We start from the raw sequence: 53,224 nt of genomic DNA on the forward strand, positions 1-53,224 counted from the left end.
CTCCCCGCCCCGCCCGCCCCGCCACCGGCCGCCGTCCCGCCGCCCGCGACTACGCTCTGCGCCTGATCCGCGGCCGAGGACACCGAAGGGGGACGCAGGTGGCCACCCCACCACCCGCCCACCACCCACCCCACACCACGCCCGTCCCCCGCGCCCCGTCGAGCACGCCCCCACTCCCCGCACCGCCCGCGACCCCCCACCGCGGCACCGCGCGCGTGCGCCGTGTTCTCCCTCTCCTCGCCGGCGTTCTCCTCGCCGTCGGTCTGCTGGGTGCCGCTCATCACATGCGGTCCGTCCCGTACGGGGACCGTTTCGTGCCGGCCGTGCGCGGGCAGCGGCCGCCGGCGGCCGGTGCGTGGACCTCCCGGGCGCGGGGCGCCGAGGTGGTCGCCTACGACACCCGCAGCGGCGCGCCGCGCTGGCGGTACGCGCGCGTGGGCCGCCGGCCGCTCGCCGTGCTGACCACGGGCGGGCAGGCGGTCGCGCTGTGGGACGACGGGCTGCTCACCGGCACCGACGGCCGCTCGGTGCGCTGGCACCGCGCGCTGCCCGACGCGGCCGAGTGGCTGCCGGGCCAGGGCGGCACCGGAGTGCTGCGCCCCCTCGGCCGGGGCATCCTCGCGGTCGTCACCCCGCACCGCGTCTCCGCGTACCGTCTCGCCGACGGCGATCTGCGCTGGCTGCTGCCCGCCCGCCCGGGCTGCGCGTTCCGGCCCGAGGGCGCCGTACGGCGCGGCACGGCCCTGCTGCTCGCCCAGCCCTGCGCGCGGGGCGCCTGGACCGGGCAGCTCGTGGCCCTGGACGATCTCGGGCGGATCACCCCGGACCGCACGCCGCTCGGCAACGGCCCCGGGCGGCGGGGGCCGAACGCGCGGACGTAGAAAAACCGCTTGCATGGCCCCGTTAGACTTATCCCATGGCCATTCTCCTCGCGCATTAGACGGCGGGAACGTCCTCAGCCGCCCACCCGCCAATCCCTGTACGCCCTGGAGTCTGTCCGTGATCTCCGCCTCCGGTATCGAGCTGCGCGCCGGTGCGCGCATCCTCATCGAGAACGCCACCTTCCGTGTCGCGAAGGGCGACCGCATCGGACTCGTCGGCCGCAACGGCGCCGGCAAGACGACCCTCACCAAGTGCCTGGCCGGTGAGGGCATCCCCGCCGCCGGCCAGATCACCCGCTCCGGCGAGGTCGGCTACCTCCCGCAGGACCCCCGTACGGGCGACCTGGACGTCCTCGCCCGGGACCGCATCCTGTCCGCGCGCGGGCTCGACGTACTGATCCGCAAGATGCGCGAGAACGAGGAGCGCATCGCGAGCGGCAAGGGCGGCACCCGCGAGAAGGCCCTCAAGCAGTACGAGCGCCAGGAGACGGAGTTCCTCACCAAGGGCGGGTACGCCGCCGAGGCCGAGGCCGCCACCATCGCCGCCGCGCTGAACCTGCCCGACCGGGTGCTCGGCCAGCCGCTGCACACCCTCTCCGGTGGTCAGCGCCGTCGTATCGAGCTGGCCCGGATCCTGTTCTCCGACGCGGACACGCTGCTGCTGGACGAGCCGACCAACCACCTCGACGCGGACTCGATCATCTGGCTGCGGGACTACCTGAAGACCTACCGCGGCGGCTTCATCGTGATCTCCCACGACGTCGACCTGGTCGAGACGGTCGTCAACAAGGTGTTCTACCTGGACGCCAACCGGTCCATGATCGATGTCTACAACATGGGCTGGAAGCTCTACCAGCAGCAGCGCGAGGCCGACGAGAAGCGCCGCAAGCGCGAGCGCGCCAACGCCGAGAAGAAGGCCGCCGCGCTCAACGCGCAGGCCGACAAGATGCGCGCCAAGGCGACCAAGACGGTCGCCGCGCAGAACATGGCCCGCCGCGCGGACAAGCTGCTCTCCGGGCTGGAGGCGGTCCGCCAGTCCGACAAGGTCGCCAAGCTGCGCTTCCCGGAGCCCGCGTCCTGCGGCAAGACCCCGCTGATGGCGGAGGGCCTGTCGAAGTCGTACGGCTCCCTGGAGATCTTCACCGACGTCGACCTGGCCATCGACAAGGGCTCCAGGGTCGTCATCCTCGGGCTCAACGGCGCCGGCAAGACCACCCTGCTGCGTCTGCTCGGTGGGGTGGAGCAGCCCGACACCGGCGAGGTCGTCCCCGGCCACGGCCTCAAGCTCGGCTACTACGCCCAGGAGCACGAGACCCTGGACCCCGACCGCACGGTCCTGGAGAACATGCGCTCGGCCGCCCCCGACATGGACCTGGTCGAGGTCCGCAAGGTGCTCGGTTCGTTCCTGTTCTCCGGTGACGACGTGGACAAGCCGGCCGGTGTCCTCTCCGGCGGCGAGAAGACCCGTCTCGCCCTGGCCACCCTGGTCGTCTCCTCGGCGAACGTGCTGCTCCTGGACGAGCCCACCAACAACCTGGACCCCGCCAGCCGCGAGGAGATCCTCGGCGCCCTGCGCACCTACAAGGGCGCGGTCGTCCTCGTCACCCACGACGAGGGCGCCGTCGAGGCGCTCCAGCCCGAGCGGATCATCCTGCTGCCCGACGGCGTCGAGGACCTGTGGGGCTCCGACTACGCGGATCTCGTCGCCCTCGCGTGAGGGACGCGTCGCCCGGGCGCGATCGAGACCCTGGTCCCGGCTGATTCCTGCTGATCCCGATTGATCCACTCGGTATGGATCATTCGGCCGATCCGTGATCCATCATCTGTGTGAGATCTCCTCGTATCGGGGTGTGTCGTACACGGATTTCCCGGCCGATCCCCTGCGTGCCAAGGGATCGGCCGCTTCGCGTCGCTGACCTGGCACTTCGCGAATCCACCCGTTCGGCCCTCCGGACACCACCTCTTGGAATTGAGTATTCCGCTTGTGGGGATGAGCTCCTGTCGTCACAACGATGTCCCACGGACCTTGCCGAATGGGTGGCCATCACGCCCAAGAGGGGTGATCATGAGGAGACCAGAGCGCACTTCCCATGAGGAGGCACGGGTGGCCGAGACTCTGAAGAAGGGCAGCCGGGTGACCGGCGCCGCGCGCGACAAGCTCGCGGCAGACCTGAAGAAGAAGTACGACTCCGGTGCGAGCATCCGGGCGCTGGCCGAGGAGACCGGCCGCTCGTATGGCTTCGTGCACCGGATGCTCAGCGAGTCGGGCGTCACGCTCCGTGGGCGTGGCGGAGCGACCCGGGGCAAGAAGGCCGCATCGTCCTGACTCCGGGCGGCCCATCGTCTTCGATGGTGGCCACCCGGTCGGCATTCTGATCGACCGGGTGGTTACTGTGCAGTCACTTAGCATGCCGTAACGGCACTGCGTGATGACCGCACCCATCGGAGGCGCCCCATGGCTTCGCCCGACCACGACCTCGCTCCTGTACTCGACAAGGACGGCGTACGGCTCACCGTCGACGACACGCTCGCCACGGTGACGCTGACCAACCCGGCCAAGCGCAACGCGCAGAGCCCCGCCCTGTGGCGGGCGCTCACCGAGGCCGGGCGGCTGCTGCCGGGCTCCGTCCGTGTCGTGGTGCTGCGTGGCGAGGGCAGGTCCTTCTCCGCCGGGCTGGACCGGCAGATGTTCACCCCGGAGGGGATCCCGGGCGAGCCGTCCTTCATCGAACTCGCGCGCCGTGACGACGCCGGGCTCGACGCGACCATCGCCGAGTTCCAGGAGGCGTTCACCTGGTGGCGGCGGAACGACATCGTGTCCATCGCCGCCGTCCAAGGCCACGCCATCGGGGCCGGTTTCCAGCTCGCGCTCGGCTGCGATCTGCGGGTCGTCGCGGACGACGTGCAGTTCGCCATGCGTGAGACCAGTCTCGGTCTCGTACCCGACCTGACCGGCACGCATCCGCTGGTCGGTCTCGTCGGGTACGCCCGCGCGCTCGAGATCTGCGCCACCGGACGATTCGTCGGGGCGGCGGAGGCGGTGGCGTCGGGGCTGGCCAACGTCGCCGTGCCCGGGGACCAACTGGACGACGCGGCACGGGACTTGGCTGCGGCGCTGCTGGGCGCGCCGCGCGATGCCGTCGTGGAGACCAAGGCGCTGCTCCGTGGCGCCGCCGATCGTACGTACGACGAGCAGCGCGCGGCCGAGCGTGCCGCCCAGGCCCGGCGACTGCGGGACCTGGCCGGCGTCGGCGAATAAAGGGACTGCTCAAGCGGGCAGGGCCCGTCAGCCGACCGCCGTGATCACGATGGCCACGGTGGGCCTGTCCGCCAGTGCGTCCCTTACGGCGGCGCGCACCCGCCGGGCCACGTCCACGGCCCGCTGGTCCGTGCCGGTCGTCAGCTCCACGCGCACATGCCGGTGCGGTAGCGCCGTACCGGCCGTGTGCCGCTCCAGACGTACCGCCCGGCCGAGGCCGCCCAGCGAACCCGTCAGGCCCGTCACCCCGGGCACGGCCAGCGCGGCCGCGGTCACCCGGATCTCGTCCGGGTCCGTGGGTTCCCGCGCGGGCGCCGGCTGTGGCGCACACACCTGCGGGGCCGGCTCCTGCGTCTCCAGCAGGTCGGTCACCCGCAGGTCCACCTCCGCCACCGCGAGCCCGAGCCGCTGTGCCGCGGCCGTCGCCAGGGTCACCCGCACCCGGGACGCCACCGCGGGCAGCGGTTCGGCGGCCGACGCGGCGAAGTCCGCCGTCAGCCGCAGCTCGCCCGGCGGCAGCGCGCCCGGCGGAGCCGGTACGACGGGCTCGCGCGCCTCCTCCGGGTCGGCGAGCGTGAGCCGCGGCGCGCCCATCCGCACCCCGGGCATCCCGGCCGCCACCGCCCGCTCCAGTACCGCCCCGGCCGCGCCCTCCGCGATCCAGGCGCCGTCGTGCGGCCCACCGAGCGGCACCAGCCGCCCCGGCCCGACCGGGTGCCGTACGACCTGTGTCCCTCGTCGCGCCGTCATTCCACCAGCCTGCCGTATCACCGGCGCGCGGTCGGTGAACCGCGCATACGGTGATGGCAGCGGACGATCGAAGGGGGCGACGACCGAAAGGGACGCACGGTGATGACCGACATGACGACGACCCCCGAAGGGGACCACGAACCGCAGGTGACGACCCGTAAGGCCACCCGGCGCGGCGGCGGCGATCCGGCGGCGCGCGGACGGACGACCATCGCCGACGGCGTCGTGGAGAAGATCGCGGGTCTCGCGGCCCGGGACGTGGTCGGCGTCCACACCATGGGCAGCGGCCTGGCCCGCACCTTCGGCGCCGTGCGCGACCGGGTGCCGGGCGGCTCCAAGTCGGTGACGCGCGGTGTGAAGGCCGAGGTCGGCGAGGTGCAGACCGCGCTCGACCTGGAGATCGTGGTGGACTACGGCGTCTCGATCGCCGATGTCGCCCGCGCCGTACGGGAGAACGTGATCGCCGCCGTGGAACGCATGACCGGGCTGGAGGTGGTCGAGGTCAACATCGCGGTCAGCGACGTCAAACTGCCGGACGAAGAGGACGAGGAGTCCGAGCCGCCCCGCATCCAGTGACGCGCCGGTGACCCGACCCCGCACGCCCGACGAGCTGAGGAGCCCTGCATGAGCATGGCAGTGATCGGCATGATCGCCGGAATGGCGCTGGGCTTCGCCGGGTACTTCGGCGGCTTCGCCGCGTTCCTGCTGGTGGCGGCGCTGGGTGCGATCGGGTTCGTCCTCGGCCGGTTCGCGGACGGCGACCTGGACCCGGGCGACCTCTTCCGCACCCGCGACGGCCGGCGTGACCGGCGGCGGTGACCGGCGGTGACCGCCGGGACCGGTGCGCTGCGCCCGCCGTCGCCCCTCGTGCCGCCGGGCGAGCGCGGCGCCACCCGGATCGCCGACCGGGTCGTGGCGAAGATCGCCGCACAGGCCGCCCGCGAGACGCTGCCGGCCGCAGCGGTCGCCCCGCACGCCACGGTCGTCGTACACCGCGGGACGGCCCGCGTACGCGTTCATCTCGACCTCGGCTACCCCTGCGACATCGGCGCCCGCTGCGCCGCCGTGCGTCGCCACGTCACCGAGCGGGTAGGCGCCCTGACGGACATGGTGGTGCCCGAGGTCGCCGTCCAGGTCGAACGGCTGCACCCGGCACCGCACGGGAGGGCGTGATGAGCGAGCCCGGGACGACCACCCCGACCCTCGACAAGGACCCGGGGACCGCCCCGCCCGCCCCGGGCGAGGGAAGCGGCCGGTTCTGGTCACCGCGCCGCGTCCCGGCCGCCGTCGTCGCGGTGCTGCTGCTGGCCGGCGCCGGCCTCCTGCTGTACGACATCGCCGCCGTACGCGCCCACCACCCCGCGATGCACTGGCGCCGCGCCCTCGCCCGGCAACTGGCCGAACGGCCGCTGGACGACACCTGGGTGCTGACCGGCGCGGCCGTCGCCGCCACCCTCGGCCTGTGGCTGATCGTCCTCGCGCTCACCCCCGGGCTGCGCGCTCTGCTGCCCATGCGGCGCCCGCACCCTGATGTCCGCGCCGCGCTCCGGCGCGACGCGGCGGCGCTGCTGCTGCGCGACCGGGCGATGGACGTGTCCGGGGTCCGTTCGGTCCGGGTGCGGGTGCGCCGCAGGAAGGCCGCCGTCCGTGCCCTCTCGCACTTCAGAGACCTGGACGACGTACGCGCCGACCTGCTCACCGTCCTCACGGACGCGGTCCGGGGCCTGGGCCTGACCCGGACGCCCACGCTGTCCGTCGAGGTGACCCGGCCCGGACGGAAGGGGTGACGGCGATGCGCCGGGGTGGCCTCCACCGTGCCGTACTGGCCCTCGTCGGCCTGTCGCTGCTCGTGCTCGGCGGCGCCGTGCTGGCCGTCGGCCTGGGCGCGCCGCCGCCTTCCTGGTGGATCCACACCGGCCCGCACGACGTCCTGCTCACCCGGGCCGAACGCACCCGCTGGCGGGGCACCGGCTGGTGGTGGGCCTCGGTCCTCGGCGGCCTGGCCGTCGTGGTCCTGCTCGCCCTGGGGTGGCTCACGGCGATCCTGCGCCGCCGGCGGCTGACCGAGGTCCTGATCGACACCGGCGACGGCGCGTACGCCCTCCTGCGCGCCGGGGCCCTGGAGCCCGCCCTGGCCCAGGACGCCCTCCGGCAGCGGGGCGTGGCCCACGCCGAGGTCCGGCTGCGGGGCCGCCGTACGGCACCCACGGCGGGGGTCCGGCTCCGACTGGAGCCGGGGACGGACCCGGCGGCGGCCCTGAGCGAGTTCACGACCCGGGCCCTGACCCACGCACACCGGTCGGCGGGCCTGGCGTCGCTTCCGGCGGAGGTACGACTGTGGGCCGTCAAGCACCGTGCGGAGAGGGTCGTCTGACGGCGGGCGGGGGGCGGGCCGCCAGGCGAGCGGGGCCGGGTCGATCTGCGGCTCCGCAGCGTGGCCGAGAGCAGCCCGCCCCGACCGGCACTCAGAACCCGTGCCGCATGCCCCCGTCCACGGGCAGCATGACCCCGCTCAGATAGGAAGCTGCCGGGGACAGCATGAAGGCCGCGACCCGCCCGAACTCCTCCGGCGCCCCGTACCGCCGCAGAGGGATCCGCGACTCGTTCGCGGCCCGGGTTGCCTCCGGGTCGGCGGACAGCGCGTCGAGCTCGCGCACGCGATCCGTGTCGATACGCGACGGCAGCAGCCCCAGCACCCGGATCCCCCGCGGCCCCAGCTCGTCGGAGAGGGACTTGGCGAACCCGGCGAGTCCCGGCCGCAGCCCGTTGGAGATGGTCAGCCCCGCAATGGGCTCGTGCACCGACGCCGACAGCACGAACCCGATGACCCCGCCGGGCTCCAGTTCGGCCGCCGCCGCGCGAGCGACCCGCACCGCGCCGAGGAACACCGACTCGAACGCGTTCCGCCACTGCTCGTCGGTGTTGTCCGCGACGAACCCCGGCGCCGGGCCGCCCACACTGACCAGCACGCCGTGGAAGCCGCCGAAGTGCGCACGCGCGGCCGCGATCAGCCGCTCCGGAGCCTCGGCGTCGGCGTTGTCCACGGCCACGCCGACCGCGTTCGGGCCCAGTTCGGCGGCGGCGTCGGCCACCCGCTTCTCGTCCCGGCCGCTGATCACGACCTTCGCCCCGTCGGCGACGAGTTCCCGCGCGGCGGCGTTGCCCAGCCCGCGGGTCGCCCCGGTGACGACGTACACCCGGTCCTTCAGTCCAAGATCCATGGCTCCTATCCTGCCTCGTCGTCCCCGAACAGCGTCAGGGCGGTGTTCACCAGCCCGATGTGGCCGAAGGCCTGCGGGAAGTTGCCCAGCCGGCAGCCGGTGACGGGGTCGTACTCCTCGGCCGGCAGCCCCACGTCGTCGGTCCTCGTCGCCCAGCACCTTCGCGAAGCAGTCGCCGGAGTCGAAGCGCGGCAGGCACAGCCAGTCGATCGAGCCGTTGCGGCCGACCAGCGCGGCGGTCTGCTCGTCACCGATGAGGGTGTAGTCCTCGATGCGCGGGTCCACGGGATGCGGCTGCCCGGCGGACGACGGGGCCGATCAGGTGGTGCGCCGGGGGAGTGAGACCGTTCGGGTCACGCCCGGGATCACACCGCGGCCGGTTCCGCCTCCTCCGGCTTCGCCTGCGCCGAGGCCTCCTGCCGGTCACGGATCTCCCGGCGGACCAGGCACCACCAGCCGACCGGGACGGCCGCGGCGAACAGCCACCACTGGATCATGTACGCGTAGTTCAGCGGGGCGTCCTCGCTGCCCGGGTCGGAGATCTGCTCCGGGGAGCCGTCCCTGGGCGTCGGCGCCGTCTGCTCGACATAGCCGCCGAGCACCTGCGCGCCGAGCCGGTGCGCCTCCTCCGCGCTGTTGATCAGCATGATCTGCCGGTCGGGGAGGCCCTTGACGTTCTTGATGCCGCTGGCCGCGGTGGTCTCGTCGGCCATCAGCCGTCCGGTGACGGTGGTGCGGCCGGCCGGCGGTGCGGGAATCCTCGGGAAGGCGGTCTGGACGCCGTTGGCGGGGATCCAGCCGCGGTTGACGAGCAGCACCCTGCCGTCGGCGAGGACGAACGGGGTGAGCACGTGGAAGCCGACCTCGCCGTCGGAGTTCGTCCGGCGCCGGACCACGACCTCCCTGGCGGTGTCGAAGGTGCCGGTCGCGGTGACCGTGCGGTACTTCTCGGTGCGGGTCACGGCGTGCCCGGGGGAGGACAGCCGCTCGACCGGGACCGGCTCGGCGTGCAGCGCCGAGGAGACCAGGTCGTTGCGGGCGGTGCGCTCCAGGTACCGGTGGTGCTGCCAGATGCCCAGCCTGATCATCGTCGGGATCAGCGCGATCGCGACGAGCGTGAGGATGACCCACTGGCGGGACAACAGGAAGCGGTAGCGGTGCACCCCACGACGGTACCTCCGAGCCATGGGGTGCATTCAGGCGGGTACCGGGTCACACCCGGTCGACGATGCCCGTCTTTCCGTCGGCCCGGGCGCAGTGCGCGCCGCAGAACCACTTGCCGTCGGCCTCCACGCCCTGGCCGATGATCTGCACCCGGCAGTGCTCGCAGATGGGGGCCATGCGGTGGATCGCACAGGAGAAGCAGTCGAACACATGCACAGCACCCTGTGCGTGGACCTCGAAGGACATTCCGTAGTCATTGCCGCAGACTTCACATTTCGCCATGCGCCACAGAGTGAGCCGTCGTCGGGGCGAGGGCGAGCGGGTTCCGGGTGAGTCGTGTGCCAATCACTCATCCGTACGATCACCCGTCGGCGGGCTCCACGTCCCGCAGCAACTGCCCGAACGCGGCCTCGTCGACGATCGGCGTGCCGAACTGGCGCGCCTTGACCACCTTGGACGTGCCCGAGTCCGGGTCGTTGGTCACCAGCAGGCTGGTCAGCCGGGAGATGCTGGACGCCACATGCAGGCCGGCCTCGGTGGCCCGGTCCTCCAACAGCTCGCGGTCGGTGGAGGTGTCTCCGGAGAACGCCACCCGCATGCCCTGTTTGAGATGTTTGCCGTCTTCGTAGCGACCCGGGTTGGGATAGGGGCATGCGGGCCTTTTGCGGGAGGGCCGCCAACTGCTCTGCCGGTAGCCGCCGTAGCCACCCGGTCCGCCGGTCGACTGCCGGGGCACCGGACGGTCCGACCACTCCGTCAGCGGCCGGCACTCCAGCAGCGGCAGCCGTACGCCGCTCGCCGCCGCGGCCCGCAGGCTGGGCCGGAAGGCCTCCGCCAGCACGCGCGCATCGTCCAGCGCGTGGTGCGCTCGCTGCTGCACGACCCCGTAGTGCGCCGCCAGCGACTCCAGCTTGAAGTTGGGCAGCGGCAGCCCCAGCTCCTTGGACAGCGCGATCGTGCACAGCCGCTGACGCACCGGCGCCTCGCGCCGCGCACGCGCGTACTCCCGTGCGATCATCTGCCAGTCGAAGACGGCGTTGTGCGCGACCAGCACCCGGCCGTCCAGCCGTGCCGCGAACTCCTCGGCGACGTCCGCGAACAGCGGCGCCCCTTCCAGCACCTCGCTCGTCAGGCCGTGTATCCACACGGGCCCAGGATCGCGCTCCGGGTTGACCAGCGTGTACCAGTGGTCCTCGACCTCGCCGCGCTCGTCGAGCCGGTAGACGGCCGCCGAGATGATCCGGTCGTCCCGGGCCAGGCCGGTGGTCTCCACGTCAACGACCGCGTATCCCTTCGGATACACGGCCGGCCACTGGGTGGGGGAGGACACTGCGGTCGCACGGTCTTCGAGCATGGTCACTGAGGATACGGGCCGCGACTGACAGTGCGGTGCCACAGGTGCCGCCGGCAGGTCCGCGAAGCCGTTCGGCCGCTCGAAGCTCGTACTCGCGCGCGTGCCCGCCGCTCGTACACGCGCGTGCCCGCCCGGTGCTTCTCATCCGGCCGGGCCGGGTGGACGGCCCGGTGGGAGGGCGTCCGGTGCCAGCAGTGACCGCACCAGCGCGCGTACCGCCGTCACGAACAGCCGCTCGGTGTCCACCGGGCGGGCCAGCGCACGCGCCAGCGCCGGGTCGTCCCCGGCGGTGACGCCGCGCCACAGCTCCTCCTCGCCGGGGTGCTGGGCCGGGGCCCGCTCGCGGTTGCGCTCCACCAGCACATGGCCGACGACCTGGAACTGCACCGCGCGGACGAACTCGGCGGCCCGCGCGCCGCGCAGCCCGGCCGCGTGCGCCTCGCACACCAGGACCTGCTGCGCGGGCAGGAACATCCGCTCGGTCAGGCCCCGTTCGTGCACCAGGGCCACCAGATGCGGATGCTCGCGCAGCCGGCGGCGCAGCTCCCGGGCGATACAGACCACACGCTGCTCGGGTGTGTGCCCGGACGGGCGGACCTCGCCGAGATCGGCCACCGTGCGCTCCACCAGGGCGTCCAGCAGTGTCTCCCGGCCGCCCACGTGCCAGTAGATCGACGTCACCGCGGTGCCGAGCTCGTCGGCGAGCCTGCGCATGGTGAGCGCCTCCGCGCCGTGCTGCCTGACCAGCCCCGCGGCGGCCTCCAGCACCGCGTCCCGGCTCAGCGCCGCCCTCACCGCCCTGCTCGCCACGATGCCCCCCACGCCCGTCCGCGTGTCTTTACCCCGGACGAGGTCTGCTGTAACTGTGTTACAGGTGACGGTCCGTCAGAAGAAGGGCGGTACGGCGTATGGCACGCGTACGGTACGGCGCACGGACCGAGAAGGAGATCGCCGCGACGTGTACCGCGGGTGCGCGGCTCCCCGACATCTGGTCCACCGGCGTGGTGGCCGTCTGGGAGACCGACCCGGACGCGGTCGCCGCGGTCCTGCCACCACCCCTGAAACCCACCGCAAGCCCGCTCGTCCGGGTGACCGTCAGCAAGGTCGGCCTGCCCGGACTCCCGCTCGGCGCGGGCTCGTTCGCGGTGGCCGCCGCACACGGCGCGGTCGAGGGCTGGTACCCGCTCGTCATGCCGATGACCCAGGAACGTGCCCTCACCGGCGGGCGTGAGGTCTTCGGCGAGCCCAAGAAGCTCGGCGAGGTGACCGTGGAGCGGGACGGGAGCGGCCTGCGCGCGGTCCTGGCCCGGCACGGCATCGCGTTCGTCGAGGTGCGCGGCACGGTCGACGGTGAACTGCCCCTGCCGGAGCCGGCCCGCAGGACCGACTTCTACTTCAAGTTCCTCCCCGCCGTGGACGGTTCCGGCCTCGACACCGACCCCGCGCTGGTGCACTGCGTGCGCCGGGAGAAGGTGCGCCGGCTGGAGCGCGTCACCGGCGAGGTCGTCCTGCGCGAGTCGGCGTACGACCCCGTGGCCGACCTCCCGGTGCTGCGGCTGCGCGAGATCACCCTCGGCGAGAAGACCAGCGACCAGAGCGGCCGCGTCGTCGAACGGGTCGACGCCCGGGCGTTGCTGCCGTACGTCCACCAGCGCTACGACGATCCGCTGCAGCTCCTCGACGCGCCGCCCGAAGGGAGCAGCTGATGGACCTCGAAGCCGGACAGGTCGCCGTCGTCACCGGTGCCGCGAGCGGGATCGGGCTCGCGTTGGCCCGCCGGTTCGCCGCCGAAGGCCTGAAGGTGGTCCTCGCCGACGTGGAGGAGGCCGCACTCGGCAAGGCCGCGGCCGGCCTGCGCGCCGAGGGTGCCGACGTGCACGCGCGCGTGGTCGACGTCGGCGAACGCGCCCAGGTCGCCGAGCTGGCCGAGGCGGCCTACGACACCTACGGCGCCGTGCACGTCCTGTGCAACAACGCGGGCGTCGGCTCGGGCGCCGAGGGCCGGATGTGGGAGCACGACCCGAACGACTGGCGGTGGGCCTTCGCCGTCAATGTGTGGGGCGTCTTCCACGGCGTCCAGGCCTTCGTCCCCAGGATGATCAAGGCGGGTCAACCCGGTCACGTGGTCAATACATCCTCCGCCGACGGCGGCATAGCACCGCTGCCGACCGCCTCCGTGTACGCGGTCACCAAGGCGGCCGTCGTCACCCTGACCGAGTCCCTGTACGCGCATCTGAAGGCCGAGCACGCGCGCGTGGGCGCCTCGGTGCTCTTCCCGGGCCCGCACATGCTGCGCACCGGCCTGTGGGAGTCGCACCGCAACCGCCCCGCCCGCTACGCCAAGCAACGCCCGCGCAGGACCCCGTACCGCAGCCTCGACCAGTGGGAGGCGGCGATGCGCGCGGCCGGCCAGGAGGTCCGCTTCACCCCCGTCGAGCAGGTCGCCGAGCTCGTCGTGTCCGGCATCCGGGCGGACCGCTTCTGGCTGCTGCCGGCGAGCGAGCACAGCGACGCCCAGATCCGCGCGCGGTCCCGGTCGATGCTGGACCGGGCGAACCCGTCGTACCTCGAACGCTTCGTCCTGGACTGAGAGGGGGTTCCCGTGACCGAGGCTGCTGCCGGCCGCGACGACCCGTACCTGATCATCTCCTCCGACTGCCACGCCGGGCTGCCCACCGAGCAGTACCGGCCCTACCTGGAGGCCCGTTTCCACCGGGACTTCGACGAGTTCCTCGCGGGCCGCGAACGGCGCCGCGAGGAGATGACCCGGCTCGGCATCCGCAACGAGGCCTTCGCCGACCGGTGGTTCCGCGACAACGAGGAGGGCCTGCGCGGCGGCTGGGACTCCGCACAGCGCCTGAAGGAGCTGGACGGGGACGGCGTGGCCGCCGAGGTGGTCTTCCCGGACGCCGACGCCGTGGACAGCCGCACCGCCGCCCCCTTCGGCGTGGGCCTCGGCCTCTCGGGCGACCAGGACCCGGACCTGGGCATGGCGGGCGCGCGGGCGCACAACCGCTGGCTCGCGGACTTCGTCTCCGAACACCCCGAACGGCACTGCGGCGTCGCCCTGTTGCCGGTGACGGCCCCCGTGGACCAGGTTGTCGCCGAGGTCCGCCGGGCCCGTGCGTCAGGCCTCGGCGCGCTGCTGATCCCCGCCATGTGGGCCGGCAGGGAGCCGTACCACGACCGCCGCTACGACCCCGTGTGGGCGGCCGCCGCCGAGTGCGGCATGCCGGTGCTCACCCACTCCGGGGCCGCTCCGCGCGAGGAGTACGGCGACCACCTCGGCATCTATGTGAGCGAGGTGACCTGGTGGCCGGCCCGGCCGCTGTGGTTCCTGCTGTGGTCCGGGGTCTTCGAACGCCATCCGGGCCTGCGCTTCGGCGTCGCCGAGTCGGGCTGCTGGTGGCTGCCGAACCTGCTGTGGTTCATGGACCGCCTCTACCTCGGCGCGCACGGCGGCAAGAAGCTCTCGCCGTTCGAGGAGCTGAAGCGTCCGCCGCACGAGTACCTCGACCGGCAGGTGTTCGTCTGCGCCACCAACACCAAGCGGCGGGAGCTGGCCCAGCGGTACGAGATCGGCGTCGACAACATCCTCTGGGGCAGCGACTTCCCGCACCCCGAGGGCACCTGGCCCGACACGCGCGCGTGGCTGCGCCGAACCTTCCACGACATCCCGGTGGGCGAGACCCGCCGCATGCTGGGCCTCGCGGCGGCGCAGGTCTTCGGCTTCGACGTCCAGAAGCTGACGCCGCTCGCCCGCCGTATCGGGCCGACCCCCGCCGACCTCGGCCAGCCGACCGACCAGGCGGCCGTGGAGGCGTCCTGGGCGCGCTCGCGCGAGGTGGGCCGGCACTGGCTGACCGGCCACGACTTCCCGGTGCTGGGGGTGACGCGATGAGTGACCGGTACACGGTGATCTCCGCCGACTGCCATGCGGGAGCCGACCTCCTGGACTACAAGCCGTACCTGGAGAAGCGGTACCACGACGACTTCGACGTCTGGGCGGCCACCTACGTCAACCCCTACGAGGACCTGCTGGCCGACGCCGCCGACCGCAACTGGAACTCCGAGCGGCGCCTCGCGGAGCTGGAGGCGGACGGGATCGTGGCGGAGGTGATCTTCCCGAACACCATCCCGCCGTTCTTCCCGTCCGGCTCGCTGATGGCCCCGCCGCCGACCGCCGAGGACTTCGAGCGCCGCTGGGCCGGACTGCGCGCCCACAACCGCTGGCTCGCGGACTTCTGCGCGGCCACGCCGGGCCGCCGGGCCGGCGTCTTCCAGATCCTGCTCGGCGACGTCGAACAGGCCGTCAAGGAGATCCGCCGGGCCGCGGCGGCGGGCCTGAAGGGCGGCCTGATGCTGCCCGGCACCCCGCCCGGCTCCGGCCTGCCCGAACTGTACTCGCGCACGTACGACCCGATCTGGGCCGCCTGCGCGGAACTCGGCCTCCCCGTCAACCACCACGCCGGCTCGGCCTCCCCGCCGCTCGGCGAGGAACCGGCCGCCCGCGCGGTGTTCATGGTGGAGACGACCTGGTTCTCCCACCGGGCCCTGTGGCACCTGGTGTTCGGCGGCGCCTTCCGCCGTCACCCGGACCTCAGACTGGTCCTGACCGAACAGGGCTCCGGCTGGATCCCCGGAGTGCTCGGCATGCTGGACTACTACCACGGCCGCCTGGTCGCCGCGGCCACGAAGGCGGACACGGCCGAGGCCAAGTTCGGCGCCGGACTCGCCGCCGGCATGGGCGCGCCGCCCTCCCGGGTCTGGCGGGACAACTGCTTCGTCGGCGCCAGCTTCATGCGCCCGCACGAGGTGCCGCTGCGCGACCGCATCGGCGTCGACAAGATCATGTGGGGCAGCGACTACCCGCACGACGAGGGCACCCACCCCTACACCCGCGAGGCGCTCCGCTTCGCCTACCCGGGCGTGCCCCGTGACGAGCTCGCGGCCATGCTGGGCGGCAACGCGGCCCGCGTCTACGGCTTCGACCTCGCCCTCCTGGACCCCATAGCGGCGAAGGTCGGCCCCACGACGGCCGAGCTCGCCGAGCCCCTGACGGAACCCCCGGCGGACGCGACCAGTCCGGTGTTCGCGCGGGGCGCGTCGGTGCGCGTGTGGTGAGCTCCGGGGTGCGTCCTGCCGGACCGGCGGCCGTGGAGATGCGATCCTCCGTGCTGTGACCGAACCCACCCACGAAGAGGCCCACGGGGGCGCGCTCGGCTCGCGGCTGAACTGGCTGCGGGCCGCCGTGCTCGGCGCGAACGACGGCATCGTCTCCACCGCGGGCATCGTCGTCGGCGTGGCCGGCGCGACCGAGAACCGGTCCGCGCTGCTCACTGCCGGCCTGGCCGGCCTGCTCGCCGGGTCGATGTCCATGGCGGCCGGGGAGTACGTCTCCGTCTCCACCCAGCGCGACTCCGAGATGGCCGCGCTGGCCGTGGAGAAACTGGAACTGCGGGAGCAGCCGGAGGCCGAGCTGCGGGAGCTGACCACGCTGCTGCAGGAGCGCGGCCTGTCCCACGAGGTGGCCCGGGAGGCCGCCGAACAGCTCACCGCGCGGGACGCCCTGCGGGCTCACGCGCGCGTGGAGCTCGGTATCGACCCGGAGGAGCTGGCCAACCCCTGGCACGCGGCCTGGGCGAGCTTTCTGGCCTTCACGGTGGGCGCGCTGCTGCCCCTGCTGGCCATCGTCCTGCCCCCGGCCGGCCTGCGGCTCGGCGTCACCGTCGGCTCCGTCCTCGCCGCGCTCGTCCTCACCGGCTGGACCAGCGCCCGCCTGGGCGCTGCGGACCCGGTGCGGGCGGTCCTGCGCAACATGGCGGGCGGCGCGCTGGCCATGGCGGTCACCTACGCGGCGGGCAGCCTGCTGGGGGCGGCGGGCGTGTGATCACCCCGGTCCGCGTCCCGCGGCACCTCGGCGAGCGGCCCGCACAGGGGACGTCGTACCGTGAGGTGCGCTCGACCACCCCCGGAGCGCACCCGCACGATCCCGCACGAGAAGGACCCTCGCCATGCGCGCCACCACCATCCACGCTCCCTACGACATGCGCGTGGAGGACGTCCCCGAGCCCATGGTGCAGCTGCCCACCGACGCCGTGGTGCGGGTGCTGCGTTCCTGCATCTGCGGCAGCGACCTGTGGGCCTACCGGGGCGAGGCGGCCCGGCAGCCGGGCCAGCGCATCGGACACGAGTTCCTCGGGGTCGTCGAGGAGACCGGCTCCGAGGTGGGCACGGTCAAGCGCGGCGACCTGGTGGTCGCGCCCTTCATGTGGTCCGACGGCGTCTGCGACTACTGCCGCGAGGGCCTGACGACCTCCTGCGAGCACGGCGGCTTCTGGGGCTCCGTCGGCTACGACGGGGGCCAGGGCGAGGCCGTGCGCGTGCCGTTCGCCGACGGCACCCTCGTGCAGCTCCCCAAGGACGCGGCCGGCGACGACCACCTGCTGTCGGCCCTGCTGACCCTCTCCGACGTCCTCGGCACCGGCCATCACGCCGCCCTCGGCGCGGGCGCCCGCCCCGGCGCCACGGTCGCCGTCGTCGGCGACGGCGCGGTCGGCCTGTGCGCCGTGCTCGCCGCCAAGCGGCTCGGCGCCGAGCGGATCATCGCGCTCGGCCGGCACGAGGTCCGCACCGACATCGCGCGCCGCTTCGGCGCCACCGACGTCGTCGCCGAGCGCGGGGACGCGGCCGTCGAGGCCGTCCGTGAACTCACCCGCGGCCAGGGCGCACACGCGGTCGTGGAGGCCGTCGGCACCGAGCAGTCCATGCGGACGGCCGTCAACATCACCCGCGACGGCGGCGCGATCGGCTTCGTCGGCGTGCCGCACGGCAGCGGCACCGGACTGGACCTCGGCGTCATGTTCGACCGGAACATCGCCCTGCGTGGCGGCGTCGCACCCGTCCGCGCGTACATCCCGGACCTGCTGCCGGACGTCCTCGACGGCACGATCGACCCCTCGCCGGTGTTCGACATGACCGTCGGCATCGAGGGCGTGCCCGACGGCTACCGGGCCATGGACGAGCGCACCGCCCTCAAGGTGCTCGTCACCAACGACCGGTAGCCGTCACGACCAGCGGATCGGCAGCGGCAGCGCCGTGAGCAGACCCGAGACCGCGACGACCGCGCCCAGCACGATCACCTCGGCCCGGGCGGGCTGGTACGCGGTCAGGGGGTCGGCGGCGCGGCTCAGCCGGATCCGCGCCCACAGGGCGAGCAGCGCGACGGCGGCGACCAGGACCACCTTGGCCAGCAGGGTGCGCCCGTACGCCGTCGTCGTCAGCTGGTCCAGGAGCGTGGCCGAGGGCATACGGCGCAGCGAACTGCACACGCCCGTCGCGGTGACGGCCGCCAGCAGAACGGCCGCCACGCGTGCGTAGCGGCCGAGCAGCGCGGTCCCGGCGGGGGCGCCGCGCCACCGCCCGACCAGCCGCAGGGTGTGCAGCAGACCACCGGCCCACAGCGCCGCGCACGTCAGATGGACCAGCGTCAGACCTGAGCCGATCAGCGGGCTCTGCTCGGCCGGGGGGTGCGCCCGCAGCGCCTCCGCGACCACGACCGCGGCCAGGGGCCACACCTGCGTCGCCGGACGCCGGGAGAACGCGCACAGGGCCGCCAGCAGAAAGGCGTTGACCTCCAGCAGGGCCAGCGCGCCGTCGCGGGAGCCGTACAGGCCGCCGACGTCGATCTGGCCGAGGCCGTGCGGGATCAGATTGCCCGCGGCCACCACCGAGGCGAGCGCGAGTGCGGCCACGAAGCCGGCGGCACCGGCGAACGGCGCCCAGCTGCGCGGCCGTTCGGCCGGCACGCCGGGCAGGCCCCGCGCCAGCCGGTGCACGAACAGCTCGCCCAGGGGCACACCGAGCGCGGCGAACAGCACCGCGCGCAGCAGCCCGATGCCGCCGGCTCCCGGCGCGGCGGCCTCCCCGGTGCCGTGCAGCGCCGCCGACGGCCCGAGCAGCGGGATCAGGGCGCCCAGCGCCACCAGGACCAGGAGGGTGACGGCCCGGCCGGTGCCGGACCGCCGGGCGCGGCCGTCTTCGTCGCTCACCTCGGCGGACGGTCGTATCAGGCTCACCCCGTGATCTTCGCCAGTCGCCGCAGAACCGGGCAAGTCCCGGAAAACAACTGGTGGTACGGCATTCCACCGATGTGTACGTTTTCGGCCGCCCCCGCGTTCACCGCCAGCGGGCGCTGTCCGACCCCCAGGGCACCGGAGGCCTCGTCCAGTCGGCGGGGCCGCCCGTGAAGGACACCGGCGGCAGCGCGTACCGCAGCCGGCCGAGCGGGCTGTCCCGCTCGGCCAGCCACGCCTGCGGCCCCTCGTACGCCGCACCCGTGGCCGTGGCACCGGTGGCGGCGGCACCCGTGGCCGCGGCCGGCCGGATCCCGTCCGTCAGCCAGAGCGCGGTCCGGGCCAGCGCCAGCCGCACCCACCGGCCGCCCCCGTCGTACGACTGCTCGGTCAGCGCCCGCAGCACGGCCGCCGCCAGCAGATACCCGGTGCCGTGGTCCAGCGCCTGCGCGGGCAGCGCGCCGGGCTCCGCGGCCGAGCCCTCGGTCGCCGCGATACCGGTCGCGACCTGGACGAGGCTGTCGAAGCCGCGCCGGCCGCCCCAGGGGCCGTACGCGCCCCACGCCGAGAGCTGCGCCACGACCAGCCCGGGCCGGCGCGCGAACAGGGCCTCCGGGGAGAGCCCGTACCGGTCGAGAGCGCCGGGCCGGTAGCCGGTGACGACGACGTCGGCCGAGGCCAGCAGCTCCTCGAAGACGGCCCGGTCGACGCCCAGGTCGAGCGTGGCGGACCGCTTGCCGAATCCGGTGTCGGCGTGCTGCTCGGGGAGTTCGGGCAGCCGCGGGGCGTCCAGGCGGAGCACGTCCGCGCCGAGCAGGCCGAGGGTGCGGGTGGCGACCGGCCCGGCGAGGACCCGGGTGAGGTCCAGTACGCGCAGCCCGGCCGCGGGCAGCAGGGCGGCGGCGGCCGGATCCAGGGGCGCGAACACGCGCGCGGGTGCCGTGGTCCGCCGCTCGCGCTCGACCAGCGGCCGTGCGGCCACCTCGGCGGCCTGCTCGTGCGCCCGCCACTCCTGCGGGGTGCGCAGGGCGACGGCGAGGCCGCCGGCGCCGCACACCGTCTCCTCGACCTCCCGTGCCGAGCGTTCGGCGAGCCGGGCGGCCACCGTCTCCACCGGGGCGTTCGCCGGCAGGCCCAGCGCGCCGAGCAGACGGGCCCGGTGATGGGGGTAGTTGGCATGGGTGCGCACCCAGCCGTCGGCCGTCGGCCAGAACCGCGACAGCGGCGCGAAGCCGACCGGTGCCCGCCCGTCGACCAGCAGATGCCGCTCACTGTGGAAGGCGGCCGCGACGGCGCCGTCGTCGACCCGGACGCCGGGCACCTCGGCGAGGCCGGCCCGGCGGGCCGCCAGCTCCGCGGCGGCCAGCGCACAGGAGCCGACACAGGCGCGGGCGAGCTCCCGGACGGGAAGGCGCGCCTGGAGCGCGCCTTCCTGCGGCACGGTGGTGACCCGCGCGGCAGCGGCGGGATCGCCGCCCAGGGCAGACCATGCGAACTTGATACCAGTCATGACTGTACTATGCAGTATTGACTGAATCAATATATTGCTAGAGGTGGGTGCTGCTGCTCAACGGCTGTGTGAGGGCTACTTGACGGCGCGCAGCGCGTTGACGACGCCGAAGCCGTAGAAGCCGTTGACGCGCTTGCCGCCGACGCAGGTCGCGTCCACGACCCCGTCCCCGTTGCCGTCGTAGGGCCCGCTCGGGCAGCCCGGGTTGTCCGCCTCGGCCTTCAGCAGGGCCTGCAGCTGGGCCGGGGTGGCGTAGGGATGGGTCGATTTCAGCAGCGCGGCGACCGCGGCCACGTGCGGCGAGGCCATCGAGGTGCCCTGGAGGAAGCCGTACTGGCCGTTCGGCAGCGTGGACAGGATGCGCCCGTTCTTCGACGGGGTGTCCGGGATCTGGAACTTGTCGCCGCCCGGCCCCGCCACGTCGATCACGCCCTGGCCGTAACTGGAGTAGTACGACTTGGCGCCCTTCACGCCCACCGCGCTCACGGTGACCACGCCGGGCAGCTGGGTCGGCACGTCGAAGCACTCGTGCGGGTCGACCGTGCGGGTCGTGGCGGTCGAGTCGTCGGGGCTGGAGGCGTCCGTGAGCGCGTCAGCGTCCAGGTCGTCGTTGGAGTTGCCCGCGGAGGCCACGTTGAGTGTGCCCTTGCGCTGTGCGTACGACTGGGCTCTGTTGACCGCGTCAACGATGGCACGCTGATCGGGATCATCCATGCAGTTGTACAGCCACGGATCCACGTAGTAGCTGTTGTTGGTGATCTGGATGCCGTGGTCGGCGGCGAACACGAACGCGCAGACCACACTCTCCGGGTAGAACAGCGAGGTGGAGTCCGGCTGGGCCACCGTGATGCTCGCGACCTTCACACCCGGCGCCACCCCGGCCACGCCTATGCCGTTGCGGGCCGCGGCTATCTCACCGGCCACATGGGTACCGTGGTAGTGATCGGCGTCCGCCGGACGCCACGCGCCGTACGTCGTGTCCGCCTTGCCGCTCACGCAGTTCGCCGACTGGGAGGCGGAGAAGTTCGGCGCGATGTCCGGGTGGGTGTCGTCGACGCCGGTGTCGATGACACCGACGGTCACGTTCCTGCTGCCCGGGTTGATCCGCGCGGCCTCGTCGGCGCCGATCGCCCGCAGATCCCACTGGTCCGCCTCCAGGGGCTCCTCGCCCGGCGCCGCACCGGCGGCGAGCTTCGCGGCCTCCGCCTTCGACAGGACCTGCACGGCGCCCTCGTCGGTCGTCCCCGCGGCACTGAGCGGCGCGGTGCGCGTGGCGCCCGCCGAGTCGACCCCGCGCACCGCGCGCATCCGCGCGCCGAAGCCGGGGTTCGCCGAGTGGGCGACGATCACGCCGATCCGGTCGTAACGGGCCACGACGGTGCCGCCGTTGCGGAGGATCTCGCGCTGCACCGACTCGATCGTGTGGCGATCGGTGCGGGTGTTGACCACATACGCGAGATTCGGTCCGTCGTCCGCCGCCCGCGCCGCCGGGGCCGCGACGGGCGCCGCCGAGGCGGCCGCCGGCAGGAAGCCGAGCGAGGCGGTCAGCGACAGCACGACCGGCACGGCGAGAGCGAGCCGGCGCCTGGAGCGCAGATGAGCCATGGGATCTCCACATCATCCGGATACAGAACCGCCCGAGACACACAGGTTGGTGCTCGGGCAGGTACATGACGGGTGGTGCAGGCAGAAGCTATCCCCCTGCCTTGCCGCTCAGCAATGACTTGGCAATGACTCACCAAGACCGCTTGCGAATGAACTCATAGGACTTGAACCGCTCCTCGCGTGGCGCCGTGGACCTTGGACAGGGAGCACGAGCACCATCGAGCCCCCGCCCTCAACGGCATCCGCAACGCGAGGAGACTCCGTGGCCACCGAGACACCGCCCCCCGCGACCCCGGGGGCGCCCCTTCCCTCCACCGAAGAGTTCGTCGATGTGCAGCACAGCGCGGAGTTCGGTGAACTGCGCCGCGCCCACCGCTCCTTCGCCTTCCCGCTGACCATCGCCTTCACCGCCTGGTACCTGCTGTACGTCCTGCTGTCCAACTACGCGGGCGGCTTCATGGGCACCAAGGTGGCCGGCAACATCAACGTGGCCCTCGTCCTGGGCCTCGCCCAGTTCCTCACCACCTTCCTCATCGCCTGGTGGTACGCCCGGCACGCCGCCGCCAAGCTCGACCCCAAGGCGGAGGCCATCAAGTCCCGGATGGAGGGCGGCGCATGAGCCCCGCGCAGCACACCCTGCTGGCCGCCGGGGAGGCGAGCGAGCACCGGACACTGATCATCACCCTGTTCGCGGTGTTCGTCGCCGCGACCCTCGTCATCACGGTCTGGGCCGGCCGTCAGACCAAGGACGCCGCCGACTTCTACGCGGGCGGACGGCAGTTCACCGGCTTCCAGAACGGCCTCGCCGTCTCCGGCGACTACATGTCCGCCGCGTCCTTCCTCGGCATCGCGGGCGCCATCGCCCTGTTCGGCTACGACGGCTTCCTGTACTCCATCGGCTTCCTCGTCGCCTGGCTCGTCGCCCTGCTCCTGGTCGCCGAGCCGCTGCGCAACTCCGGCCGCTACACCATGGGCGACGTCCTGGCCTACCGCATGCGCCAGCGTCCCGTCCGCACGGCCGCCGGCACCTCCACCATCGTCGTGTCGATCTTCTATCTGCTCGCCCAGATGGCGGGCGCCGGCGTCCTCGTCTCGCTCCTGCTGGGCATCACCAGCGACGGCGGCAAGATCGGCATCGTCGCCCTGGTCGGCGTCCTGATGATCGTGTACGTCACCATCGGCGGCATGAAGGGCACCACCTGGGTCCAGATGGTCAAGGCGGTGCTGCTGATCGCCGGCGCCCTGCTGCTGACCTTCCTGGTCCTGCTGAAGTTCCACTTCAACGTCTCCGATCTGCTCGGCAAGGCCGCCGACAACAGCGGCAAGAGCGCGGCCTTCCTCGAACCGGGCCTCAAGTACGGCGCCACCGGCACCACCAAGCTGGACTTCATCTCGCTCGGCATCGCCCTGGTCCTCGGCACCGCGGGCCTGCCGCACATCCTGATCCGCTTCTACACCGTGCCCACGGCGAAGGCCGCCCGGAAGTCGGTCATCTGGGCGATCGGCCTGATCGGCGCCTTCTACCTGATGACCCTCGCCCTCGGCTTCGGCGCGGCGGCCCTCATCAAGCCGGACGAGATCATCGCCTCCAACAAGGCGGGCAACACCGCCGCACCCCTCCTGGCGCTGCATCTGGGCGGCGTCGACTCCAGCTGGGGCGCCGTCCTGCTCGCCAGCATCTCCGCCGTCGCCTTCGCCACGATCCTCGCGGTCGTCGCGGGCCTGACCCTGGCCTCGTCGTCCTCCTTCGCGCACGACATCTACGCCAACGTCATCAAGAGGGGGCGGGCCACCGAGAAGCAGGAGATCGGCGCGGCCCGCTGGGCGACCGTCGGCATCGGCGCGGTCTCGATCGTCCTCGGCGCCCTGGCCCGCGACCTGAACGTGGCCGGCCTGGTGGCCCTCGCCTTCGCGGTCGCGGCCTCCGCCAACCTCCCGACCATCCTCTACAGCCTGTTCTGGAAGCGGTTCACCACCGCGGGCGCCCTGTGGTCGATCTACGGCGGCCTGGTCACCGCGGTCGGCCTGGTCCTGTTCTCGCCGGTCGTCTCCGGCAAGCCGACCTCGATGTTCCCCCACGCCGACTTCCACTGGTTCCCGCTGGAGAACCCCGGCATCATCTCCATCCCGGTCGGATTCCTGCTCGGCGCCGTAGGCACCCTGCTCTCCAAGGAGGCCCCCGACACCGGCAAGTACGCGGAACTGGAGGTGCGGTCCCTGACCGGCACCGGAGCACACTGACGTTCGTACGACGGCCGCGTCGGAAGGGGCCTGTACGGTCCTACGACGCGGCCTTGTCGTACCTCGTCGGATCGGGTCGCTGTCGTTGTCAGCGGCGTCACGTAGGCTCGCAAGTGACGGAACAAGTGACGTAGGACAAATGCTTCGGGAATCGAGGGAGGGGGCCCACGTGCTCATCGACACCTACGGCCGAGTGGCCACCGACCTGAGGGTCTCGCTGACCGACCGCTGCAATCTGCGCTGCACGTACTGCATGCCCGAGGAGGGCCTGCAGTGGCTGGCCAAGCCAGACCTGCTCACGGACGACGAGATCGTCCGCCTCATCGACATCGCCGTACGGACGCTCGGCATCGAGGAGGTCCGCTTCACCGGGGGCGAGCCCCTGCTGCGCCCCGGTCTGGTGGGCATCGTCGAGCGCGTCGCGGCCCTCACGCCGCGCCCGCAGATGTCCCTCACCACCAACGGCATCGGCCTCGGGCGCACCGCGGCCGCCCTGAAGGCCGCGGGCCTCGACCGGGTCAACGTCTCCCTGGACACCCTGCGGCCGGACGTCTTCAAGACCCTGACCCGCCGCGACCGCCACAAGGACGTCCTCGCGGGGCTCCAGGCCGCCCGCGAGACAGGCCTCACCCCGGTCAAGGTCAACACCGTCCTGATGCCGGGCCTGAACGAGGACGAGGCCCCCGACCTGCTGTCCTGGGCCGTGGAGCACGACTACGAACTGCGCTTCATCGAGCAGATGCCCCTGGACGCCCAGCACGGCTGGAAGCGCGACAACATGGTCACCGCCGGGGACATCCTCGCCTCCCTGCGCACCCGCTTCGACCTCACCCCCGAGGGCGCCGACACGCGCGGCTCGGCCCCGGCGGAGCGCTGGCTGGTGAACGGCGGCCCGCACCGGGTCGGCGTCATCGCCTCGGTCACCCGCCCGTTCTGCGCGGCCTGTGACCGCACCCGCCTCACCGCCGACGGCCAGATACGCACCTGCCTGTTCGCGACCGAGGAGACCGACCTGCGCGCGGCCCTGCGCTCCGGCGCCCCGGACGAGGAGATCGCCCGGATCTGGCGGCAGGCGATGTGGGGCAAGAAGGCGGGAGCGGGCCTGGACGACCCGTCGTTCGTCCAGCCGGACCGGCCGATGTCGGCGATCGGCGGCTAGGCCCCCTCGGGCTCCTGCCAGTCCGCGAACTTCACCACGTCCTTCAAGAAGCCCCGCACCCCGAGGAACTGCGACAGATGCTCGCGGTGCTCCTCGCAGGCGAGCCACGTCTTGCGCCGCTCCGGCGTATGGATCTTCGGGTTGTTCCACGCCAGCACCCACAGGGCCTCGGCACGGCAGCCCTTGGCGGAGCAGATCGGGGTCTCGTCACTCACGGGTTCGTCTCGGGTTCGTCTCGTGGAAGGGGCGCAAACAAGGCGACGCCGAGCAGCCACGGGGGGAGCTGCCCGGCGTCGGTCCGTCGCTCCGACGGGGGATGCGGAGCGCGTACGCAGTATGTCACGGCTACCCCACCGCCCGGCACTGGAACTACATGATTGATCTGAGCTTTTCTTGAGCTTGACGGGCGGCGCCGTTCCGCTTCCGCCGTGTCGGCCGTGGTCACACGGGGTCGGGCCGCTTACCGTCCGTCCCCGTCGGATGACTCGCCGCATCCTGCGGAACGGACCCCTCCGGGGCCTCCTCCGCGCGCGGCGGCGTGATCATGGGCCGCGTCGGCGCGGTGACGAACGTCGACGGAAGGGAGGGCGGCCGCTCCCGGCCCGCATTGGCGACCACCACGGCGATATAGGGGAGAACCGCACCGAGTACGAGCGCCACGAGGGCGACGTACCGCTCGACGTTCCACAGGCAGACGGCGAGAATCACCGACGCCGTACGGATCGTCATCGAGATGACGTACCGCCGCTGCCGGCCCCGTACGTCCTCGGCGAGTCCCGTCCGGGCTCCGGTGATCCGGAACACCTGGCTGCCGCCGCCGTGCTGTTTCCGCATCACATTCCACCATCCACCCACATCGGACTTCGCCCGACCTCCCACGTTACGCCCCGGTCTCGCCGCCCACGAGAGCGGGTCGCCCCCTGCCTGCGGTGATGTGCCCGGCCCCGCCGCGTACGGGGGAACCCGACATGCGCCGTCCGGCCCACCGACCCACACTGGCCCTAGTCGCTCAGGTCGAGCCGTACGAGGAGGCAGCCATGGGCTGGTTGTGGGCGATCATCGTGGGATTCGTGCTGGGCCTCATCGCCAAGGCGGTCATCCCGGGAAAGCAGCACAGCCCCCTGTGGCTGACCACCATCTGCGGCATGCTCGGCGCCATCGTGGGCAACGCCGTCGCCCGCGCCCTGGGCGTCGAGGCGACCCGCGGCATCGACTGGAGCCGGCACATCTTCCAGCTGGTGGCCGCGATCATCATCGTCGCGGCGGTCGACGCCCTCTACATGGCGACGCTGGGCAAGAGGAAGCAGCAGCGCGTCGGTGCGTGACCCGTCGGGGGCGCGGGGAACTGCGCGAGAAACCACGGCGAAAGCCGCACTCCGCAGACCACCCGCGCCCCACGGCGCTGTCTCCAGCGCTATCCGGCGACGACCTCCACGGCCGCGAGGTTCTTCTTGCCGCGCCGCAGCACCAGCCACCGCCCGTCCAGCAGATCCTCGGACGAGGGCACCGCGTCCTCGGACGCGACCTTCACGTTGTTCACGTACGCCCCGCCCTCCTTCACGGTCCGCCGCGCGGCGGACTTGCTCGCCACCAGACCGACCTCGGCGAACAGGTCCACGACCTGACCCAGCTCCGCGACCTGGATGTGCGGCACCTCGGACAGCGCCGAGGCCAGCGTCCGCCCGTCCAGTTCCGCGAGCTCGCCCTGCCCGAACAGGGCGCGGGACGCGGCGACGACCGCGGCCGTCTGCTCGGCGCCGTGCACCAGCGTCGTCAGCTCCTCGGCGAGCGCGCGCTGCGCGGCCCGGGCCTGCGGACGCTCCTCGGTCTGCCGCTCCAGCTCCTCGATCTCCTCGCGGGACCTGAAGCTGAAGATGCGCAGGAACTTGGAGACGTCCCGGTCGTCCGCGTTGACCCAGAACTGGTAGAACGCGTACGGCGTGGTCATCTCCGGGTCGAGCCACACGGTGCCGGACTCGGTCTTGCCGAACTTGGTGCCGTCCGCCTTGGTGATCAGCGGCGTGCCCAGCGCGTGCACCACCGCGTCCGGCTCGACCCGGTGGATCAGGTCCGTGCCGGAGGTGAGGTTGCCCCACTGGTCGCTGCCGCCGGTCTGCAGCACGCAGCCGTGCCGCCGGTACAGCTCCAGGAAGTCCATGCCCTGCAGGATCTGGTAGCTGAACTCGGTGTAGCTGATGCCCGCGTCGGAGTTGAGCCGCCGGGAGACGGCCTCCTTGGCGATCATCTTGTTGACGCGGAAGTGCTTGCCGATGTCCCGCAGGAACTCGATGGCCGACAGGCCCTGGGTCCAGTCCAGGTTGTTGACCATCACGGCGGCGTTCGGCCCGTCGAAGTGGAGCAGCGGCTCGATCTGGGCGCGCAGCCGCTCCACCCAGCCGGCCACGACCTCCGGCGCGTTCAGCGTGCGCTCGGCCGTGGGCTTCGGGTCGCCGATGAGACCCGTGGCGCCCCCGACCAGCGCCAGCGGACGGTTGCCCGCCTCCTGGATGCGGCGCATGGTCAGGATCTGCACGAGGTTGCCGAGGTGCAGGCTGGGCGCGGTCGGGTCGAAGCCGCAATAGAACGTGACGGGACCGTCCGCGAACGCCTTGCGCAGCGCCTCTTCGTCCGTGGAGAGGGCGATGAGCCCCCGCCACTTCAGCTCGTCGACGATGTCCGTCACGGTTCTCGTGTCTCCTCGGTGATCGTGGGGCAGTCGGGTGACAGCCGACTACGAGGTTATACGCCCTGACTGACAGAGCTCATGTTGAAATCCGGGATCCGCAGCGCCGGCATCGCGGTCCGGGTGAACCAGTCGCTCCACTCGCGCGGCAGCGTCTTCTCCGTACGGCCCGCCTCCGTCGCCCGCCGCAGCAGGCCCACCGGCGACTCGTTGAACCGGAAGTTGTTCACCTGCCCGGTCACCTCGCCGTTCTCCACGAGGTAGACGCCGTCCCGGGTCAGGCCCGTGAGCAGCAGCGTCGCCGGGTCGACCTCGCGGATGTACCACAGGCAGGTCAGCAGCAGCCCGCGCTCGGTGCCCGCGATCATGTCCTGCAGGGAGCGGTCGTCCCCGCCGTCCAGGATCAGGTTCCCCAGCGCCGGGGCCACCGGCAGCCCGGTCAGGGCCGCGCTGTGCCGGGTGGTCGTCAGGTTCCTGAGGACGCCCTCGCTGATCCAGTCGGTGGAGCGGGTCGGCAGACCGTTGTCGAACACCGACTGGTCGCCGCCGGAGGAGTGGGCGACCACGAAGGGCGGGCACTCCAGACCCGGCTCGTCGGGGTCGCTGCGCAGCGTCAGCGGCAGCGCGGAGAGCTTCTCGCCCACACGCGTGCCGCCGCCCGGCCTGGAGAACACCGTCCGGCCCTCGGCGGCGTCCCGGCCCGATGCCGACCACAGCTGGTAGATCAGCAGGTCCGCGACCGCGGTCGGCGGCAGCAGCGTCTCGTACCGGCCGGCGGGCAGCTCCACGCGCCGCTCCGCCCAGCCGAGCCGTACGGCCAGTTCGGCGTCGAGCGCGCCCGGGTCGATGTCCTTGAAGTCCCGCGTGGCGCGGCCCGCCCAGGCCGAGCGCGTGCGGTCGGGTGACTTGGCGTTCAGCTCCAGCGTGCCGGTGGGCTGGTCGTGCCGCAGGCGCAGCCCGGTGGAGGTGCCCAGGTACGTCGACACCAGCTCGTGGTTGGCGAAGCCGTACAGCTCCCGGCCGCCCGCACGCGCGCGTGCGAACGCCTCGCCGAGTGCCGGCGCGAAGTCGGCGAACACCGCGGAGGAGGTCTCGGCCGGCGCGTCCGTGAAGTCGGGAGCCGCCGGGACGCCCTCGACCAGCGGCTGCGCGTCCTCGGCGGGCCCGGCACCGCGCGCGGCGGCCTCGGCGGCCCGCACCAGCGGTTCCAGCTCCTGCGAGGTGACCGCCGAGCGCGACACGACACCGGAGGCGGTGCCCTCCCTGCCGTCGACGGTGGCGATCACGGTGAGCGTACGACCGCGCGTCACCCCGTTCGTGGTGAGCGCGTTGCCGGCCCAGCGCAGGTTGGCGGTGGAGTGCTCGTCGGCGATCACGACACAGCCGTCGGCCCGGGACAGCGCGAGCGCCTGCTCGACGATCTCGTGCGGCTTGTGGGTGCGGGCGCTCATCGACCGGCCTCCTGCGTGGTGTTCAGAATGTTGACGCCCTTGAAGAGGGCGGACGGGCACCCGTGCGACACGGCGGCCACCTGTCCGGGCTGGGCCTTGCCGCAGTTGAAGGCGCCGCCGAGGACGTAGGTCTGCGGACCGCCGACGGCGGCCATCGAGCCCCAGAAGTCGGTCGTGGTCGCCTGGTAGGCCACGTCCTTGAGCTGCCCGGTGATCCGCCCGTTCTCGATCCTGAAGAAGCGCTGCCCGGTGAACTGGAAGTTGTACCGCTGCATGTCGATCGACCAGGACCGGTCGCCCACCACGTAGATGCCCCGGTCGACGCCGCCGATCAGGCCCTCGGTGGACAGTCCGGCGGGATCCGGCTGCAGGGACACGTTGGCCATGCGCTGCACCGGTACGTGCGCGGGGGAGTCGGCGTAGGCGCACCCGTTGGACCGGTCGAACCCGGTGAGCCGCGCGATCCGGCGGTCCAGCTGGTAGCCGACGAGCGTGCCGTCCCGCACCAGGTCCCAGGACTGCGCCGCGACGCCCTCGTCGTCGTACCCGATGGTCGCGAGCCCGTGTTCGGCGGTGCGGTCCCCGGTGACGTTCATCAGCTCGGAGCCGTACCTCAGCTTGCCCAGCTGGTCGAAGGTGGCGAAGGAGGTGCCGGCGTAGGCGGCCTCGTAGCCGAGCGCGCGGTCCAGTTCCGTCGCGTGCCCGATGGACTCGTGGATGGTCAGCCACAGGTTGGACGGGTCGACGACCAGGTCGTACAGGCCCGGTTCCACGCTGGGCGCGCGCATCTTCTCGGCGAGCAGCTCCGGGATCCGCTCCAGCTCGGCGTCCCAGTCCCAGCCGGTGCCCGTGAGGTACTCCCAGCCGCGCCCCACGGGCGGCGCGATGGTCCGCATGGAGTCGAACTCGCCGCTCGACCCGTCGACCGACACGGCGGTCAGCTGCGGATGCAGCCGCACCCGCTGCTGGGTGGTGACGGTTCCGGCTGTGTCGGCGTAGAACTTGTTCTCGTGCACGGTGAGCAGCGAGGCGTCCACGTGGTCGACGCCGTTCGCGGCCAGCAGCCGTGTGCTCCACTCGGCCAGCAGCGCGGCCTTCTCCTCGTCGGGCACGGAGAAGGGATCGATCTCGTACGACGAGACCCACGTCTTGTCGGCGTGCACCGGCTCGTCGGCCAGCTCCACGCGTTCGTCCGACCCGGCGGCCCTGATCACCTGCGCGGACAGCTTGGCCATGGCCACGGCCTGGGAGGCGACCTTGGCGGCCGCGTCGAGGGTCAGGTCCACCCCGGAGGCGAAGCCCCACGTACCGCCGTGCACGACCCGGACCGCGTACCCGAGGTCGGTGGTGTCCGACGAGCCGGCGGGCCGCGCGTCCCGCAGCCGCCAGGACGCGCTGCGCACCCGCTCGAGACGGAAGTCCGCGTGCTCGGCCCCGAGCGCACGCGCGCGTGCCAGCGCGGCGTCGGCCAGGGCCCGTAGGGGAAGCGCCGTGAAGGCTTCGTCGATGGAATGGGGCACGGAGGTCTCCCTGCTGTCGTGGCCTGTCGGGTCCGATCATGTCGTGGGAGCGGCCCGGCGGACCACATGTTTCAGGCCCGGGCGCGGTTGGTTCTGTAGGGATCCGACAGCGACACCCCCGCGCCACTGTCGGTGCCCGATTGCCCACAGGCGCTGCCGTACCGATAGGTTTTCGATGAAGCCGCCTGTCATCCAGGTGTTCGGGCGGGTTGTCGGACATCTGCAGACCGCTATCGAAAGGGTGATCCGTTGAGCCGCTCGGTTCTCGTCACCGGAGGCAACCGGGGCATCGGCCTCGCCATCGCCCGCGCATTCGCCGACGCCGGCGACAAGGTCGCGATCACGTACCGCTCGGGTGAGCCGCCGGCCGGCTTCCTTGCCGTCAAGTGCGACATCACCGACGCCGAGCAGGTGGAGCAGGCCTACAAGGAGATCGAGGACCAGCACGGTCCGGTCGAGGTTCTCGTCGCCAACGCCGGCGTCACGAAGGACCAGCTCCTGATGCGCATGTCCGAGGAGGACTTCACCTCGGTCATCGACACCAACCTCACCGGCACCTTCCGTGTCGTCAAGCGCGCCAACCGCGGCATGCTGCGCGCCAAGAAGGGCCGCGTCATCCTGATCTCGTCCGTGGTCGGACTGCTCGGCTCGGCGGGCCAGGCGAACTACGCCGCCTCCAAGGCCGCCCTGGTCGGCTTCGCGCGTTCCCTCGCCCGTGAGCTGGGCTCGCGCAACCTCACCTTCAACGTCGTCGCGCCCGGTTTCGTCGACACCGACATGACCAAGGTGCTCACCGACGAGCAGCGCCAGAGCATCGTCTCGCAGGTGCCGCTCGGCCGTTACGCGCAGCCGGAGGAGATCGCCGCGACGGTGCGGTTCCTCGCCTCGGACGACGCCTCGTACATCACTGGAGCCGTCATTCCCGTTGACGGCGGACTGGGAATGGGTCACTGATCACCATGAGCGGAATTCTCGAGGGCAAGCGCGTCCTGATCACCGGTGTGCTGATGGAGTCCTCCATCGCCTTCCACGCCGCCAAGCTGGCCCAGGAGCAGGGCGCGGAGATCATCCTGACCGCTTTCCCGCGGCCCACGCTGACAGAGCGCATCGCCAAGAAGCTGCCCAAGCCCACCAAGGTCATCGAGCTCGACGTCACCAACGACGAGCACATGGGCCGCCTGGCCGACGTCGTCGGCGAGGAGCTCGGCGGCCTGGACGGCGTCGTGCACTCCATCGGCTTCGCGCCGCAGGACGCGCTCGGCGGCAACTTCCTCAACACGCCGTTCGAGTCGGTCGCCACGGCCATGCACGTCTCGGCGTACTCCCTGAAGTCGCTGACCATGGCCTGCCTGCCGCTGATGCAGAACGGCGGCTCCGTCGTCGGCCTCACCTTCGACGCCCAGTACGCCTGGCCGCAGTACGACTGGATGGGCCCGGCCAAGGCCGCCCTGGAGGCCACCAGCCGCTACATCGCGCGCGACCTGGGCAAGCAGAACATCCGCTGCAACCTCATCTCGGCGGGCCCGATCGGCTCCATGGCCGCCAAGTCCATCCCCGGCTTCAGCGACCTGGCCTCCGTGTGGGACACCCGCTCCCCGCTGGAGTGGGACCTCAAGGACCCGGAGCCGGCCGGCAAGGGCATCGTCGCGCTGCTGAGCGACTGGTTCCCGAAGACCACCGGCGAGATCATCCACGTCGACGGCGGTCTGCACGCGATCGGCGCGTGATCGCCGCCGCTCGCGCGTGACCTGTCACCGAGGCCCGCACCCCGCAGGGGGCGCGGGCCTCGGCCGTACGGGTGCACGGGGCCGGGAAGGGCCGGCACCACGGCGCGGGGCGTCACCCGTTCGGCCCACCGGCCGGGCGTCCACCGGCCCGGGCGGCGCACCCTGGATTACGCGTGCACCCACGCGTCCCTCCGCAGCCCGGCCGAGGAGGTCCCCTTGTGCGCCTGTCCCGCAGCCTGGCCCCGGTGACCGTGGCCGTGGCCCTCGTGCTCTTCCTGCCGTACGAGGCGATGCCCTACGCGCGCGTGGACGACGGAAAGCCACCCGCGCCGAGCCTCTTCGGAGCCGCGTGCCGCACGACCGTCCGCGGCTCCCAGGTGGTGGCCTACTGCCACAACCCCTATGCCGACATCGATCGCGTGCGTCTGCACATCGAGTGCGCCCGCTGGTGGGACATCGACACCGACAGCGCACCGGTGGACACCGATCCCGCGATGACCGTACGGCTCGACGGCCGGTGCTGGAAGGAAGTGCGCTCGGTGTGGATCAGCCATCAGAGGGAACACTGAGCCGCCGGTTCAGTCACCGGAACGCGCGCTGAACCGGCCCGGGCGGCACAGGAACGGATAGCTCCCGGCCTCGGCCGCCGCCGCCTCCGCGTCCCCGGCACGGATCGCGTCCACCAGACGCCGGTGGTCCATGTGCGTCTCCGGGGTCAGCTCCGCGCCCACGTCCGCGCGCAGCCAGTCGCGCAGCACCTCGCCCAGATCGGCGTACATCGCCGTCATCACGTCGTTGTGGGAGGCGGCCACGACGGCCAGGTGGAAGGTGGCGTCGGCGGTCACGAAGGCCTCCGCCTCGCCCGTCTCCCAGGCCTCCTCGCGCCGCTCCAGCAGCGTGCCGAGCTGCTTGAGGTCCTTCTCGGTGCGCCGCTCGGCGGCCAGCTTCGCCGCGGCCGACTCCAGCGCCGCGCGCAGCTCCGCGATGTGCCGGGGGTCGGCGTCGGCGAACCTGCGGTGCATCACGCCGGCCAGCTCGCTCGTCGCCACCACATAGGTGCCGGAACCCTGCCGGATGTCCAGCAGACCGTTGTGGGCGAGGGCTCGGACGGCCTCGCGGACGGTGTTGCGGGCGACGCCGAGCTGCTCGACCAGTTCCGGCTCCGTCGGGATGCGTGACCCGACCGGCCACTCACCGGAGGCGATCTGGTTGCGCAGTGCGGCGATGACCTGCTCGGACAGCGCCGAACGGCGCGGGTGGCTCAGGGGCATGGCACACCTTCGCACGACGGTCCCGGACGAGAGCGTCGCGGGAGTGGACAACCAATCATCCCATGATTCTATGATGGGTCCCATGGCATGTGAGGAAACCCGGACCGTGGAGACCCGTACGGCGAAGTCACCGACCGAGCGCGGTACGGCCGCAGCGACGAGCACACCCGAGACGCCACCCGGCGCGGGCCGCACACGCGCGTGGGCGACCCGTCTGGTCGTGGTCGGCATCGTGCTGTCCGCGCTGAACCTCCGTCCGGCCATCACGAGCCTCGGCGCGCTCCTGGAGGAGGTCCGCGACGGGCTCGGCATGAGCGGCAGCGTGGCCGGCCTGCTCACCTCCGTGCCCCCGCTCTGCTTCGCGGTCTTCGGTGTCACCGCTCCCCGCCTGGCCCGCCGCTTCGGGCCGGCCGCGGTGGTGGGCGCCGGCATGGCCGCCATCACCGCGGGCCTGCTCATACGGCCCTACCTCGGCAGCACGGCCGGGTTCCTGGCCGCCAGCGCGCTCGCCCTGATGGGCATAGCCGTCAGCAACGTGCTCATGCCGGTCATCGTCAAGCGCTGGTTCCCCGACCGGGTCGGCTCCATGACCGGCCTGTACTCGATGGCCCTCGCCCTCGGGACCTCCCTCGCCGCCGCGGTGACCGTGCCCCTGACCGACGCCCTGGGCGGCGGCTGGCAGTCCGGCCTCGCCGTGTGGGCCGCCCTCGCCGGCACCGCCGTCCTGCCCTGGCTGCCGCTGGTGCGGGAGCGCGGCACCCCCGCCGCACCGCCGCAGGAGCCCGCCCCCGGGGCCGCCACGCGGCACGCCCCGCTGCGCATCACCCGCAGCCGCACCGCCTGGGCGCTCGCCGTCTTCTTCGGCCTGCAGGCCACCGCCGCCTACGTCACCATGGGCTGGATGCCGCAGATCTTCCGTGACGCCGGTGTCCCGGCCGGTACCGCGGGCGTGCTGCTCGCCGTCACCATGGTGATGGGCGTGCCGCTGGCCTTCGTCATCCCGCGGGTCGCCACCCGGCTGCCCCATCAGGGGCCGATCGTGCTGGTCCTGGGTGTGTGCGGTCTTGCCGGGTACACCGGCCTCTACGTCGCGCCGGCTGCCGGAGCCTGGGCCTGGGCCCTGCTGCTCGGCGTCTCCAACTGCGCGTTTCCGCTGGCCCTCACGATGGTCGGCATGCGGGCCAGGAGCGGCCCGGGCGTGGCCCAGCTGTCCGCGTTCGCGCAGAGCACCGGCTATCTGATCTCCATCCCCGGCCCGCTGCTGGTCGGCGTGCTCTACCAGCACAGCGGCGGCTGGGGCCTGCCGATCGCCCTCATGGCGGCCCTGATGGTGCCGCAGATGGTGGTGGGCTTCCTGGCGGGCCGCGACCGCACGGTGGAGGAGGAGGCGGCCGGGCGCTGACCCCCGCGCAGGAGATCCGGCGGAAAGGTGCGAGACTGGGCGCATGCAGCCTGTGCTCGACCCGAACCCGCAGAACGGCCAGAAGAAGATGCTGCTCGTCTTCGGCTCGTTCCTCGCCATCTTCGTCGTCATCGCCGTCATCGCGACCCTCGCCTCCCCGTGACGGACGCCGCCGGGCGGCGTCCCGGCCCGTGGCCGACGGCGGGGGTGGGGACAGCCCCACCATCCCCTAGGGGGTAAGGGTCAGGGTCAACTGGGTGGAACTCCGGATGGGTTGACGGCCCTCGATTCCGTAGCTTCGAGACGTGACCGCGAGACACGGTCACGGACCCGCTCGAAGACCCACGGAGGCGACCATGCCGGCCCGCACCCACTCCCGGCCCCACCCGGTGACCACGGGCGGCGTGGACATCCGGCTGCCCTGGTGGGCCCTCGCCCTGCCCGCGCTCGCCTTCCTCGCCCTCCTCGCGCTGATACTGAACCCGTCGGACGCGCACGCGGCGAGCGGCGATCCGGCGATCACGCACCTCTTCGAGCGCGCCCAGCAGCTCCTCACGCGCTGACCCGGAGCCCCCGCGCGCGGTGAATCCGCATGTCAACTCCCTGCGCCCCCTGGCCTGTTTCATGCGAAGCTGGGTCCCATGAGCGCCGCAGAACCTCGCAGGATCGTCCTCTTCCGGCATGCGAAAGCCGACTGGCCACAGGTGTCCGACCATGAGCGCCCGCTCGCCGAGCGGGGCCGCAAGGACGCCGCGGTCGCCGGACGCAAGCTGACCGACACCGGCATCACCTTCGACCTGGCCCTGTGCTCCACCGCCACCCGGACCCGCGAGACCTGGAAGCTCGCCGTCCACGAGCTGGCACACCGGCCGAAGACCGTCTACGAGGAGCGGGTCTACGAGGCCTCACCCGGCGAACTGATCGCCGTGCTGAACGAGACGCCGGAAGACGTGCGGAACGTGATCCTGATCGGCCACAACCCGGGCGTCCACGGCCTGGCCGACATCCTGTCCGGCACGGCCGAGGGCGACGCCCGCGAGCGGATGAACCGCCGGGGCTTCCCCGCGGCCGGCTTCGCCGTGCTGTCCTTCGACGGCGACTGGAAGGCCCTGGAGCCGGGCGCGGCCACCCTCACGGACTACTGGGCGCCCGCCGAGTGACCTCACACGGACGGGAGGGCCCGGCACCCGCGTGGTGCCGGGCCCTCCCGTGTCCGGGCCGGCCGGACCGGCTCAGCCCTCGTCGTGCGTGTCGGCCGCCTCGACCTCTTCGCGGGTGACGCCCAGCAGATACAGCACCGTGTCGAGGAAGGGGAAGTTCACCGCCGTGTGCGCCGCCTCGCGGACCACCGGCTTGGCGTTGAAGGCGACCCCCAGACCGGCCGCGTTCAGCATGTCCAGGTCATTGGCGCCGTCACCGATCGCCACCGTCTGCGACAGCGGCACCCCCGCCTCCGCGGCGAACCGGCGCAGCAGCCGCGCCTTCCCGGCGCGGTCCACGATCTCGCCGGTGACCCGCCCGGTGAGCCTGCCGTCGACGATCTCCAGCGTGTTGGCCTGCGCGAAGTCCAGGCCCAACCGTTCCTTCAGGTCGTCCGTGACCTGGGTGAAGCCACCGGAGACGACACCGACCTGGTAGCCGAGCCGCTTCAGCGTGCGGATCAGGGTGCGCGCGCCCGGCGTCAGCCGGACCTCGTTGCGCACCTTCTCCACCACCGAGGCGTCCAGCCCCTCCAGCAGTGCCACGCGCGCGTGCAGCGACTGCTCGAAGTCCAGCTCCCCGCGCATCGCCGCCGCCGTCACCTCGGCGACCTTGTCCTCGCAGCCGGCGTGCGCCGCGAACAGCTCGATGACCTCGTCCTGGATCAGGGTGGAGTCGACGTCCATGACCACCAGGCGCTGAGCGCGCCGGTGCAGCCCCGCCGATACCACCGCGACATCGACACCCAGTGCCGCCGCGTCGGAGGCCAGGGCCGTGCGCAGCGGCTCGGTCTCCACACCGGAGACGGCGAACTCCACGGCCGTCACCGGATACTTGGCGAGCCGGAAGATGCGGTCGATGTTACCGCCGGTCTTCGCGATCCGAGCGGCGATGGCGGCCGTCGACTCGGCGGTCAGCGGATGGCCGAGGACGGTCACCAGGGACCGCCCGAGACCGCGCGGCCGGTTGTCGCCGTGCCCCGAGATGATCTCCGCCTGCATCTTCATCGACTCGGCCCAGCTGTGCACGGTGGCCCTCAGATCGCCCTCCAGGCCGGCCGGCGGCTGGGTGACCAGCGCGCACAGCACCAGGCGGCCCCGGGTGACGACCTGCTCGATGTCGACCACGTCGACCAGGTAGGCGGCCAGGGTGTCGAAGAGGCCGGCCGTGATGCCCGGCCTGTCCTTGCCGAAGATCTTGACAAGGAGAGTGGGGACCTCGGAGGTCTGGGAAGCGGCGGTCTGCGAAGCGCTCATGGTGTCACCACCGTATCCGGCACCCAGTGCCGTCCGCCGCCGAGGTCCGCCTGACGGACACGGAACAATGGATGTCGCGCCGGTGTCAGGGATCTTGCCGCCGGAAGACACCCTGCCCCCCGCGCACGGCAGCCCCCGGCTCCACCTCGACTGTGCCACGAGATGCCCCGCCCGGCAGCGCCGGAGCGGCACGGATCCGCCGCGGCTCAGGTGTCGCGCAGGAAGCCGTCCCCGTGAGCGGCGATGTGGGCTTCCAGGGCCGTCAGCGCCTGCTGAGTGGCCTCCGGCGCTCCGGAGCCGCGCCGCTCGGCGTAGTACGCCGCACCGAGCCGCTTCAGCAGATCATTTCCGGCGCGCTGCTGCTGCAGCTCGTCCACCTTCTGCTTGCCCTGGTTCAGGGCGCTCTGGGCCTGCTCCCTGGCCCGGTCGAGAAAACCCGCCATCACTGCCTCCAATCGCCTAGCGCCATCACTTCCCGCTTCCCGCTCCCGCATACCCACCCGAAGGGCGCGGGCGCCGATCGCGTGATCGCGGCCCCGGGTGGCGGCCCGCCCTCCGGGGTCCGCGAGGGCAGCCGGACCCGGGGACGGTCAGGCGGTGGCCATGGGCGGTCGGGGCCCGCCCGCCCCCGACGGCAGCGCACCCCGGGCCGCCCGAGCGAGCCGGCCCTGGCCACCGTACCCGTGGAGCCGGCCCTGGCCACCGTGCCCGCGCCGGCCAGGAGTTCGTCCGGTACGGGGACAACTCCGGTCGCGGACACGGGCGTAGGACGTTTGTCCCCCTCGCCGGGATTGCCACTCTCCAGCCCGGTTTTCACCGTCGACGCGGCGAGTTGGAGCGTGCGCCGGCGCTTGTGACAAGGCCCGGGTTTCGGTCAGCGGCCCGAGCCTGAAATAGTTCCCCACGATGTTCGACATCCCTAGACTCCCTGCGACGGGGGTAACTCGGGGGACAACTCAGTGGGGCATGGAGTGCCGGAACTCGTACTGGAATCAAACGGACGGACCTGGACGTTGGACCCGTCCAGGCCCTACACCCTCGGACGCGATCCGCAGGGTGACATCGTCTTCGACGACGCCAGGGTCTCCTGGCAGCACGCCACGGTCAGCTTCAACGGCCGCAGTTGGGTCATCGAGGACCATGGCAGCACCAACGGCACGTTCGTGCAGGGCCAGCGGATCCAGCAGATGGAGGTCGGGCCGGGCGCGTCGCTGCACCTCGGCAACGCGACCGACGGACCGCGGCTGAACCTGTCCGGAGCCGCCGTCGGCCAGCAGCAGTCGGCGCCGTACGCCGCGCAGGGGGCCGGCGCGCCGGGCTGGGCCCAGCCGGCTCCGCAGCAGGCCGCCGCGCATCCGCAGGCCCCGCAGCAGGCCGTACCGCCGCAGGCGCCGCAACCCGGCTGGCAGCAGCAGCCGCCCGCGTTCCCGCAGCAGGCGGGGCCCGCCGACCAGTACGCGCAGAAGGCGCCCGGTGGCGGCGCGGGGGCGCCGCCGGCCCACGGCGACCGCAGCCCGACCACGTTCCACCAGTTCTCGCTCGACCGCGTGATGCGCATCGGCCGGGCCCTGGAGAACGACCTGGTCGTCTCCGACCTGCAGGTCTCCCGGAACCACGCCGAGTTCCACGCCACGCCTGACGGCCGTCTGGAGATCCGCGACCTCGGTTCGCACAACGGCACCTACGTCAACGGCCAGCCGATCCCCAAGGGCGGCTCGGTACAGCTCGGCCCGGCCGACATCGTCGGCGTCGGCCACTCCACCTTCCGGATCGTCGGCGACCGCCTCGAGGAGTTCGTCGACACCGGTGAGGTCTCCTTCTCCGCGCGCCATCTGACCGTCACGGTCGAAGGCGGCAAGCAGATCCTGCGGGACGTCTCCTTCGGTGTCCCGGAGAAGTCGCTGATCGCGGTCATCGGCCCGTCCGGCTCCGGCAAGTCGACCCTGCTGAAGGCGCTCACCGGCTACCGGCCCGCCAACCAGGGCGAGGTGCTGTACGACAACCGGAACCTGTACAAGCAGTTCGCCGAGCTGCGCCAGCGCATCGGTCTGGTCCCGCAGGACGACATCCTGCACAAGGAGCTGACCGTCAAGAAGGCCCTGAAGTACGCGGCCAAGCTGCGCTTCCCGGCCGACACCACCGCGGCCGAGCGCGACGCCCGCATCGACGAGGTGCTGCACGAGCTGAAGCTGGACGTCCACAAGGACAAGAAGGTCACGTCCCTGTCCGGCGGTCAGCGCAAGCGTGTCTCGGTGGCCCTGGAGCTGCTCACCAAGCCGTCGCTGATCTTCCTGGACGAGCCGACCTCGGGCCTCGACCCGGGCATGGACCGCGATGTGATGCAGCTGCTGCGCGGCCTCGCCGACGACGGCCGTACGGTGCTGGTGGTCACCCACTCGGTGGCCGAGCTGGCGCTGTGCGACAAGCTGCTGGTGATGGCGCCGGGCGGGGCGGTCGCGTACTTCGGCCCGCCGGAGGAGGCGCTGAACTTCTTCGGCTACGACAGCTGGGCCGATGTCTTCTCCGCCTTCGAGAACTACCGCGACTACGACTGGGCGGGCCGCTGGAAGGGCTCGCAGCACTACCAGCTGTACGCCGCGGACGTCGACTCGGTCGCTCCGCAGGCCGTCCAGATGCCGCCGATGCAGGCGATCAGGCCGCCCAAGCCGCAGAGCTGGTTCTCCCAGTTCGTCACCCTGGTGCGGCGCTACGCGTCGGTCATCGTCTCCGACCGCGGCTTCCTGGCCCTGATGGTGGTGCTGCCGGCCGTCCTCGGCTCGGTCAGCCTGCTGATCCGCCCCGACCACGGTCTGCTGCCCAACGGCGCCAATCCGCAGACCGGGCAGATCGTGCCCAACGGCACGGCCACCACCGTGCTGCTGATCCTCGCCGTCGGCGCCTGCTTCGCCGGTGCCGCCAACTCCGTCCGCGAGCTGATCAAGGAACGGGTGATCTACGAGCGGGAGCGCGCGACCGGCCTGTCCCGGTCGGCGTACCTGATGTCGAAGGTGTTCGTGCTCGGCGTGATCACCGTCCTGCAGGGACTGCTGGTCGGTGTCATCGGCTTCGCCAAGCGTGACATCCCGGACCAGGGCCTCATCCTCGGCAACGCCACGCTGCTGGAGCTGTGCCTGCCGATCATGGCGCTCGGCTTCACCGCGATGATGTTCGGTCTGATCATCTCCTCGCTGGTGAAGACCGCCGAGAAGACCATGCCGCTGCTGGTCATGTTCGCGATCATCCAGGTCGTCTTCACCGGCTGCCTGTTCGCCCTGCACGGCACGGTCGGTGTCAACGAGTTCTCGTACCTGATGCCGTCCCGCTGGGCGGTCGCCGCGGCCGGCGCCACGCTGGACTTCAACCGGATCAGCCCGCCGGAGACCGCCGGCGACAACGACCCGCTGTGGAACCACGCGGCGGGCGCCTGGACCGCGGACATGGTCGCGCTGATCGTGCTCGGCGTGGTCTGCGGCTTCTTCGTGGCCCGCTTCCTGCGCCGCCACGAGCCGGAGGTCATGCGCAAGTAGCAGTGCCCGCGCAACGCGAAGGGCGGCACCCCGCATCGGGGGTGCCGCCCTTCGGCGTCACGTCGCAGAGGTCCCGCGCCAGGGCCTCAGTACGCGCTGTTGACGTTGTCGATCGAGCCGTACCGGTGGGCCGCGTAGTTGGCGGCGGCGGTGATGTTGGCGACCGGGTCGTAGATGTTCGAGGACGTGCCGGGCACGTGGAAGGTGTTGAAGGTGGGCTGGATCACCTGCAGCAGACCCTTGGAGGGGATGCCGTTGATGGCGTTGATGTCCCAGTTGTTGATCGCCATCGGGTTGCCCGAGGACTCACGCATGATGTTGCGGTGCAGGCCGCTGTAGGAGCCCGGGATGTTGTGCTGCTTCATGATGTCCAGCGCCTGCCGGATCCAGCCGTCGAGGTTGTTCGCGTAGGTCTTCGCGGCCACCGGCTGCATGGGGATGCGCTGCGCGGAGCGGCTCGCGGCCGCCTTGGCGGCACGGTCCTGCGCGGCCTTCTTCACGGCGGCGTCGACGGCGGCCTTCTTCGCCGCGGCCTCGGCGCGCTGCTTGGCGGCGGCCTCGTCGGCGGCCTTCTTCTGTGCGGCGAACGTGTCGAGCTTGACCGTCTCGGTGGCGAGCTGGTCGGTGACCGTGCCCTTGACGTTCTTCAGCGTGGTGTGGGCGGCGACCTGGGCGGTCGCGGCCGGGGCGCCGGTGGTGACGGTGTCGGCGTGGCCGGGGACGGCCGAGAGCGCGATGGCGGCGGTGCCGAGAGCGGCGACACCGGCGACGGCGATCTTGTGCTGCTTGGTCAGGGCGCGACTATAAGCACGGTTGAGGAAGTTCTTGGGCATGGCTGATGGACCTCTTCGATAGCGCGGAGGTCGCTCCTGCGTCCGCCGGGGGAATCGGCTCCTCCCACACGAACGCCGCGGGCTGTGAGCCGCGGCGCTGAGCGACGGAAGCAATTCTTAGCGGGCGCAAAATGCCCAGGCAAAGGTGTGACGTACGATGCCCGATAGTGGATCAGGGAAGGGCAAAACGGGACAGACTGGACCGTCTGTCCCGTTCACCCGGCGGCGTTTATCTCCTATGTCCGTTCGTACGTGATGTGGGCCCTATGCGCGGGCTCACATCGGAGACGTAACAGTCTCACCATGGGTTGCCGTCGCAACGCGCTGTGTGAGCAGTCTCGTCCGGGAGGATGAGATGGACGTCGCCGAACTCGTGCCACAGGTAGAGCCCCCGCAGCGCCTCGTCGTAGGCACGGCCGACCGCCGCCCGCCCCGCGACCGCCTCCAGCATCAGCAGATGGGAGGCCTCCGGCTCGTGCAGCCCGGTCAGCAGCCCGTCCACCACCCGCACCCCGCGCTCCGGCGTCACCACCAGGTCCGTCCACCCCCCGGCCGCCCGCACCACCCCGTCCGGCCCGGCCGCCGACTCCACCGCCCGCACGGCCGTCGTACCGACCGCGATCACCCTCCCCGCAGCCGCTTTCACGGCGTTGAGCAGCCGTGCCGACGCCTCCGGCACCGCGAACCGCTCCGGATACGGCGGCTCGTGCGCCTCCGCCGACGCCACCCCCGTGTGCAGCGCGATCGGCGCGAACTGCACACCCCGGCTCACCAGCTCCGCCACCAGGCGCGCGGTGAACGGCCGCGCCGCACTCGGCATCTCCGCACTGCCCGACCCGTCCGGCGCCGGCAGCGCGAACACCGTCTGGTACGCCGACAGCGGCTGGTCTTGCTCCGTATAGGAGTAGCGAATGGGCCGCCCCCAGGCCCGCAGCATGCCAAGCACGTCCCCGGCCGGCCGGGCCCACCACAGCCGCTCCCCGCGCGGGCTCAGCGGCTCCTCCAGCACCAGCAGCCCCGCCCGCGGCAGCACCACCTCCGTACCCGCACGCGTACCCGCACGCGCGCGGGTGGTGCCCTGCCCGTCCGGCTCCCGCACCTCCACCGCCCATCGGCCGTCGTCCCCGTGCGTGGAGAAATGCACCACCACGCGCGCGTGCCCGATCCGCCCGTCCACCGCCGCCGCGAGCGTCGGCGAGGTGTTCACCACCAGCAGGTCCCCGGCCCGCAGCAGCAGCGGCAGCTCCCGGAAGGCGTGATGCGTCACCTCCGCACCGCGCGACACCAGCAGCCGTACGGCGTCCCGGTCCAGCCCCGGACCACGCTGCTCGACGGGCACACGCGCGGACAGCCCCTCCGGTGGCCGTGCCGGCTCCCGGCTCCGCCCGGGCGGGGGCACCCTCATCCGGGCGCTCACCGCTGCTCCAGCAACGCCGGCGCCGCGTACCGCCCACTGGCCGGCCGCTCGTCCAGCAACCGCAGGAACGCCGGCACGACCGCGGCGGGCTCCGGACGCGGATCCGTGTCGTCGGGTACGGCCGCCGCGTACAGGTCCGTCGCCATGTCCCCGGGATCCACCGCCCACACCCGCAGACCCGGCTCCTCCACGCCCAGCACCGCCGCGAGCTGGTCCAGGGCCGCCTTCGAGGCGCCGTAGCCGCCCCACGTCCCGTACGCCTCGGCCGCCGCGTCCGAGCTCACCGCGACCACCGTCCCGGCCGGCGACCGGCGCAGCAGCGGCAACGCCTCACGGACCAGGCCCAGCGCGGCCACCACGTTCACCTCCAGCGCCCGCCGCAACCCCTCCAGGGGCAGCTCGGCCAGCCGCACCAGCGGCTCGGCGCCCAGCGCGCTCGCGTTGCTCACCAGCAGATCGACGCCGCCCAGCCGGCGCGCGGCCGCCACCAGCGCGGCCCGGTGCCCGGCGTCCGTCACATCCCCCGGCAGTGCCTCCACGCGCGTGCCGTGCCCGGACGCGCTCTCCGCCGCCTCCTTGAGGGCTTCGGCCCCCCGGGCGTCCAGCACCAGATCCCAGCCCCGCGCGGCCAGCGCCTCGGCGAGCGCCCGCCCCAGCCCCTTCGAGGCCCCCGTGATGATCGCTACCGGCATGACTACCGTCCCCTCGTCGCCGACCGCCCCCACCGGGCGGTGACGACACCGTAGGAACGGCACCGCCCCGGCCGCCTCGGACGCGAGCCGCACATCCGAGGAGCCCTTCGGCGTACACCGCACGGCCGGGGCCCCGGGACCCGGGCCCGCGGCCCTAGGTCCAGCGGACCAGGCCGGGCCGTCACCGGTCCGATCCGCGATGTCACACCCCGCCGGTACCGTGAGGACATGAGTCAAGGCCCCCGGTCCGGCCTCGCCGCGGTCAGTGCCGCGCTGCTGGCCATGAGCAGGCATCTGGAGGTGCGCGACGTCCTCAAGACGATCGTCGCCTCCGCCCGCGAGCTCCTCGACGCGCAGTACGCCGCCCTGGGCGTCCCCGACGACCACGGCGGCTTCGCCCAGTTCGTCGTCGACGGCGTCAGCGACGCCCAGTGGAAGGCCATCGGCCCGCTGCCCCGCCAGCACGGCATCCTCGCCGCGATGCTGCACGAGGCGAAGGCCGAGCGCCTCGCCGACGTGCGCAAGGACCCCCGCTTCGAGGGCTGGCCCGCCGCGCATCCGGACCTGGTCGACTTCCTCGGCCTGCCCATCCGCGACGGCGACGAGGTCATCGGAGCCCTCTTCCTGGCCAACAAGCTGCGCCCCGAGGGGGGACACCACCCAGACCCCCCGTGGGCCCGGCAGGACGGCAGCTGCGGCTTCACCGAAGAGGACCAGGAACTGCTCGCCATCCTCGCCCAGCACGCCGCCATCGCCCTCACCAACGCCCGGCTGTACGAGCGCAGCCGCGAGCTGACCATCGCCGAGGAACGCTCCCGCCTCGCCCACGAACTGCACGACGCGGTCAGCCAGAAGCTCTTCTCGCTACGCCTGACCGCCCAGGCCGCGGCGGCCCTCGTCGACCGCGACCCCGCCCGGGCCAAGGGCGAGCTGCACCAGGTCGCCGCGCTCGCCGCCGAGGCGGCCGACGAACTGCGCGCCGCCGTCGTCGAGTTGCGCCCCGCCGCCCTGGACGAGGACGGCCTGATCGCCACCCTGCGCACCCAGACCCAGGTCCTCGACCGCGCCCACAGCGCGCGCGTGACCTTCACCAGCAACGGCTTCCGCGCCCTGCCGGCCGTCCAGGAGGAGGCCCTGCTCCGGGTCGCCCAGGAGGCCCTGCACAACGCCCTGCGCCACTCCGGCGCCGAACACGTCGACGTGAGCGTGGAACGGCGCGGCTGCGGAGCCGTGCTGCGCGTCACCGACGACGGCGACGGCTTCGACCCCAAGGCGGTCCGCCGCGCCGGACGCCACCTGGGTCTGGTCTCCATGCGGGACCGGGCGAGCGGGGCGGGCGGCGCGCTGAGCGTGGAGTCGGCGCCCGGCAAGGGCACCACGATCGAGATGGAGGTCCCCGGTGGCTGACGCAATCAAGGTGCTGCTCGTCGACGACCACCAGGTCGTCCGCCGGGGCCTGCGTACCTTCCTGGAGGTGCAGGACGACATCGAGGTCGTCGGGGAGGCCGCCGACGGCGCCGAGGGCGTCGCCCGCGCCGAGGAACTGCGGCCCGACGTCGTCCTCATGGACGTCAAGATGCCGGGCATGGACGGCATCGACGCCCTGCGCAAGCTCCGCGAACTCGGCAACCCCGCGCGCGTGCTGATCGTCACCAGCTTCACCGAGCAGCGCACGGTCGTCCCGGCGCTGCGCGCGGGCGCCGCCGGATACGTCTACAAGGACGTGGACCCCGACGCCCTCGCCGGCGCCATCCGTTCCGTGCACGCCGGGCACATCCTGCTGCAGCCGGAGGTCGCCGGTGTCCTGCTCTCCCAGGAGGAGACCAACTCCGGTCATGGGAGAGGGAGTTCACTCACCGAGCGGGAGCGCGAGGTGCTCGGTCTGATAGCCGACGGCCGTTCCAACCGGGAGATCGCCCGCGCCCTGGTGCTGTCCGAGAAGACCGTCAAGACACACGTCTCCAACATCCTCATGAAACTCGACCTCGCCGACCGCACGCAGGCTGCCCTGTGGGCCGTTCGCCATGGCGTGACCGGCTGAAACGCCCTTGCCAAGACATCACCGAGGGCAACCCGAGGGGTCAGGCTATGGACTGAGATTCATACCGTCGTGGGAATGTCCCCCGGACGGCGCAACCAGCGGCGATCTCCGCCGTTCTCCAGTGCGTGCTGCGGCGAACCGCCGCGGTGAACGTCTAGGAGGGGTTGGCAAGTGAAGAACCTGAAGAAGGCCGCGGCTGTGACGATGGTGGCCGGTGGCCTGGTGGCCGCTGGGGCGGGGATGGCCTCCGCCACCACCGGCGCCCACGCCTGCGGCGACGCCCAGGGCTCCCCGGGTGTCATCTCGGGCAACGTCATCCAGGCCCCGGTGCACATCCCGGTGAACGCGTCCGGCAACAGCGTGAGCGTGATCGGCGTGCTGAACCCGGCCTTCGGCAACATCGCCACCAACAACTGAGGTCCGGCACAGCGACCACAGGCCTCCCGTGTGCACCGGGGGGCCTGTCGGCTTTCCGTCGGCCGCCTACCGGACCCCGCGCTCCCGCTCCTCCACGAGGGAGTTGTACGCCGCGACCTGCGCCCGCCGGGCCGTCCGCTCCACGGGCCGCAGCGCCTCGGACCGGGCAGCCATCTCCGCGGAGGTGACCGCCGCACCATGGCCCCTGCCGTGGGCGAGGGACACCAGCAGCCCCACCCGCCGCGCCAGCTCCAGCACCCGCACCGCCCGCGGCGGATACCCGGGGGCCAGCACCTCCCGCCCCCGCTCCGACCGCGCCCGGTACGCGTCGATCGCCGCCTCCGCCACCGGACCCGACCCGGCGACGTCCAGCTTCGACAGCACCTCGGTCGCCTCCCGCAGCGCCTCCGCGAGCTCCCGCTCGGCCTCGCCCAGCGACGGCACGTCCGCGGGCGGTGCCTCCCGCACCGGCAGCACCTGCCAGACCACCTCGGCATGTACATCACCGGCGGGCCCGGCCTCGTACACCTGGGGAACCAGACCGAACGCGGCGCCGAAGCACACCACCGCCTCCTCGGCCTCCAGCGCCCGCGCATTGAACTCCGGCGGACCGCTCAGCCCCAGCGGATGCCCCGGCGCCGGCAGCGCGACCCGCAGCCCGGTCGTCCCCAGCGCGCGCAGCCGCCCCAGCGCGAGCGTGAGCCCCACCTGCGCGGATTCCCCGGGCAGCCCCTCTACCCGGTGCACGGTGTCCTCGCCCACAATGGCGAGCGTGGCGTCATCCGGAGAGACAAGTCCGGCCAAAAGGGCATTTCCCCAAGCGGCAAGGCGTCCTGAACGCGGTTCCGAGAGCATGCCCCCACCCTAAGGACAGGACCGATGGAATGGAGCCGGGCACTCGTGGCGTAGATTTCATAAGGGCTGCGCCCACCGGCGCGGCGGACCGAGCCACAGGCGTACGCGACAGCCGAGACCGGCCACACTGCAAGGGGAGACAACGCGCTCATGAGCGATGTTCTGGAGCTTCAGGACGTATCCGTGGTCCGCGAGGGCCGGGCTCTGGTGGACCAGGTCTCCTGGTCGGTCAAGGAGGGCGAGCGCTGGGTCATCCTCGGCCCCAACGGCGCCGGCAAGACCACCCTCCTCAACGTCGCCTCCAGCTACCTCTTCCCCAGCAAGGGCACCGCCACCGTCCTCGGCGAGACCCTCGGCAAGCCCGGCACCGACGTCTTCGAGCTGCGCCCCCGCATCGGCATGGCCGGCATCGCCCTCGCCGAGAAGCTCCCCAAGCGCCAGACCGTCCTGCAGACCGTCCTCACCGCCGCTTACGGCATGACCGCCGGCTGGCAGGAGGAGTACGAGGACGTCGACGAGCAGCGCGCCCGCGCCTTCCTCGACCGCCTCGGCATGAGCGACTACCTCGACCGGAAGTTCGGCACCCTCTCCGAGGGCGAGCGCAAGCGCACCCTGATCGCCCGCGCCCTGATGACCGACCCCGAGCTGCTGCTCCTCGACGAGCCCGCCGCCGGCCTCGACCTCGGCGGCCGCGAGGACCTCGTCCGCCGCCTCGGCCGGCTCGCCCGCGACCCCATCGCCCCCTCGATGATCATGGTCACGCACCACGTCGAGGAGATCGCCCCCGGCTTCACCCACGTCCTGATGATCCGCCAGGGCAAGGTCCTCGCCGCCGGCCCGATCGAGCTGGAGCTGAGCTCCCGCAACCTCTCCCTCTGCTTCGGCCTGCCGCTCGTCGTCGAGCAGGTCGGTGACCGCTGGACCGCCCAGGGCCTGCCGCTGTCCTGACCCTGCCCGCGCCCCGGTTCGCGCCCTGTCCGCCGCACGACCCCGGCCCTACCATGACCATGTGAACGACATCGACGCATGGGTGTGGTGGCTCGTCGGCGCGGCGGCGCTCGGAATCCCGCTCGTCGTCACCGCCATGCCGGAGTTCGGCATGCTCGCGGTGGGAGCCGTCTCGGCCGCCGCCGTCGCGGGACTCGGCTTCGGTGCCGTCATCCAGGTCCTCACGTTCGTCGTCGTCTCCGTGGCGCTCATCGCCGTCGTGCGCCCCATCGCGGCCCGCCACGGCAGACAGCGCCCCCAACTCGTCACCGGCATCGACGCCTTGAAGGGCAGACAAGCCGTCGTCCTGGAGCGCGTCGACGGCGCCGGCGGCCGCATCAAGCTCGCCGGAGAGGTCTGGTCGGCCCGCTCCCTCGACACCGGCCGTGCCTACGAAGTCGGCCAGGAGGTGGACGTCGTGGACATCGAAGGGGCCACCGCCATCGTCATCTGAGGCATCCGGCCCACGAGTTGGGCGACGGTCTGTCAGACTCGACCAGCAAGATCTTCAACAACCAGCGGGATCCGCCGAGGTGCCGAGGCGGAGAGGGGTACGGGGAACACGATGGAACCGGTCATCATCGTCCTGATCATTCTGGTGGTGTTGGTCTTCATCGCCCTGATCAAGACCATCCAGGTCATCCCACAGGCCAGCGCCGCCATCGTCGAGCGCTTCGGCCGCTACACACGCACGCTGAACGCGGGCCTGAACATCGTGGTCCCCTTCATCGACACCATCCGCAACCGCATCGACCTGCGCGAACAGGTCGTCCCCTTCCCACCGCAGCCGGTGATCACCCAGGACAACCTGGTGGTCAACATCGACACGGTCATCTACTACCAGGTGACGGACGCCCGCGCGGCCACCTACGAGGTCGCCAGCTACATCCAGGCCATCGAGCAGCTGACGGTCACCACACTCCGCAACATCATCGGCGGCATGGACCTCGAACGCACCCTGACCTCCCGCGAGGAGATCAACGCCGCCCTGCGCGGCGTCCTCGACGAGGCGACGGGCAAGTGGGGCATCCGCGTCAACCGCGTGGAACTCAAGGCCATCGAACCGCCCACCTCCATCCAGGACTCGATGGAGAAGCAGATGCGCGCCGACCGTGACAAGCGCGCCGCGATCCTCACCGCCGAAGGCACGCGCCAGGCCGCCATCCTCACCGCAGAAGGCGAGAAGCAGTCCCAGATCCTGCGCGCCGAAGGTGAGGCCAAGGCCGCCGCCCTGCGCGCCGAGGGTGAAGCACAGGCGGTCCGTACGGTCTTCGAGGCCATCCACGCCGGCGACCCCGACCAGAAGCTCCTGTCCTACCAGTACCTCCAGATGCTCCCGAAGATCGCCGAGGGCGACGCCAACAAGCTCTGGATCGTCCCCAGCGAAATCGGCGACGCCCTCAAGGGCCTCTCCGGCGCCATGGGCAACTTCGGCCCCTTGGGCGGAGGTTCGGGCGGCAACGGCTCGTCCGGCAACGGCAACAACGGCACCGAGCGCCGCGAGAAGCCACACATCGACTGACAGCCCCGCACACGCGCAGAGGGCTCACCTTCCCCGGAAGGTGAGCCCTCTGCGCGCACGGGCTAAGCGGCGGCCTGCGACAGCCACTCCGGAAGTGCCTCGAACTCCTCGGCCCCCAGGGCCAGCAGCATCGCGTCCTGCGGTGTCGGCTCGAACGGCTGCCGGAGCAACGGCATACCCGCCTGCTCCGGAGTCCGGTCCGCCTTGCGGTGATTGTCCTCCGCGCACGACGCCACCGTGTTGAGCCACGAGTCGGCCCCACCCTGCGCCCGCGGCACCACATGGTCCACCGTCGTGGCCCGGTGCCCGCAGTACGCGCACCGGTGCCGGTCCCGGACCAGCACACCCCGCCTCGACCACGGCGCCTGTCTTCGGAACGGCACCCGTACGTATCTGCACAGCCTGATCACCCGGGGCGCGGGTATGTCCACATCGGCACCGCGCATGCGCAGTTCGGGATGGGCCTGCTCGACGACGGCCTTGTCCTGCAGCACCAGAACGACGGCCCGATTCAGCGTCACCGTCGACAGCGGCTCGAAGCTCGCGTTCAGCACCAGCGTGTCCCGCATCCAGCCCACCTCCCGTGTGCACCTGCCCACCCCCCGGCGGGCACGGATCAACTCTGGACGGGCGCGCCGAGATGGACAACGCAATAAAAAATGCCCGCCTCCGATCACTTCCAAGACCGGAGGCGGGCAAACGTTCCATGAACGCTCGGCTGAATCGCGACGCCGCGCTCAGCCCTTCTGGGGGTTCTCGTACTCACCGATGAGCTGCGCACGCGCGATCGCGTGGAACCGCAGGTTGAAGCCGACCACGGCCGGCGACGCGTCCGCGTCCGGCCCCAGCTTCTCCTGGTCCACCGCGTACACCGTGAAGACGTACCGGTGCGGTCCGTCCCCGGGCGGCGGCGCGGCACCGCCGAAGTCCCGGGTTCCGTAGTCATTGCGTGCGTGCACGACCCCCTCGGGCAGCCCCTCGAACTTGCCGCTGCCCGCACCCGCCGGCAACTCCGTCACGGAGGCCGGGATGTCGAACAGGACCCAGTGCCAGAACCCGCTGCCCGTCGGCGCGTCAGGGTCGTAGCAGGTCACGGCGAAACTCTTGGTCTCCGGCGGGAACCCCTCCCACCTCAGCTGCGGCGAGGTGTTGCCCTCCGCATGGACCTGGGCGCTCTTGAGCGTCGCCCCCTCCTCGATGTCCGCGCTCGTCACCGTGAACGACGGCACGGGCGGATGGAAGGCGTGGGGGAGCGGCCGCCGCTTGAGCTCGGTCACCTCGGTACCTCCTGATCGATGATCTGGAACCAGCAGTTCCCGAGCCTAGAACCAGTTGCGCTTGCTGCCGACCTCGGACAGCCACTGGTTGAGATAAGCCGCCCAGTCGGTCCCCTGCCAGTCGTTCAGTCCGACCTGGAAGGACCGGTAGGTGTCCGAGCCCTCGCTGAACAGGCCCGGCTTCTTGTCCATCTCCAGCACGACGTCCATCGCGTGCTCGTCGGCCACGAAGCTCAGCTCGACCTGGTTCAGTCCCCGGTACTGCGACGGCGGGTAGAACTCGATCTCCTGGTAGAACGGCAGCGTCTGCCGCGTACCCCGGATGTGCCCGCGCTCCATGTCCGCGTTCTTGAAGCGGAAGCCCAGCTGGATGAACGCGTCCAGGATCGCCTTCTGCGCCGGCAGCGGGTGCACGTTGATCGGGTCCAGGTCGCCGGAGTCCACGGCCCGGGCGATCGCCAGCTCGGTCGTCACCCCGATGTGCATCCCGCGCAGCGACTGGCCCTCGATCATCGTGACCGGCGTCTCCCAGGGGATCTCAAGCCCGAACGGCACCGCGTGCACGGCCCCCGCCTGCAGCTCGAAGGCACCACCGAGCCGCACCCGGGTGAACTCGATGTCCTGCTTGTACTCCTGGTCGCCGCTCTCAACCTCGACCTTGGCCTGCAGGCCGACGGACAGCCCCTCGATGTCCTGGTTCACGGACCCGCCCTGGATCCGCACCTCACCCTGGACCACACCGCCCGGCACGACGTTGACCTCGGTCAGCACCGTCTCGACCGACGCCCCACCGGCCCCGAGGCTCGCGAGCAGCTTCTTGAACGCCATTGACTCTCCCTTTACGAAGGACCCTCGACCCCTACAAACGCGATCCGCCCCCCGACCGGTTCCGCCGACGGGGTGTCCCCTCTGCACTACCCTCGGAGGGCATGATCGCGCCCCCGGACCGTACGCCACTGCCCCGAGAGTTCTTCGACCGCCCGGTCCTGGAGGTGGCACCGGACCTCGTCGGCCGCATCCTGGTCCGTACGACCCCCGACGGCCCGATCGCCGTCCGCCTCACGGAGGTCGAGGCGTACGACGGCCCGAACGACCCCGGCTCCCACGCGTACCGCGGCCGCACCGCCCGCAACGCGGTGATGTTCGGCCCGCCCGGGCATGTGTACGTCTACTTCACCTACGGCATGTGGCACTGCATGAACCTCGTCTGCGGCCCCGAGGGCCGGGCGAGCGCCGTCCTGCTCCGTGCGGGCGAGGTCGTCGAGGGCATCGAGCTGGCCCGAAAACGGCGAGTTTCGGCCCGCAATGACAAGGAACTGGCCAAGGGTCCGGCCCGCCTGGCGACAGCCCTGGAAGTCGACCGCGCCCTGGACGGCACGGACGCGTGCGCCGTCGGCGACACCCCGCTGAAGATGCTGACCGGTACACCGGTGGCCCCTGACCAGGTACGAAGCGGCCCTCGCACCGGAGTCGCCGGCGAAGGCGGCAACGGCGGCATCCACCCCTGGCGTTACTGGCTCGCCGGCGACCCGACGGTGAGCCCCTATCGGGCCCATGTGCCGAGGCGCCGCCGGAGTTGACGCGCTTGCCCAAGGTGCGTAATGTATCCCGAGCCGCTGAACCGGGTACGGCGATCGCCTGCAGCCGGAGCGGCCACTCCACTACCTAGCTACAGCCCCTCGGCGGGGTCGTTTCTGGCGCGCCCGCGCGCCCGAATTCGAACAAGCGAGACTCGATTATGAGTAGCCGAGAGAATGAGCTAACGTAGTGAATGTCGAAAGGGCGGGCGGCGAAAGCCGAAAGCCCCGGAGACATCCCGCCGACAGGGAATCGGATCGAGAAAAGATCTGATAGAGTCGGAAACACCGAAGGGAAGCCCGGAGGAAAGCCCGAGAGGGTGAGTACAAAGGAAGCGACCGTTCCTTGA

Annotated in this window: 59 protein-coding genes and 1 pseudogene; 34 read left to right on the plus strand and 26 right to left on the minus strand. The window is 71.9% G+C overall.

Going from position 1 to position 53,224, the window contains the following annotated elements; all coding sequences use genetic code 11:
* From IO33_RS44960 to IO33_RS0138640, 4 genes are all read left to right on the plus strand, one after another.
* The coding region (locus tag IO33_RS44960) for a PQQ-like beta-propeller repeat protein (RefSeq protein ID WP_245236008.1) at positions 1–881 on the plus strand (881 nt) is incomplete at its 5' end.
* A gap of 118 nt (positions 882–999) precedes the next feature.
* Positions 1,000–2,598, plus strand: a complete 1,599-nt coding sequence (locus IO33_RS0138630) for an ABC-F family ATP-binding cassette domain-containing protein (RefSeq protein ID WP_031173779.1) — start codon at positions 1,000–1,002, stop codon at positions 2,596–2,598.
* 387 nt (positions 2,599–2,985) lie between these two features.
* The gene (locus IO33_RS0138635) at positions 2,986–3,207 is read left to right on the plus strand and encodes a helix-turn-helix domain-containing protein (RefSeq protein ID WP_004002281.1); all 222 of its coding nucleotides are present in this window, start codon (positions 2,986–2,988) and stop codon (positions 3,205–3,207) included.
* 129 nt (positions 3,208–3,336) lie between these two features.
* The gene (locus IO33_RS0138640; protein ID WP_031173780.1) at positions 3,337–4,140 is read left to right on the plus strand and encodes an enoyl-CoA hydratase/isomerase family protein; all 804 of its coding nucleotides are present in this window, start codon (positions 3,337–3,339) and stop codon (positions 4,138–4,140) included.
* A gap of 27 nt (positions 4,141–4,167) precedes the next feature.
* On the opposite strand, the gene IO33_RS0138645 is transcribed toward IO33_RS0138640, so the two are convergent.
* Positions 4,168–4,890, minus strand: coding sequence for a hypothetical protein (locus tag IO33_RS0138645; protein ID WP_031173782.1), 723 nt, complete (start codon positions 4,888–4,890; stop codon positions 4,168–4,170).
* Positions 4,891–4,992: 102 nt separating this feature from the next.
* Here IO33_RS0138645 and IO33_RS0138650 point away from each other — a divergent pair, with 102 nt between their 5' ends.
* From IO33_RS0138650 to amaP, 5 genes are read left to right on the plus strand one after another with little or no spacing between them, the layout of a single operon-like run.
* Positions 4,993–5,466: an Asp23/Gls24 family envelope stress response protein gene (locus IO33_RS0138650; protein ID WP_031173783.1), complete on the plus strand. Its 474-nt coding sequence runs from the start codon at positions 4,993–4,995 to the stop codon at positions 5,464–5,466.
* 48 nt (positions 5,467–5,514) lie between these two features.
* On the plus strand, positions 5,515–5,709 hold the full coding sequence (locus IO33_RS0138655) for a hypothetical protein (protein ID WP_031173785.1): 195 nt from the start codon (positions 5,515–5,517) through the stop codon (positions 5,707–5,709).
* A 6-nt stretch (positions 5,710–5,715) separates the two neighbouring features.
* Complete coding sequence (locus IO33_RS0138660; RefSeq protein WP_031173786.1) at positions 5,716–6,063, plus strand: Asp23/Gls24 family envelope stress response protein; 348 nt, start codon at positions 5,716–5,718, stop codon at positions 6,061–6,063.
* Complete coding sequence (locus IO33_RS0138665; RefSeq protein ID WP_031173787.1) at positions 6,063–6,677, plus strand: DUF6286 domain-containing protein; 615 nt, start codon at positions 6,063–6,065, stop codon at positions 6,675–6,677. The genes IO33_RS0138660 and IO33_RS0138665 overlap by 1 nt, the downstream gene beginning before the upstream one ends.
* Positions 6,678–6,682: 5 nt before the next feature.
* Positions 6,683–7,264 (plus strand): alkaline shock response membrane anchor protein AmaP, encoded by a 582-nt coding sequence (amaP, locus tag IO33_RS0138670; RefSeq protein WP_031173788.1) that lies wholly within the window; start codon positions 6,683–6,685, stop codon positions 7,262–7,264.
* 91 nt (positions 7,265–7,355) lie between these two features.
* Here amaP and IO33_RS0138675 read toward each other — a convergent pair whose 3' ends face one another.
* The 7 genes and pseudogenes from IO33_RS0138675 to IO33_RS0138700 all read right to left on the minus strand — a co-directional run bounded on the left by IO33_RS0138675 (position 7,356) and on the right by IO33_RS0138700 (position 11,451).
* A complete protein-coding gene (locus tag IO33_RS0138675) occupies positions 7,356–8,111 on the minus strand; it encodes an SDR family oxidoreductase (RefSeq protein ID WP_031173789.1) in 756 nt (251 codons plus the stop codon).
* 5 nt (positions 8,112–8,116) lie between these two features.
* A complete protein-coding gene (locus tag IO33_RS53065) occupies positions 8,117–8,245 on the minus strand; it encodes a glycoside hydrolase family 15 protein (protein WP_245236011.1) in 129 nt (42 codons plus the stop codon).
* Positions 8,246–8,252: 7 nt separating this feature from the next.
* Positions 8,253–8,396: pseudogene (locus IO33_RS53070) on the minus strand (trehalase-like domain-containing protein); the annotation flags it as partial.
* An 80-nt stretch (positions 8,397–8,476) separates the two neighbouring features.
* Positions 8,477–9,274: an SURF1 family cytochrome oxidase biogenesis protein gene (locus tag IO33_RS0138685; protein ID WP_078964085.1), complete on the minus strand. Its 798-nt coding sequence runs from the start codon at positions 9,272–9,274 to the stop codon at positions 8,477–8,479.
* 49 nt (positions 9,275–9,323) lie between these two features.
* Entirely contained in the window at positions 9,324–9,557 is a 234-nt protein-coding gene (locus IO33_RS0138690; protein ID WP_037687099.1) for a hypothetical protein, read from the minus strand.
* A 79-nt stretch (positions 9,558–9,636) separates the two neighbouring features.
* On the minus strand, positions 9,637–10,629 hold the full coding sequence (locus tag IO33_RS0138695; RefSeq protein WP_031173794.1) for a DEDDh family exonuclease: 993 nt from the start codon (positions 10,627–10,629) through the stop codon (positions 9,637–9,639).
* Positions 10,630–10,770: 141 nt separating this feature from the next.
* Positions 10,771–11,451 (minus strand): TetR/AcrR family transcriptional regulator, encoded by a 681-nt coding sequence (locus IO33_RS0138700; protein ID WP_245236009.1) that lies wholly within the window; start codon positions 11,449–11,451, stop codon positions 10,771–10,773.
* A gap of 86 nt (positions 11,452–11,537) precedes the next feature.
* Here IO33_RS0138700 and IO33_RS0138705 point away from each other — a divergent pair, with 86 nt between their 5' ends.
* The 6 genes from IO33_RS0138705 (at position 11,538) to IO33_RS0138730 (ending at position 17,693) form a co-directional block, all read left to right on the plus strand.
* Entirely contained in the window at positions 11,538–12,335 is a 798-nt protein-coding gene (locus IO33_RS0138705; RefSeq protein ID WP_031173797.1) for an acetoacetate decarboxylase family protein, read from the plus strand.
* Positions 12,335–13,219 (plus strand): SDR family NAD(P)-dependent oxidoreductase, encoded by an 885-nt coding sequence (locus IO33_RS0138710; RefSeq protein WP_031173798.1) that lies wholly within the window; start codon positions 12,335–12,337, stop codon positions 13,217–13,219. The genes IO33_RS0138705 and IO33_RS0138710 overlap by 1 nt, the downstream gene beginning before the upstream one ends.
* Before the next feature lie 12 nt (positions 13,220–13,231).
* Positions 13,232–14,530 (plus strand): amidohydrolase family protein, encoded by a 1,299-nt coding sequence (locus IO33_RS0138715; RefSeq protein WP_031173799.1) that lies wholly within the window; start codon positions 13,232–13,234, stop codon positions 14,528–14,530.
* Entirely contained in the window at positions 14,527–15,753 is a 1,227-nt protein-coding gene (locus IO33_RS0138720) for an amidohydrolase family protein (RefSeq protein ID WP_031173800.1), read from the plus strand. Before IO33_RS0138715 ends, IO33_RS0138720 begins: the two co-directional genes overlap by 4 nt.
* Before the next feature lie 55 nt (positions 15,754–15,808).
* Entirely contained in the window at positions 15,809–16,519 is a 711-nt protein-coding gene (locus IO33_RS0138725; RefSeq protein ID WP_031173801.1) for a VIT1/CCC1 transporter family protein, read from the plus strand.
* Positions 16,520–16,643: 124 nt separating this feature from the next.
* Positions 16,644–17,693: a zinc-dependent alcohol dehydrogenase family protein gene (locus IO33_RS0138730; protein ID WP_031173802.1), complete on the plus strand. Its 1,050-nt coding sequence runs from the start codon at positions 16,644–16,646 to the stop codon at positions 17,691–17,693.
* Positions 17,694–17,696: 3 nt separating this feature from the next.
* On the opposite strand, the gene IO33_RS0138735 is transcribed toward IO33_RS0138730, so the two are convergent.
* The 3 genes from IO33_RS0138735 to IO33_RS0138745 all read right to left on the minus strand — a co-directional run bounded on the left by IO33_RS0138735 (position 17,697) and on the right by IO33_RS0138745 (position 21,819).
* Positions 17,697–18,707: a CopD family protein gene (locus IO33_RS0138735; protein ID WP_031173804.1), complete on the minus strand. Its 1,011-nt coding sequence runs from the start codon at positions 18,705–18,707 to the stop codon at positions 17,697–17,699.
* A 100-nt stretch (positions 18,708–18,807) separates the two neighbouring features.
* A complete protein-coding gene (locus tag IO33_RS0138740; RefSeq protein WP_031173805.1) occupies positions 18,808–20,214 on the minus strand; it encodes a CoA transferase in 1,407 nt (468 codons plus the stop codon).
* A gap of 75 nt (positions 20,215–20,289) precedes the next feature.
* Complete coding sequence (locus IO33_RS0138745) at positions 20,290–21,819, minus strand: S8 family peptidase (RefSeq protein WP_031173806.1); 1,530 nt, start codon at positions 21,817–21,819, stop codon at positions 20,290–20,292.
* A 262-nt stretch (positions 21,820–22,081) separates the two neighbouring features.
* On the opposite strand from IO33_RS0138745, the gene IO33_RS0138750 reads away from it, so the two are divergent.
* From IO33_RS0138750 to moaA, 3 genes are all read left to right on the plus strand, one after another.
* Complete coding sequence (locus IO33_RS0138750; protein ID WP_031173807.1) at positions 22,082–22,438, plus strand: DUF485 domain-containing protein; 357 nt, start codon at positions 22,082–22,084, stop codon at positions 22,436–22,438.
* Positions 22,435–24,060 (plus strand): solute symporter family protein, encoded by a 1,626-nt coding sequence (locus IO33_RS0138755; protein ID WP_031173808.1) that lies wholly within the window; start codon positions 22,435–22,437, stop codon positions 24,058–24,060. The genes IO33_RS0138750 and IO33_RS0138755 overlap by 4 nt, the downstream gene beginning before the upstream one ends.
* Positions 24,061–24,229: 169 nt before the next feature.
* The gene (moaA, locus tag IO33_RS0138760) at positions 24,230–25,219 is read left to right on the plus strand and encodes a GTP 3',8-cyclase MoaA (RefSeq protein WP_031173809.1); all 990 of its coding nucleotides are present in this window, start codon (positions 24,230–24,232) and stop codon (positions 25,217–25,219) included.
* Here moaA and IO33_RS0138765 read toward each other — a convergent pair.
* Both IO33_RS0138765 and IO33_RS0138770 read right to left on the minus strand, forming a co-directional pair.
* Positions 25,216–25,434: a hypothetical protein gene (locus tag IO33_RS0138765; protein ID WP_031173810.1), complete on the minus strand. Its 219-nt coding sequence runs from the start codon at positions 25,432–25,434 to the stop codon at positions 25,216–25,218. The two genes, moaA and IO33_RS0138765, sit on opposite strands and share 4 nt — an antisense overlap.
* Positions 25,435–25,660: 226 nt before the next feature.
* Positions 25,661–26,053, minus strand: a complete 393-nt coding sequence (locus IO33_RS0138770; RefSeq protein ID WP_031173811.1) for a DUF3099 domain-containing protein — start codon at positions 26,051–26,053, stop codon at positions 25,661–25,663.
* A 203-nt stretch (positions 26,054–26,256) separates the two neighbouring features.
* Between IO33_RS0138770 and IO33_RS0138775 the strand changes: the two genes are divergently transcribed.
* The gene (locus IO33_RS0138775) at positions 26,257–26,544 is read left to right on the plus strand and encodes a GlsB/YeaQ/YmgE family stress response membrane protein (RefSeq protein WP_031173812.1); all 288 of its coding nucleotides are present in this window, start codon (positions 26,257–26,259) and stop codon (positions 26,542–26,544) included.
* Positions 26,545–26,633: 89 nt separating this feature from the next.
* Here the strand turns inward: IO33_RS0138775 and tyrS are convergent, their stop codons facing one another.
* The 3 genes from tyrS to IO33_RS0138790 are packed head-to-tail and all read right to left on the minus strand — an operon-like array spanning position 26,634 to position 30,873.
* Positions 26,634–27,902 carry a tyrosine--tRNA ligase gene (gene tyrS / locus IO33_RS0138780; protein ID WP_031173814.1) on the minus strand — a complete coding sequence of 423 codons (1,269 nt, stop codon included), beginning with the start codon at positions 27,900–27,902 and terminating at the stop codon, positions 26,634–26,636.
* A gap of 56 nt (positions 27,903–27,958) precedes the next feature.
* Entirely contained in the window at positions 27,959–29,353 is a 1,395-nt protein-coding gene (locus IO33_RS0138785; RefSeq protein WP_031173815.1) for a TldD/PmbA family protein, read from the minus strand.
* A complete protein-coding gene (locus IO33_RS0138790) occupies positions 29,350–30,873 on the minus strand; it encodes a TldD/PmbA family protein (RefSeq protein WP_031173816.1) in 1,524 nt (507 codons plus the stop codon). The genes IO33_RS0138785 and IO33_RS0138790 overlap by 4 nt, the downstream gene beginning before the upstream one ends.
* Before the next feature lie 249 nt (positions 30,874–31,122).
* Between IO33_RS0138790 and fabG the strand changes: the two genes are divergently transcribed.
* The 3 genes from fabG (at position 31,123) to IO33_RS0138805 (ending at position 33,169) form a co-directional block, all read left to right on the plus strand.
* Entirely contained in the window at positions 31,123–31,827 is a 705-nt protein-coding gene (gene fabG / locus IO33_RS0138795; protein ID WP_031173817.1) for a 3-oxoacyl-[acyl-carrier-protein] reductase, read from the plus strand.
* A 5-nt stretch (positions 31,828–31,832) separates the two neighbouring features.
* Complete coding sequence (gene fabI, locus IO33_RS0138800; protein ID WP_031173818.1) at positions 31,833–32,600, plus strand: enoyl-ACP reductase FabI; 768 nt, start codon at positions 31,833–31,835, stop codon at positions 32,598–32,600.
* A 218-nt stretch (positions 32,601–32,818) separates the two neighbouring features.
* The gene (locus IO33_RS0138805; RefSeq protein ID WP_031173819.1) at positions 32,819–33,169 is read left to right on the plus strand and encodes a hypothetical protein; all 351 of its coding nucleotides are present in this window, start codon (positions 32,819–32,821) and stop codon (positions 33,167–33,169) included.
* A gap of 9 nt (positions 33,170–33,178) precedes the next feature.
* Here the strand turns inward: IO33_RS0138805 and IO33_RS0138810 are convergent, their stop codons facing one another.
* On the minus strand, positions 33,179–33,871 hold the full coding sequence (locus IO33_RS0138810) for a FadR/GntR family transcriptional regulator (protein WP_031173820.1): 693 nt from the start codon (positions 33,869–33,871) through the stop codon (positions 33,179–33,181).
* Between the two features lie 70 nt (positions 33,872–33,941).
* Between IO33_RS0138810 and IO33_RS0138815 the strand changes: the two genes are divergently transcribed.
* The 4 genes from IO33_RS0138815 to IO33_RS0138830 all read left to right on the plus strand — a co-directional run bounded on the left by IO33_RS0138815 (position 33,942) and on the right by IO33_RS0138830 (position 36,433).
* Positions 33,942–35,273 (plus strand): CynX/NimT family MFS transporter, encoded by a 1,332-nt coding sequence (locus IO33_RS0138815; RefSeq protein WP_031173821.1) that lies wholly within the window; start codon positions 33,942–33,944, stop codon positions 35,271–35,273.
* A gap of 43 nt (positions 35,274–35,316) precedes the next feature.
* Positions 35,317–35,436 (plus strand): SGM_5486 family transporter-associated protein, encoded by a 120-nt coding sequence (locus IO33_RS53655; protein ID WP_107069484.1) that lies wholly within the window; start codon positions 35,317–35,319, stop codon positions 35,434–35,436.
* A gap of 193 nt (positions 35,437–35,629) precedes the next feature.
* Positions 35,630–35,836, plus strand: a complete 207-nt coding sequence (locus IO33_RS0138825) for a hypothetical protein (protein WP_031173822.1) — start codon at positions 35,630–35,632, stop codon at positions 35,834–35,836.
* Positions 35,837–35,914: 78 nt separating this feature from the next.
* Positions 35,915–36,433, plus strand: coding sequence for a SixA phosphatase family protein (locus IO33_RS0138830; protein WP_031173823.1), 519 nt, complete (start codon positions 35,915–35,917; stop codon positions 36,431–36,433).
* Between the two features lie 72 nt (positions 36,434–36,505).
* Here the strand turns inward: IO33_RS0138830 and serB are convergent, their stop codons facing one another.
* Both serB and IO33_RS0138840 read right to left on the minus strand, forming a co-directional pair.
* Positions 36,506–37,729: a phosphoserine phosphatase SerB gene (gene serB, locus IO33_RS0138835; RefSeq protein ID WP_031173824.1), complete on the minus strand. Its 1,224-nt coding sequence runs from the start codon at positions 37,727–37,729 to the stop codon at positions 36,506–36,508.
* Positions 37,730–37,935: 206 nt separating this feature from the next.
* On the minus strand, positions 37,936–38,172 hold the full coding sequence (locus tag IO33_RS0138840; RefSeq protein WP_031173825.1) for a hypothetical protein: 237 nt from the start codon (positions 38,170–38,172) through the stop codon (positions 37,936–37,938).
* A gap of 528 nt (positions 38,173–38,700) precedes the next feature.
* Between IO33_RS0138840 and IO33_RS0138845 the strand changes: the two genes are divergently transcribed.
* Entirely contained in the window at positions 38,701–41,256 is a 2,556-nt protein-coding gene (locus tag IO33_RS0138845) for an ABC transporter ATP-binding protein/permease (protein WP_031173826.1), read from the plus strand.
* An 86-nt stretch (positions 41,257–41,342) separates the two neighbouring features.
* On the opposite strand, the gene IO33_RS0138850 is transcribed toward IO33_RS0138845, so the two are convergent.
* The 3 genes from IO33_RS0138850 to IO33_RS0138860 form a co-directional block, all read right to left on the minus strand.
* Complete coding sequence (locus IO33_RS0138850; RefSeq protein ID WP_031173827.1) at positions 41,343–42,089, minus strand: transglycosylase SLT domain-containing protein; 747 nt, start codon at positions 42,087–42,089, stop codon at positions 41,343–41,345.
* Positions 42,090–42,387: 298 nt separating this feature from the next.
* A complete protein-coding gene (locus IO33_RS0138855; protein WP_051927230.1) occupies positions 42,388–43,494 on the minus strand; it encodes an S-adenosylmethionine:tRNA ribosyltransferase-isomerase in 1,107 nt (368 codons plus the stop codon).
* An 8-nt stretch (positions 43,495–43,502) separates the two neighbouring features.
* Positions 43,503–44,198 carry an SDR family NAD(P)-dependent oxidoreductase gene (locus tag IO33_RS0138860; RefSeq protein WP_031173830.1) on the minus strand — a complete coding sequence of 232 codons (696 nt, stop codon included), beginning with the start codon at positions 44,196–44,198 and terminating at the stop codon, positions 43,503–43,505.
* 228 nt (positions 44,199–44,426) lie between these two features.
* On the opposite strand from IO33_RS0138860, the gene IO33_RS0138865 reads away from it, so the two are divergent.
* The 3 genes from IO33_RS0138865 to IO33_RS0138875 all read left to right on the plus strand — a co-directional run bounded on the left by IO33_RS0138865 (position 44,427) and on the right by IO33_RS0138875 (position 46,656).
* Complete coding sequence (locus IO33_RS0138865) at positions 44,427–45,605, plus strand: GAF domain-containing sensor histidine kinase (protein WP_031173831.1); 1,179 nt, start codon at positions 44,427–44,429, stop codon at positions 45,603–45,605.
* Positions 45,598–46,239, plus strand: a complete 642-nt coding sequence (locus tag IO33_RS0138870) for a response regulator (RefSeq protein ID WP_031173832.1) — start codon at positions 45,598–45,600, stop codon at positions 46,237–46,239. Before IO33_RS0138865 ends, IO33_RS0138870 begins: the two co-directional genes overlap by 8 nt.
* Positions 46,240–46,410: 171 nt before the next feature.
* Positions 46,411–46,656, plus strand: a complete 246-nt coding sequence (locus IO33_RS0138875; protein ID WP_031173833.1) for a chaplin — start codon at positions 46,411–46,413, stop codon at positions 46,654–46,656.
* A 66-nt stretch (positions 46,657–46,722) separates the two neighbouring features.
* On the opposite strand, the gene IO33_RS0138880 is transcribed toward IO33_RS0138875, so the two are convergent.
* Positions 46,723–47,511 (minus strand): hypothetical protein, encoded by a 789-nt coding sequence (locus IO33_RS0138880; RefSeq protein WP_078964087.1) that lies wholly within the window; start codon positions 47,509–47,511, stop codon positions 46,723–46,725.
* A 150-nt stretch (positions 47,512–47,661) separates the two neighbouring features.
* On the opposite strand from IO33_RS0138880, the gene IO33_RS0138885 reads away from it, so the two are divergent.
* From IO33_RS0138885 to IO33_RS0138895, 3 genes are all read left to right on the plus strand, one after another.
* A complete protein-coding gene (locus IO33_RS0138885) occupies positions 47,662–48,459 on the plus strand; it encodes an ABC transporter ATP-binding protein (protein WP_031173835.1) in 798 nt (265 codons plus the stop codon).
* A 61-nt stretch (positions 48,460–48,520) separates the two neighbouring features.
* Positions 48,521–48,952, plus strand: coding sequence for an NfeD family protein (locus tag IO33_RS0138890; protein WP_031173836.1), 432 nt, complete (start codon positions 48,521–48,523; stop codon positions 48,950–48,952).
* Positions 48,953–49,063: 111 nt separating this feature from the next.
* Positions 49,064–50,020: an SPFH domain-containing protein gene (locus IO33_RS0138895; RefSeq protein WP_031173837.1), complete on the plus strand. Its 957-nt coding sequence runs from the start codon at positions 49,064–49,066 to the stop codon at positions 50,018–50,020.
* 62 nt (positions 50,021–50,082) lie between these two features.
* On the opposite strand, the gene IO33_RS0138900 is transcribed toward IO33_RS0138895, so the two are convergent.
* The 3 genes from IO33_RS0138900 to IO33_RS0138910 all read right to left on the minus strand — a co-directional run bounded on the left by IO33_RS0138900 (position 50,083) and on the right by IO33_RS0138910 (position 52,125).
* Positions 50,083–50,589, minus strand: coding sequence for an HNH endonuclease (locus tag IO33_RS0138900; RefSeq protein ID WP_031173838.1), 507 nt, complete (start codon positions 50,587–50,589; stop codon positions 50,083–50,085).
* 168 nt (positions 50,590–50,757) lie between these two features.
* Positions 50,758–51,297, minus strand: coding sequence for a YbhB/YbcL family Raf kinase inhibitor-like protein (locus IO33_RS0138905; RefSeq protein ID WP_031173839.1), 540 nt, complete (start codon positions 51,295–51,297; stop codon positions 50,758–50,760).
* Between the two features lie 45 nt (positions 51,298–51,342).
* Positions 51,343–52,125, minus strand: coding sequence for a sporulation protein (locus IO33_RS0138910; protein WP_031173840.1), 783 nt, complete (start codon positions 52,123–52,125; stop codon positions 51,343–51,345).
* 101 nt (positions 52,126–52,226) lie between these two features.
* On the opposite strand from IO33_RS0138910, the gene IO33_RS0138915 reads away from it, so the two are divergent.
* Entirely contained in the window at positions 52,227–52,877 is a 651-nt protein-coding gene (locus IO33_RS0138915; RefSeq protein WP_031173841.1) for a DNA-3-methyladenine glycosylase, read from the plus strand.
* The last annotated feature ends 347 nt before the right edge of the window (positions 52,878–53,224 follow it).

The sequence above is a fragment of the Streptomyces durhamensis genome, assembly GCF_000725475.1.
Taxonomy (GTDB): domain Bacteria; phylum Actinomycetota; class Actinomycetes; order Streptomycetales; family Streptomycetaceae; genus Streptomyces; species Streptomyces filipinensis.

Bases quoted from the DNA above. Each gene is read 5' to 3' on its own strand.
- IO33_RS0138640 (WP_031173780.1), top strand. From the start codon at position 3,337: ATGGCTTCGCCCGACCACGACCTCGCTCCTGTACTCGACAAGGACGGC.
- IO33_RS0138645 (WP_031173782.1), bottom strand. From the start codon at position 4,890: ATGACGGCGCGACGAGGGACACAGGTCGTACGGCACCCGGTCGGGCCG.
- IO33_RS0138650 (WP_031173783.1), top strand. From the start codon at position 4,993: ATGACCGACATGACGACGACCCCCGAAGGGGACCACGAACCGCAGGTG.
- IO33_RS0138655 (WP_031173785.1), top strand. From the start codon at position 5,515: ATGAGCATGGCAGTGATCGGCATGATCGCCGGAATGGCGCTGGGCTTC.
- IO33_RS0138665 (WP_031173787.1), top strand. From the start codon at position 6,063: ATGAGCGAGCCCGGGACGACCACCCCGACCCTCGACAAGGACCCGGGG.
- amaP (WP_031173788.1), top strand. From the start codon at position 6,683: ATGCGCCGGGGTGGCCTCCACCGTGCCGTACTGGCCCTCGTCGGCCTG.
- IO33_RS0138675 (WP_031173789.1), bottom strand. From the start codon at position 8,111: ATGGATCTTGGACTGAAGGACCGGGTGTACGTCGTCACCGGGGCGACC.
- IO33_RS0138690 (WP_037687099.1), bottom strand. From the start codon at position 9,557: ATGGCGAAATGTGAAGTCTGCGGCAATGACTACGGAATGTCCTTCGAG.
- IO33_RS0138695 (WP_031173794.1), bottom strand. From the start codon at position 10,629: ATGCTCGAAGACCGTGCGACCGCAGTGTCCTCCCCCACCCAGTGGCCG.
- IO33_RS0138705 (WP_031173797.1), top strand. From the start codon at position 11,538: ATGGCACGCGTACGGTACGGCGCACGGACCGAGAAGGAGATCGCCGCG.
- IO33_RS0138710 (WP_031173798.1), top strand. From the start codon at position 12,335: ATGGACCTCGAAGCCGGACAGGTCGCCGTCGTCACCGGTGCCGCGAGC.
- IO33_RS0138720 (WP_031173800.1), top strand. From the start codon at position 14,527: ATGAGTGACCGGTACACGGTGATCTCCGCCGACTGCCATGCGGGAGCC.
- IO33_RS0138730 (WP_031173802.1), top strand. From the start codon at position 16,644: ATGCGCGCCACCACCATCCACGCTCCCTACGACATGCGCGTGGAGGAC.
- IO33_RS0138740 (WP_031173805.1), bottom strand. From the start codon at position 20,214: ATGACTGGTATCAAGTTCGCATGGTCTGCCCTGGGCGGCGATCCCGCC.
- IO33_RS0138745 (WP_031173806.1), bottom strand. From the start codon at position 21,819: ATGGCTCATCTGCGCTCCAGGCGCCGGCTCGCTCTCGCCGTGCCGGTC.
- IO33_RS0138755 (WP_031173808.1), top strand. From the start codon at position 22,435: ATGAGCCCCGCGCAGCACACCCTGCTGGCCGCCGGGGAGGCGAGCGAG.
- IO33_RS0138770 (WP_031173811.1), bottom strand. From the start codon at position 26,053: ATGCGGAAACAGCACGGCGGCGGCAGCCAGGTGTTCCGGATCACCGGA.
- IO33_RS0138775 (WP_031173812.1), top strand. From the start codon at position 26,257: ATGGGCTGGTTGTGGGCGATCATCGTGGGATTCGTGCTGGGCCTCATC.
- IO33_RS0138785 (WP_031173815.1), bottom strand. From the start codon at position 29,353: ATGAGCGCCCGCACCCACAAGCCGCACGAGATCGTCGAGCAGGCGCTC.
- fabI (WP_031173818.1), top strand. From the start codon at position 31,833: ATGAGCGGAATTCTCGAGGGCAAGCGCGTCCTGATCACCGGTGTGCTG.
- IO33_RS0138810 (WP_031173820.1), bottom strand. From the start codon at position 33,871: ATGCCCCTGAGCCACCCGCGCCGTTCGGCGCTGTCCGAGCAGGTCATC.
- IO33_RS0138815 (WP_031173821.1), top strand. From the start codon at position 33,942: ATGATGGGTCCCATGGCATGTGAGGAAACCCGGACCGTGGAGACCCGT.
- IO33_RS53655 (WP_107069484.1), top strand. From the start codon at position 35,317: ATGCAGCCTGTGCTCGACCCGAACCCGCAGAACGGCCAGAAGAAGATG.
- IO33_RS0138825 (WP_031173822.1), top strand. From the start codon at position 35,630: ATGCCGGCCCGCACCCACTCCCGGCCCCACCCGGTGACCACGGGCGGC.
- IO33_RS0138830 (WP_031173823.1), top strand. From the start codon at position 35,915: ATGAGCGCCGCAGAACCTCGCAGGATCGTCCTCTTCCGGCATGCGAAA.
- serB (WP_031173824.1), bottom strand. From the start codon at position 37,729: ATGAGCGCTTCGCAGACCGCCGCTTCCCAGACCTCCGAGGTCCCCACT.
- IO33_RS0138840 (WP_031173825.1), bottom strand. From the start codon at position 38,172: ATGGCGGGTTTTCTCGACCGGGCCAGGGAGCAGGCCCAGAGCGCCCTG.
- IO33_RS0138850 (WP_031173827.1), bottom strand. From the start codon at position 42,089: ATGCCCAAGAACTTCCTCAACCGTGCTTATAGTCGCGCCCTGACCAAG.
- IO33_RS0138855 (WP_051927230.1), bottom strand. From the start codon at position 43,494: ATGAGGGTGCCCCCGCCCGGGCGGAGCCGGGAGCCGGCACGGCCACCG.
- IO33_RS0138860 (WP_031173830.1), bottom strand. From the start codon at position 44,198: ATGCCGGTAGCGATCATCACGGGGGCCTCGAAGGGGCTGGGGCGGGCG.
- IO33_RS0138865 (WP_031173831.1), top strand. From the start codon at position 44,427: ATGAGTCAAGGCCCCCGGTCCGGCCTCGCCGCGGTCAGTGCCGCGCTG.
- IO33_RS0138880 (WP_078964087.1), bottom strand. From the start codon at position 47,511: ATGCTCTCGGAACCGCGTTCAGGACGCCTTGCCGCTTGGGGAAATGCC.
- IO33_RS0138885 (WP_031173835.1), top strand. From the start codon at position 47,662: ATGAGCGATGTTCTGGAGCTTCAGGACGTATCCGTGGTCCGCGAGGGC.
- IO33_RS0138895 (WP_031173837.1), top strand. From the start codon at position 49,064: ATGGAACCGGTCATCATCGTCCTGATCATTCTGGTGGTGTTGGTCTTC.
- IO33_RS0138900 (WP_031173838.1), bottom strand. From the start codon at position 50,589: ATGCGGGACACGCTGGTGCTGAACGCGAGCTTCGAGCCGCTGTCGACG.
- IO33_RS0138910 (WP_031173840.1), bottom strand. From the start codon at position 52,125: ATGGCGTTCAAGAAGCTGCTCGCGAGCCTCGGGGCCGGTGGGGCGTCG.
- IO33_RS0138915 (WP_031173841.1), top strand. From the start codon at position 52,227: ATGATCGCGCCCCCGGACCGTACGCCACTGCCCCGAGAGTTCTTCGAC.